Origin of the sequence: Baekduia sp., assembly GCF_035318805.1 — a bacterium.
GTDB lineage: Bacteria > Actinomycetota > Thermoleophilia > Solirubrobacterales > Solirubrobacteraceae > Baekduia.
The window spans coordinates 55,520-110,512 of the sequence record NZ_DATHDY010000046.1 but is presented as its reverse complement, the minus strand read 5'-3'; the positions used below and the strand labels follow the sequence as shown (position 1 = coordinate 110,512).

Annotated in this window: 57 protein-coding genes and 3 pseudogenes (2 of these 60 only partly in view); 36 read left to right on the top strand and 24 right to left on the bottom strand. The window is 74.0% G+C overall.

What is annotated here, in order from left to right; translation table 11 throughout:
* From VK501_RS11175 to VK501_RS11165, 3 genes are all read left to right on the top strand, one after another.
* A protein-coding gene (locus VK501_RS11175; protein WP_324337490.1) for an NAD(P)/FAD-dependent oxidoreductase crosses the window boundary here: on the top strand, positions 1–116 show its 3' end. It extends 1,405 nt beyond the left edge of the window; the window shows 116 of its 1,521 coding nt (coding positions 1,406–1,521); its start codon lies beyond the left edge, outside the window; its stop codon occupies positions 114–116.
* 108 nt (positions 117–224) lie between these two features.
* On the top strand, positions 225–1,109 hold the full coding sequence (locus tag VK501_RS11170) for an MIP/aquaporin family protein (protein ID WP_324337489.1): 885 nt from the start codon (positions 225–227) through the stop codon (positions 1,107–1,109).
* Positions 1,106–1,750: an HD domain-containing protein gene (locus VK501_RS11165; protein ID WP_324337488.1), complete on the top strand. Its 645-nt coding sequence runs from the start codon at positions 1,106–1,108 to the stop codon at positions 1,748–1,750. The genes VK501_RS11170 and VK501_RS11165 overlap by 4 nt, the downstream gene beginning before the upstream one ends.
* Positions 1,751–1,762: 12 nt before the next feature.
* On the opposite strand, the pseudogene VK501_RS11155 reads toward VK501_RS11165, so the two are convergent.
* The 4 genes and pseudogenes from VK501_RS11155 to VK501_RS11140 form a co-directional block, all read right to left on the bottom strand.
* A pseudogene (locus VK501_RS11155) lies at positions 1,763–2,685 on the bottom strand (crotonase/enoyl-CoA hydratase family protein).
* A 35-nt stretch (positions 2,686–2,720) separates the two neighbouring features.
* Positions 2,721–3,452 (bottom strand): VOC family protein, encoded by a 732-nt coding sequence (locus VK501_RS11150; protein WP_324337485.1) that lies wholly within the window; start codon positions 3,450–3,452, stop codon positions 2,721–2,723.
* 56 nt (positions 3,453–3,508) lie between these two features.
* Positions 3,509–4,195 (bottom strand): membrane dipeptidase, encoded by a 687-nt coding sequence (locus VK501_RS11145; protein ID WP_324337484.1) that lies wholly within the window; start codon positions 4,193–4,195, stop codon positions 3,509–3,511.
* Between the two features lie 196 nt (positions 4,196–4,391).
* A complete protein-coding gene (locus tag VK501_RS11140) occupies positions 4,392–4,811 on the bottom strand; it encodes a helix-turn-helix domain-containing protein (protein WP_324337483.1) in 420 nt (139 codons plus the stop codon).
* Between the two features lie 102 nt (positions 4,812–4,913).
* On the opposite strand from VK501_RS11140, the gene VK501_RS11135 reads away from it, so the two are divergent.
* The 5 genes from VK501_RS11135 to VK501_RS11115 all read left to right on the top strand — a co-directional run bounded on the left by VK501_RS11135 (position 4,914) and on the right by VK501_RS11115 (position 9,807).
* Positions 4,914–6,086: a thiolase family protein gene (locus VK501_RS11135; protein ID WP_324337482.1), complete on the top strand. Its 1,173-nt coding sequence runs from the start codon at positions 4,914–4,916 to the stop codon at positions 6,084–6,086.
* Positions 6,087–6,161: 75 nt separating this feature from the next.
* Positions 6,162–6,350, top strand: a complete 189-nt coding sequence (locus VK501_RS11130) for a hypothetical protein (RefSeq protein WP_324337481.1) — start codon at positions 6,162–6,164, stop codon at positions 6,348–6,350.
* 2 nt (positions 6,351–6,352) lie between these two features.
* Entirely contained in the window at positions 6,353–7,408 is a 1,056-nt protein-coding gene (locus VK501_RS11125; RefSeq protein WP_324337480.1) for a glycosyltransferase family 4 protein, read from the top strand.
* On the top strand, positions 7,405–8,043 hold the full coding sequence (locus tag VK501_RS11120; RefSeq protein WP_324337479.1) for a class I SAM-dependent methyltransferase: 639 nt from the start codon (positions 7,405–7,407) through the stop codon (positions 8,041–8,043). The genes VK501_RS11125 and VK501_RS11120 overlap by 4 nt, the downstream gene beginning before the upstream one ends.
* A gap of 60 nt (positions 8,044–8,103) precedes the next feature.
* Positions 8,104–9,807: a diguanylate cyclase gene (locus VK501_RS11115; RefSeq protein ID WP_324337478.1), complete on the top strand. Its 1,704-nt coding sequence runs from the start codon at positions 8,104–8,106 to the stop codon at positions 9,805–9,807.
* 1 nt (position 9,808) lies between these two features.
* Here VK501_RS11115 and VK501_RS11110 read toward each other — a convergent pair whose 3' ends face one another.
* Positions 9,809–10,216: a hypothetical protein gene (locus VK501_RS11110; protein ID WP_324337477.1), complete on the bottom strand. Its 408-nt coding sequence runs from the start codon at positions 10,214–10,216 to the stop codon at positions 9,809–9,811.
* Positions 10,217–10,421: 205 nt separating this feature from the next.
* On the opposite strand from VK501_RS11110, the gene VK501_RS11105 reads away from it, so the two are divergent.
* The 3 genes from VK501_RS11105 to VK501_RS11095 are packed head-to-tail and all read left to right on the top strand — an operon-like array spanning position 10,422 to position 13,676.
* Positions 10,422–11,090, top strand: coding sequence for a response regulator transcription factor (locus VK501_RS11105; RefSeq protein WP_324337476.1), 669 nt, complete (start codon positions 10,422–10,424; stop codon positions 11,088–11,090).
* Positions 11,091–11,113: 23 nt separating this feature from the next.
* The gene (locus VK501_RS11100; protein ID WP_324337475.1) at positions 11,114–12,499 is read left to right on the top strand and encodes a HAMP domain-containing sensor histidine kinase; all 1,386 of its coding nucleotides are present in this window, start codon (positions 11,114–11,116) and stop codon (positions 12,497–12,499) included.
* A gap of 52 nt (positions 12,500–12,551) precedes the next feature.
* Positions 12,552–13,676: a hypothetical protein gene (locus tag VK501_RS11095; protein ID WP_324337474.1), complete on the top strand. Its 1,125-nt coding sequence runs from the start codon at positions 12,552–12,554 to the stop codon at positions 13,674–13,676.
* A gap of 16 nt (positions 13,677–13,692) precedes the next feature.
* On the opposite strand, the gene VK501_RS11090 is transcribed toward VK501_RS11095, so the two are convergent.
* Positions 13,693–14,325: a response regulator transcription factor gene (locus VK501_RS11090; RefSeq protein WP_324337473.1), complete on the bottom strand. Its 633-nt coding sequence runs from the start codon at positions 14,323–14,325 to the stop codon at positions 13,693–13,695.
* Positions 14,326–14,419: 94 nt separating this feature from the next.
* On the opposite strand from VK501_RS11090, the gene VK501_RS11085 reads away from it, so the two are divergent.
* From VK501_RS11085 to VK501_RS11045, 9 genes are read left to right on the top strand one after another with little or no spacing between them, the layout of a single operon-like run.
* Complete coding sequence (locus VK501_RS11085) at positions 14,420–16,078, top strand: ABC transporter substrate-binding protein (RefSeq protein ID WP_324337472.1); 1,659 nt, start codon at positions 14,420–14,422, stop codon at positions 16,076–16,078.
* A complete protein-coding gene (locus VK501_RS11080; protein WP_324337471.1) occupies positions 16,075–17,010 on the top strand; it encodes an ABC transporter permease in 936 nt (311 codons plus the stop codon). Before VK501_RS11085 ends, VK501_RS11080 begins: the two co-directional genes overlap by 4 nt.
* Before the next feature lie 4 nt (positions 17,011–17,014).
* Positions 17,015–17,896, top strand: coding sequence for an ABC transporter permease (locus VK501_RS11075; protein WP_324337470.1), 882 nt, complete (start codon positions 17,015–17,017; stop codon positions 17,894–17,896).
* The gene (locus VK501_RS11070; RefSeq protein ID WP_324337469.1) at positions 17,893–19,533 is read left to right on the top strand and encodes an ABC transporter ATP-binding protein; all 1,641 of its coding nucleotides are present in this window, start codon (positions 17,893–17,895) and stop codon (positions 19,531–19,533) included. Before VK501_RS11075 ends, VK501_RS11070 begins: the two co-directional genes overlap by 4 nt.
* A complete protein-coding gene (locus VK501_RS11065) occupies positions 19,530–20,771 on the top strand; it encodes an acyl-CoA dehydrogenase family protein (protein WP_324337468.1) in 1,242 nt (413 codons plus the stop codon). The genes VK501_RS11070 and VK501_RS11065 overlap by 4 nt, the downstream gene beginning before the upstream one ends.
* Positions 20,768–22,138: an LLM class flavin-dependent oxidoreductase gene (locus VK501_RS11060; protein ID WP_324337467.1), complete on the top strand. Its 1,371-nt coding sequence runs from the start codon at positions 20,768–20,770 to the stop codon at positions 22,136–22,138. Before VK501_RS11065 ends, VK501_RS11060 begins: the two co-directional genes overlap by 4 nt.
* Complete coding sequence (locus tag VK501_RS11055; RefSeq protein ID WP_324337466.1) at positions 22,135–23,094, top strand: flavin reductase; 960 nt, start codon at positions 22,135–22,137, stop codon at positions 23,092–23,094. Before VK501_RS11060 ends, VK501_RS11055 begins: the two co-directional genes overlap by 4 nt.
* A 34-nt stretch (positions 23,095–23,128) precedes the next feature.
* Positions 23,129–24,346: an SfnB family sulfur acquisition oxidoreductase gene (locus tag VK501_RS11050; protein ID WP_349260994.1), complete on the top strand. Its 1,218-nt coding sequence runs from the start codon at positions 23,129–23,131 to the stop codon at positions 24,344–24,346.
* Positions 24,347–24,370: 24 nt separating this feature from the next.
* Positions 24,371–24,751: a VOC family protein gene (locus VK501_RS11045; protein WP_324337464.1), complete on the top strand. Its 381-nt coding sequence runs from the start codon at positions 24,371–24,373 to the stop codon at positions 24,749–24,751.
* 9 nt (positions 24,752–24,760) lie between these two features.
* On the opposite strand, the gene VK501_RS11040 is transcribed toward VK501_RS11045, so the two are convergent.
* A complete protein-coding gene (locus VK501_RS11040) occupies positions 24,761–25,876 on the bottom strand; it encodes an FAD-dependent oxidoreductase (RefSeq protein ID WP_324337463.1) in 1,116 nt (371 codons plus the stop codon).
* Between the two features lie 94 nt (positions 25,877–25,970).
* Here VK501_RS11040 and VK501_RS11035 point away from each other — a divergent pair, with 94 nt between their 5' ends.
* Together VK501_RS11035 and xylA are read left to right on the top strand one after the other, a co-directional pair.
* Complete coding sequence (locus VK501_RS11035) at positions 25,971–26,336, top strand: helix-turn-helix domain-containing protein (RefSeq protein WP_324337462.1); 366 nt, start codon at positions 25,971–25,973, stop codon at positions 26,334–26,336.
* A gap of 44 nt (positions 26,337–26,380) precedes the next feature.
* Complete coding sequence (gene xylA / locus VK501_RS11030; protein ID WP_324337461.1) at positions 26,381–27,529, top strand: xylose isomerase; 1,149 nt, start codon at positions 26,381–26,383, stop codon at positions 27,527–27,529.
* A 595-nt stretch (positions 27,530–28,124) separates the two neighbouring features.
* On the opposite strand, the gene VK501_RS11025 is transcribed toward xylA, so the two are convergent.
* On the bottom strand, positions 28,125–28,661 hold the full coding sequence (locus tag VK501_RS11025; RefSeq protein WP_324337460.1) for a hypothetical protein: 537 nt from the start codon (positions 28,659–28,661) through the stop codon (positions 28,125–28,127).
* A 108-nt stretch (positions 28,662–28,769) separates the two neighbouring features.
* Between VK501_RS11025 and VK501_RS11020 the strand changes: the two genes are divergently transcribed.
* From VK501_RS11020 to VK501_RS11010, 3 genes are all read left to right on the top strand, one after another.
* Positions 28,770–30,155, top strand: coding sequence for a cytochrome ubiquinol oxidase subunit I (locus VK501_RS11020; RefSeq protein WP_324337459.1), 1,386 nt, complete (start codon positions 28,770–28,772; stop codon positions 30,153–30,155).
* 3 nt (positions 30,156–30,158) lie between these two features.
* On the top strand, positions 30,159–31,421 hold the full coding sequence (locus VK501_RS11015; protein ID WP_324337458.1) for a cytochrome d ubiquinol oxidase subunit II: 1,263 nt from the start codon (positions 30,159–30,161) through the stop codon (positions 31,419–31,421).
* A gap of 128 nt (positions 31,422–31,549) precedes the next feature.
* Positions 31,550–32,386 carry an alpha/beta hydrolase gene (locus VK501_RS11010; RefSeq protein WP_324337457.1) on the top strand — a complete coding sequence of 279 codons (837 nt, stop codon included), beginning with the start codon at positions 31,550–31,552 and terminating at the stop codon, positions 32,384–32,386.
* 98 nt (positions 32,387–32,484) lie between these two features.
* Here VK501_RS11010 and VK501_RS11005 read toward each other — a convergent pair whose 3' ends face one another.
* From VK501_RS11005 to crcB (VK501_RS10995), 3 genes are read right to left on the bottom strand one after another with little or no spacing between them, the layout of a single operon-like run.
* Positions 32,485–33,549, bottom strand: coding sequence for a DUF190 domain-containing protein (locus VK501_RS11005; protein ID WP_324337456.1), 1,065 nt, complete (start codon positions 33,547–33,549; stop codon positions 32,485–32,487).
* On the bottom strand, positions 33,546–33,911 hold the full coding sequence (gene crcB, locus VK501_RS11000) for a fluoride efflux transporter CrcB (RefSeq protein WP_324337455.1): 366 nt from the start codon (positions 33,909–33,911) through the stop codon (positions 33,546–33,548). The genes VK501_RS11005 and crcB (VK501_RS11000) overlap by 4 nt, the downstream gene beginning before the upstream one ends.
* Positions 33,908–34,303 carry a fluoride efflux transporter CrcB gene (gene crcB / locus VK501_RS10995; RefSeq protein ID WP_324337556.1) on the bottom strand — a complete coding sequence of 132 codons (396 nt, stop codon included), beginning with the start codon at positions 34,301–34,303 and terminating at the stop codon, positions 33,908–33,910. The genes crcB (VK501_RS11000) and crcB (VK501_RS10995) overlap by 4 nt, the downstream gene beginning before the upstream one ends.
* Positions 34,304–34,627: 324 nt before the next feature.
* Here crcB (VK501_RS10995) and VK501_RS10990 point away from each other — a divergent pair, with 324 nt between their 5' ends.
* Together VK501_RS10990 and VK501_RS10985 are read left to right on the top strand one after the other, a co-directional pair.
* Entirely contained in the window at positions 34,628–34,978 is a 351-nt protein-coding gene (locus tag VK501_RS10990; protein WP_324337454.1) for a hypothetical protein, read from the top strand.
* Between the two features lie 57 nt (positions 34,979–35,035).
* Entirely contained in the window at positions 35,036–36,007 is a 972-nt protein-coding gene (locus tag VK501_RS10985) for a hypothetical protein (RefSeq protein WP_324337453.1), read from the top strand.
* 18 nt (positions 36,008–36,025) lie between these two features.
* Here the strand turns inward: VK501_RS10985 and VK501_RS10980 are convergent, their stop codons facing one another.
* A complete protein-coding gene (locus tag VK501_RS10980; protein WP_324337452.1) occupies positions 36,026–36,388 on the bottom strand; it encodes a hypothetical protein in 363 nt (120 codons plus the stop codon).
* 132 nt (positions 36,389–36,520) lie between these two features.
* Between VK501_RS10980 and VK501_RS10975 the strand changes: the two genes are divergently transcribed.
* Entirely contained in the window at positions 36,521–37,492 is a 972-nt protein-coding gene (locus VK501_RS10975) for a LacI family DNA-binding transcriptional regulator (protein WP_414641169.1), read from the top strand.
* A gap of 21 nt (positions 37,493–37,513) precedes the next feature.
* Positions 37,514–39,063 (top strand): annotated as a pseudogene (locus tag VK501_RS10970) (acyl-CoA synthetase).
* 108 nt (positions 39,064–39,171) lie between these two features.
* Here the strand turns inward: VK501_RS10970 and VK501_RS10965 are convergent.
* Positions 39,172–39,624: a hypothetical protein gene (locus tag VK501_RS10965; protein ID WP_324337450.1), complete on the bottom strand. Its 453-nt coding sequence runs from the start codon at positions 39,622–39,624 to the stop codon at positions 39,172–39,174.
* A 14-nt stretch (positions 39,625–39,638) separates the two neighbouring features.
* Between VK501_RS10965 and VK501_RS28900 the strand changes: the two are divergent.
* The 3 genes and pseudogenes from VK501_RS28900 to VK501_RS10950 all read left to right on the top strand — a co-directional run.
* Positions 39,639–40,016: pseudogene (locus tag VK501_RS28900) on the top strand (transposase); the annotation flags it as partial.
* A gap of 398 nt (positions 40,017–40,414) precedes the next feature.
* Positions 40,415–41,167, top strand: coding sequence for a hypothetical protein (locus tag VK501_RS10955; RefSeq protein WP_324337448.1), 753 nt, complete (start codon positions 40,415–40,417; stop codon positions 41,165–41,167).
* Positions 41,168–41,171: 4 nt separating this feature from the next.
* Positions 41,172–41,507 carry a hypothetical protein gene (locus VK501_RS10950; protein WP_324337447.1) on the top strand — a complete coding sequence of 112 codons (336 nt, stop codon included), beginning with the start codon at positions 41,172–41,174 and terminating at the stop codon, positions 41,505–41,507.
* 177 nt (positions 41,508–41,684) lie between these two features.
* Here VK501_RS10950 and VK501_RS10945 read toward each other — a convergent pair whose 3' ends face one another.
* From VK501_RS10945 to VK501_RS10935, 3 genes are read right to left on the bottom strand one after another with little or no spacing between them, the layout of a single operon-like run.
* Positions 41,685–42,707, bottom strand: a complete 1,023-nt coding sequence (locus VK501_RS10945) for a 1-acyl-sn-glycerol-3-phosphate acyltransferase (RefSeq protein WP_324337446.1) — start codon at positions 42,705–42,707, stop codon at positions 41,685–41,687.
* A gap of 37 nt (positions 42,708–42,744) precedes the next feature.
* On the bottom strand, positions 42,745–42,909 hold the full coding sequence (locus tag VK501_RS10940) for a hypothetical protein (RefSeq protein WP_324337445.1): 165 nt from the start codon (positions 42,907–42,909) through the stop codon (positions 42,745–42,747).
* Between the two features lie 10 nt (positions 42,910–42,919).
* Positions 42,920–44,389: an MFS transporter gene (locus tag VK501_RS10935; protein ID WP_324337444.1), complete on the bottom strand. Its 1,470-nt coding sequence runs from the start codon at positions 44,387–44,389 to the stop codon at positions 42,920–42,922.
* Between the two features lie 120 nt (positions 44,390–44,509).
* Here VK501_RS10935 and VK501_RS10930 point away from each other — a divergent pair, with 120 nt between their 5' ends.
* A complete protein-coding gene (locus VK501_RS10930) occupies positions 44,510–45,190 on the top strand; it encodes a helix-turn-helix domain-containing protein (protein WP_324337443.1) in 681 nt (226 codons plus the stop codon).
* A 41-nt stretch (positions 45,191–45,231) separates the two neighbouring features.
* Complete coding sequence (locus VK501_RS10925) at positions 45,232–46,092, top strand: hypothetical protein (RefSeq protein WP_324337442.1); 861 nt, start codon at positions 45,232–45,234, stop codon at positions 46,090–46,092.
* A gap of 83 nt (positions 46,093–46,175) precedes the next feature.
* On the opposite strand, the gene VK501_RS10920 is transcribed toward VK501_RS10925, so the two are convergent.
* Both VK501_RS10920 and VK501_RS10915 read right to left on the bottom strand, forming a co-directional pair.
* Complete coding sequence (locus VK501_RS10920; protein WP_324337441.1) at positions 46,176–46,757, bottom strand: TetR/AcrR family transcriptional regulator; 582 nt, start codon at positions 46,755–46,757, stop codon at positions 46,176–46,178.
* On the bottom strand, positions 46,754–48,313 hold the full coding sequence (locus tag VK501_RS10915; protein WP_324337440.1) for a glycerol-3-phosphate dehydrogenase/oxidase: 1,560 nt from the start codon (positions 48,311–48,313) through the stop codon (positions 46,754–46,756). The genes VK501_RS10920 and VK501_RS10915 overlap by 4 nt, the downstream gene beginning before the upstream one ends.
* Positions 48,314–48,344: 31 nt before the next feature.
* Here VK501_RS10915 and VK501_RS10910 point away from each other — a divergent pair, with 31 nt between their 5' ends.
* The gene (locus tag VK501_RS10910) at positions 48,345–49,952 is read left to right on the top strand and encodes an FAD-binding oxidoreductase (RefSeq protein WP_324337439.1); all 1,608 of its coding nucleotides are present in this window, start codon (positions 48,345–48,347) and stop codon (positions 49,950–49,952) included.
* A 122-nt stretch (positions 49,953–50,074) separates the two neighbouring features.
* Here VK501_RS10910 and VK501_RS10905 read toward each other — a convergent pair whose 3' ends face one another.
* The 3 genes from VK501_RS10905 to VK501_RS10895 form a co-directional block, all read right to left on the bottom strand.
* On the bottom strand, positions 50,075–50,728 hold the full coding sequence (locus tag VK501_RS10905; RefSeq protein ID WP_324337438.1) for a PadR family transcriptional regulator: 654 nt from the start codon (positions 50,726–50,728) through the stop codon (positions 50,075–50,077).
* Positions 50,729–50,854: 126 nt separating this feature from the next.
* Positions 50,855–52,198 (bottom strand): FkbM family methyltransferase, encoded by a 1,344-nt coding sequence (locus VK501_RS10900; RefSeq protein ID WP_324337437.1) that lies wholly within the window; start codon positions 52,196–52,198, stop codon positions 50,855–50,857.
* A gap of 43 nt (positions 52,199–52,241) precedes the next feature.
* Positions 52,242–52,652: an FHA domain-containing protein gene (locus VK501_RS10895; RefSeq protein ID WP_324337436.1), complete on the bottom strand. Its 411-nt coding sequence runs from the start codon at positions 52,650–52,652 to the stop codon at positions 52,242–52,244.
* Between the two features lie 122 nt (positions 52,653–52,774).
* Here VK501_RS10895 and VK501_RS10890 point away from each other — a divergent pair, with 122 nt between their 5' ends.
* Positions 52,775–53,038 (top strand): hypothetical protein, encoded by a 264-nt coding sequence (locus VK501_RS10890; RefSeq protein WP_324337435.1) that lies wholly within the window; start codon positions 52,775–52,777, stop codon positions 53,036–53,038.
* Between the two features lie 185 nt (positions 53,039–53,223).
* Here the strand turns inward: VK501_RS10890 and VK501_RS10885 are convergent, their stop codons facing one another.
* The 3 genes from VK501_RS10885 to VK501_RS10875 all read right to left on the bottom strand — a co-directional run.
* On the bottom strand, positions 53,224–53,862 hold the full coding sequence (locus tag VK501_RS10885; protein ID WP_324337434.1) for a winged helix-turn-helix domain-containing protein: 639 nt from the start codon (positions 53,860–53,862) through the stop codon (positions 53,224–53,226).
* A gap of 175 nt (positions 53,863–54,037) precedes the next feature.
* Positions 54,038–54,652: an NUDIX hydrolase gene (locus tag VK501_RS10880; RefSeq protein ID WP_324337433.1), complete on the bottom strand. Its 615-nt coding sequence runs from the start codon at positions 54,650–54,652 to the stop codon at positions 54,038–54,040.
* Between the two features lie 13 nt (positions 54,653–54,665).
* Positions 54,666–54,993: the 3' portion of a hypothetical protein gene (locus VK501_RS10875; RefSeq protein ID WP_324337432.1), read on the bottom strand. Its footprint extends 41 nt past the window's final position; only the last 328 of its 369 coding nucleotides appear in the window; its start codon lies off the right edge, out of view — the gene reads right to left on this strand; its stop codon occupies positions 54,666–54,668.

The window sequence follows — 54,993 nt, the reverse complement described above, 5'->3', positions numbered from 1 at the left end:
ACGTCGCCGGTGCGTCGACCCATCCCGGCGGCGCGGTGCACGGGATGAGCGGCCGGGGCGCCGCGCGGGCGCTGCTGCGCGACCGGCGCGTCCGTCCGTGGCGGACGCCGCGCTGAGCGCCCGGCGATCGCGGTTGGGGATCGCCTGAGCGGCCCGGCTTGTCGCCGAGCGCGGGGCCGTCCGTACCGTTTGGCGGTGACGCTGTCACTTCCCAGGAGTCCAATATGTTGAACGCCGTCACCCGCCGCGCACCCGCCGCCGGCGTAGCTCCCCTCGGCCGTCCTGCGGCGTATGCCGCAGAGCTGATCGGCACCTTCGGCCTCGTGCTGTTCATCGTGTTGGTGCTGTCGATCTCGGCACCTCCGCCTATCGGCATCGGCGGCCCGGACTTCGCCGTCGTGGGCCTCGTGCACGCCTTCGCGCTGATGCTCCTCATCGCGGCGCTCGGCGGCGCGTGCGGCGCGCACTTCAACCCGGCGGTCACCTTCGGGATGCTCAGCACGCGCCGCATCGGGCTCGTCGACGCCTGTGCCTACGTCCTCATGCAGCTGGTGGGTGCCGTCCTGGCCGTGTTGCTGGTCAAGGTCATGATGAACAGCACCGGCGCCGCCGCGCACTTCGGCGCGCCCAAGGTGGTGACCGGGAAGTTCCTGGACGGGTCCGCCGTGCGCGGCATGCTCGCCGAGGGCATCGGAACGTTCTTCCTGATGTGGGCGATCATGGGCACCGTGGTCAACCCGCGCGGCGACCGCGCGTGGGGCGCGTTCGTGATCGGTGCGACGCTCGGGCTGGCCGTGATGTGCATCGCGCCGCTGACCGGCGCCGGGCTGAACCCCGCCCGTGCCTTCGGCCCGGCCGTGTTCGGGGGCTTCGGCCCGATCGGCGACTGGCTGCTGGCGTTCGTCGTTGGACCGCTCGCGGGCGCCGTCCTCGCCGCGCGTCTGTACGGCGTCGTCGTCATCGCACCGCAGCCGCGTGAGGCCGCCGCCGAGCCCTGGGGCGTCGAGCAGCCGGGCGCCGCGGCCGCCGCGGCACCGGCCCGGACCGGGCGATTCGGCGTCGCCCGCCCGTCGGGGCAGGACCTCCCGGCCCGGCAGGACAGGTCATGACCACGACCGCGACCATCGCCGGCGTCGCGATCCCTGACAGCGCGCTGGCGCAGGACGCCACCACGTTCGTGCGCGACACCTCGACCCAGCTGCTCTACGACCACTCGCGGCGCGTGTTCCTCTGGGGTGCCCTGGTGGGCGCCGAGCGCGACCTGCCGTTCGATCCCGAGCTGTTCTACGTCGGGGCGATGTTCCACGACATCGGACTCGTCGAGGGCCACCGCAGCGCCGACGAGCGGTTCGAGATCGACGGGGCCAACGCGGCCCGGCGCTTCCTCGAAGGCCATGGCGTCGACGAGGACGCGGTGATGACCGTGTGGGAGGCCATCGCGCTCCACACGACCCCGGGGATCCCGCGCTACAAGCAGCCCGAGGTCGAGCTGGTGACCGCCGGCGTGGAGCTCGACGTGCTCGGCCAGGGCTTCCACGAGGTCCCCGCGGCGCTGCGCGACGAGGTCGTCGCCGCCCACCCGCGCACCGGCTTCAAGAAGGGCATCGTCGAGGCGTTCGCCGCCGGCATGCGCTGCAAGCCCGACACGGCCTTCGGGACGATGAACACCGACATCCTCGAGGCGAAGGTCCCCGGGTATGTGAAGCCGAGCTTCTGCGACTTCATCGCGGGGTCCGGCTTCGGCGAGTGAGGCGGTGCGGGCTCAGCGGGTGACCCCGGACGGTGCGCCGCCGGCGTCGCCGAACGGCTCGTCGCGCTCGCGCACCGCCTGCCGGAAGCCGGCGGCGGCGGCCCGCTGCTGAAACGCGAACCCCTCGGCGGTGTGCCGCGTGATGCCGTCGAAGACGGTGCCGAGCACCTGGGTGGCGTGCAGGCCCTGGCTCATCGTCTGCTGGTTGACCAGGAGCTTCATCATCTGCAGCTGGTTGACCGGCATCTGCGCGATGCGCGCGACCAGCGCGTCGGCGCGGGCGTCGAGCTCGTCGGCGGGTGGCGCCTCGAGGCCAGGCCCCACTCCAGCGCCTCGGCGCCGGACAGGCAGTCGCCGGTGAAGAGCAGGCGCTTGGCGCGCTGCGCGCCGAGCCGGTCGGCCCACAGCGAGGTCGTGGGCGAGCCCCACACGCGCGCCGGCGGGTAGCCGATCTTGGCGTCCTGCGCGATGACCAGCAGGTCCGAGCAGAGGGCGAGGTCGGTGCCGCCGGCGACGCAGAAGCCGTGGACCTTGCAGACGACGGGCTTGCCGCACGAGAAGAGCGACATGAAGGCCTTGACGTTGCGGCTCATCATCGCGTAGTCGACCATCGGGTCCCAGGTCCCGCGCGGATCGTGGTTGCTGGCCTGGACGGCGGCGTCGAGCGGGGATCCGGTCGGCGGCTCCGCACCCTGCGCCGGGCCGGCGGCCAGGGCCTCTGCGGAGTCGACGAGGTCGTACCCGCCACAGAACCCCTTGCCGTTGCCCGCCAGCAGGATCACGTGCACGGCGGGGTCGAGATCGGCGCGCTCGACGCACGTGACGAGCTCGCCGATGAGCTGCGGCGTGAGGCCGTTGCCGCGATCGGGCCGGTTCAGCGTGATCCTCGCGATCCGCTCGTCGACCGCGTACGTGATCGTCGTCAGGGCGTCCATCCGACAGTTCTACGCGTTCGGGCGGCGCGGCGGGGTCAGGACCGGTGGTGGTCGACGACCTCGATGTTGTTGCCGTCGGGGTCGAAGACGTAGGCGGCGTAGTAGCCGGGGTGGTACTGGGGGCGTTCGCCGGGCGGCCCGCCGGCGCGGTGGCCGGCGGCGGTTGCGTCGTGGAAGAAGCGGCGCACGGCGTCGTCGTCGCCGGGGAACGCCATGTGGAGGTGCTCGGTCGGCGGGCCGGGCACCAGCGAGAACGAGCCGCCGGCCGGGCCGCCACCGAACGTCGTGCGCTCGGGGCCGGCGTGGCGCAGGTCCAGTCCCGCCGCCGCGGCGACCGTCCGGTAGAACGCGGTCGCGGCGGCGAGGTCGGCCACGCGGATCCACAGGTGGTCGACGAGGCCGTCGCGGCGCCGCGCGCCGTGGTGGACGGCCTCGACGCTGTTGCCGCTGGGATCGCGCAGGAAGGCGCCGTAGTAGTCGTCGCGGTACTGGGGACGCGGGCCCGGGGGCCCGTCGTCGGGATGTCCCGCGTCGACGCCGGCCTGCCAGAAGGCGTCGACCTGCTCGCGCGAGGGTGCGGAGAACGCGACGTGGAGCCCGCGCGTGACGGGGTGGTCGCCGTCGGTCTCGGTGACCATGAAGTCGTGCCAGGCAGTGAAGGCGTGCGTGGTGTAAGTCGTGTCGATGCCCAGCGGGGTCAGGACCGTCTCGAAGAAGCGCTCGGAGACGGCGCGGTCCGCGACGCGGATGGTGACGTGGTCGAACATGGTGGGTCTCGCCGCGGGTGCCCGAACCGCGTGCCCGGCAACCGTAGCGGCCGCGATCAGGCCGGTGCGCGTCGCTCGGCGAGCTCCCACATCCGCAGGTACGACTCGGCGGACCGGAACAGCAGGGCGGTCGCCTCCTTGCCGTGCGGCCGGCTCGCCATGTCGGCGAGCAGATCGGGAAGCAGGCCGTAGTGGGCGACGCCGTCGGTGTTGAGGTCGAAGGTCCGCTCGCCCGTGCGCTCCCGCGTGAAGGAGACCGCCGACCCGTTGACGTGGAACGGGTAGGCCAGCGGCCTGGCGGCGGCATCGGGGCGCGCCGCCGGCAGCGTGGAGAACCCGCCCGTGTCGGTGCCGAGGCCCACGCCGAAGTAGTGGTCCGGGGACCGGTAGCGCCGCCGCGCGACGATGTTCTGCGCCAGCTCGGCCGGGCCGGCGAGCGTCTGCGACGCGACGCCGCCCAGCGCGGTCAGGCGCCGAAGCTCGCTCGTCGTCCAGGTGCCGCCGGTGTCGCTGTGGCCCGAGACCACCGGATAGCGCTGCTGCTCGGCGAGCTTCAGCACGTCCTCGCGGGCGTTCTCGCTCATGTGGTCCATCTCGACGAGCATGCCCTTCGACATCATCCGGCGCACGAGGTGCCGTCCCAGGTCGGTGAGGCCGCGCACGTTGCAGTGGCGACCCGGCGCGTAGGTCGGCTTGGGCGCGGCCGCAAGCGCCTTGGTGGCCGGGAAGAACTGGCTGAGCACGTCGATCTCCAGCGGGCTGAGCGCCTGCAGCTCCTCGCCCTGGCTGGGGTCCGGGCACGTCCCGACCTGGAAGTAGCGGCCGAGCTCGACGCGCTGCAGGGCGTTGATGAACTTGCCCTTGACGCCACCCTATCGGTTGTCGTCGTGACGCTGCGGGGACGGATCATGAGCGATACGACGCACGTTGAGGCAGCCGTCATGCCTTGGGCAGCGCCTTGCCGCAGGTCCGGCACGCGAAGCTCGACACGGGGTCGATCTCGTGGTCGCCGTGAGCCATCCGCATCACGCCGGCCTCGGGCTGCTCGAGGTGGTGCAGCGCCCACTCCTGGATGCTCATCAACACCGGCGCCAGCGACCGGCCCGCCGGCGTGAGGTGGTACTCGGCGCGCGGAGGATGGTTGCTGTAGGGGCGCTTCTCGAGTACGCCCGCATCGACGAGGCGGCGCAGCCGCGTGCTCAGGATGTCGCGGGGCGCGCCCGTGCGCCGGGCGATCTCCGAGAACCGGTGGTTGCCCCAGAACAGCTCCCGCACGACGAGCAGCGACCACCGCTCGCCGATCAGCTCGAGCGCGTCCGCGATGGCGCAGGGGCGGGGCGTGGCGTCGGCGGCGGGCATCCGCTCGGAGCGTAGCGCCGAGTAGGTTCGAATATCCAACCGAGGTTCGATACGCTGCCTGGCAACGTCAGTTGGATATGCAAGTCATGAGAGGACCATCCCATGCGTGAAGCGGTCATCGTCGACGCGGTTCGCACCCCGGTCGGTCGCGGCAAGGCCGGCAAGGGCGCGCTGAACCCGATCCACCCGGTCGACCTGTTGGCGCACAGCCTGCGCGAGCTCGTGGCGCGCACCGGGATCGATCCGGAGCGCATCGACGACGTCATCGGCGGCTGCGTCGACCAGGTCGGCGAGCAGGCGATGAACACCACGCGCTACGCCGTGCTCGCCGCCGGGCTGCCCGAGTCGGTGCCGGCCACCACCGTGGACCGTCAGTGCGGGAGCTCGCAGCAGGCCGTGCACTTCGCGGCGCAGGGCGTGATGGCCGGTGCCTACGACGTGGTGATCGCGGGCGGCGTGGAGAGCATGAGCCGCGTGCCGATGTGGTCAAACGTCCGTCCCGGAGACGACCCGTTCGGCCCCGGCGTCGCGTCGCGGTACCCCGACGGCCTCGTGCCCCAGGGCATCAGCGCCGAGCTGATCGCCGCCCGGTGGGAGCTGCCGCGCTCGGAGCTCGACCGGTTCGCGCTGGAGAGCCACCGGCGCGCGGCACAGGCCACCGATGAGGGTCGCTTCGCAGAGGAGATCGTGCCGATCGACGGCGTCGCGGTCGACGAGTCGATCCGCCCCGGCACCACGCTGGAGGCGCTGGCCGGGCTGAAGCCGGCGTTCGAGGACCCCGCGATGGCGGAGCGCTTCCCGCAGATCGACTGGCGCGTGACGGCCGGCAACTCGAGCCCGACCAACGACGGCAGCGCCGCCGTGATGATCACGACGCCCGAGGTCGCGCGCGAGCTGAGCCTCGAGCCGCGGGCGCGCCTGCGCAGCTTCGCGGTCGTCGGCGACGACCCGCTGTACATGCTCACCGGCGTGATCCCCGCGACCGCCAAGGTGCTGCGCAAGGCGGGGCTGTCGGTGCACGACATCGACCTGTTCGAGGTCAACGAGGCGTTCTCGTCGGTCGTGCTGGCGTGGCAGCGCGAGACGGGCGCCGACCTCGCCAGGGTCAACGTCAACGGCGGCGCGATCGCCCTCGGCCATCCGCTCGGCGCCAGCGGCGCGCGGATCACCGCGACGCTCGTCAACGCCATGGCGCAGAACGGCGCGCGGTACGGGCTGCAGACGATGTGCGAGGCCGGCGGGCTGGCCAATGCGATGGTCCTCGAGGCGGTGTAGCCGGCCACGAGGGCCCCGCGCACCATCTCGTGAACGGACCGCGAGCGCCGGCGGCGGTGGCCGACGACCTGACCGATGGTGACCGACCCGGCGGGCAAGGTCTCCGACGTCACCGACGCCTCGCTCGCGCGGCTGCTCGGCTGGGACGCGGCCAACGTGCTGGCGCAGGGGTGGCTCTACGGGCGGCCGGAGCCGCTGGCGATCGCAACTTCGACTTCACCGACCGTTCACCACGCTTCAACGTCGAACCTCCTACAGTCGTAGGAGTGCATATCACCAGGGTTCTCGCCAAGCTGGAACCCGGGGGTGCACAGCTGTCGCTGCTGCGCGTCGCTCGGGCACTCGCCGCCCGCGGCCATCCGACGCGGCTGCTGGTCGGGTACGCGACGGAGGCGGGCATCGCCATGGCGCGTGCGCACGGCGTCGAGCCCGAGCTCATGGGCAGCGACGACGACCTTCAATGGCGCTGCGATCCGGCGTTCGTCGACTGGCTGGAGCCGCGCCTGGGCGACGCCGACGTCGTGCACGCGCACATGTTCGGGGCCTGGTCGGCCGCGGCCCAGTCCATGCCCGCCGGCGTGCCGCTGCTGGCCAGCGAGCACAACGACTACGCCTGGCCCGGCGAGCCGCAGCTCGACGCGATGGCCGAGGCGATCGATCGCATCGATCACTTCTACGCCCACAGCCCGGGCGCCCGCGCGGAGATCCTGCGCGCCGGGCTGCCCGCCGGACGCGTGGTCCGCGGGGTGTCGCCCGTCGAGGGCTTCGACGCCGCCGAGCGCGACGGCCTGCCGCGTCCGCGCATCGTCTTCACCGGCCGCCTGACCGCCGACAAGGGGCCGGACGTGCTCGTCGACGCGGTCGCGCTGATGGAGGACCCGCCGCCGGTCTACCTGCTCGGCTCCGGCAAGATGGAGCGCGCGCTGCGCAACAAGATCGCCAAGGCCGGCCTGGAGGACGTCATCCAGCTGTGCGGCTGGGTCGACGACCCGGCGCCGTGGGTCCGTCGCGCCTCCGTTCAGGTCTGCCCGTCGCGCGACGAGGCCTTCTCGCAGTCGGCCGTGCTGGCCATGGGGCTCGGCGTGCCGGTCGTCGGCACGCGCGTGGACGGCTTCCCCGAGACGCTGGCGCTGAACCGCGGGCTGATCGTGGAGCCCGCCGACGCGCCCGCGCTCGCCACCGCCCTGGAGGACCTGCTGACCCGCCGGCGCCGCACCGACGTCGCGGGCGCCCGCGCGTGGGCGCAGCAGTTCCACATCTCGCGGATCGCGTCGCTCTACGAGCGCGACTACGTCGAGCTGTGCGAGCCGGTCCCGGCGTGACGGGCTTCGCCGACGACCCCCACCACGCCGAGGACCTCCACGCCTGGCACGTCCTGCGACCGCTGCTCGACGGCGGCGGCTACCTGCCCTGGAGCACCGGCGCGATGCGTCCCGCCGGCCTGGTCGTGGTCGCCAACGAGGTCGTCCACCGCGGCCGCACGCGCCTGGTCGAGTGCGGGAGCGGCGCGAGCACGGTGGTCCTCGCGCGCCTGCTGCGCCAGCGCGGCGCCGGCTCGCTGGTCGCCGTCGAGCACGACGGCGACTGGGCCGCGCTGGTGACCGACCTGCTGCGGCGCGAGTCGCTCGAGGCGATCGCGCAGGTCGTGCACGCGCCGCTGGAGGGCGATCCGCCGTGGTACGCCCCGGCGCCGCTCGCCGCGCTGCCGGCCGAGATCGACCTGCTCGTGGTCGACGGCCCCCCGGCGTTCCACGCCGGGGAGGAGCACCGGCGCGCGCCGGCGCTGGAGTTCTTCGCGCCGCGCCTCGTGGATGGCGCGACGGTCGTGCTCGACGACCTCGCACGGCCCGGCGAGCGCGAGATCCTCGCGCGCTGGGAGGCCGGGACGGACTGGCGCTTCCGGATCGACGAGGCGGCCGGCGTCGCCGTCGGCGCCCGCGGCGGCCCGACCGGCTGACCCCGCGGGCCGGACGGTCCTCAAGAACCGCGCGCGGCGGCCGAGTGACGGGGAGACGGCATGGCCTCGTCCCGAATCACCACGGCGCCCGGCGCGGACGCCGCCGACCCGCGGCGCGAGATCGCGCGGGCGCTCGACGGTGCCCGGGCCGCCCACCACGAGGCGCCCGGCGCGGCGATGGCCGTCGCGGTTCGCTGCGAGACCCACGCCCGCGCGCTCGGCGACCCTGCGGGCCGGGCCCGCGCCCTCGCCCTGCAGGGCATGATCACGCTCAACCGCGGCGGCATGCACGCGGCCTTCGCCCTCGCCGCCGAGGCCGAGGCCGAGGCCGAGGCCGAGGCGGCCGGCGACTCCGCCGCCACGGTGGAGGTCGCCGCGCTGGAGGCGCAGCTGAGCTTCTTCTCCGGCTCCTACCGCGACGCGCTGCGCCACGCCGAGCGCTGCATCGCGGTCGCCGACGGCGACGGCGACCTGGGGCTGCGCGTCTACGCGCGCCGCAGCGCGTGCATCGTCCTGGGCAACCTCGACGTCCCCGAGTGGCCCGAGCGCCTCGACGAGCTGCTGGTGCTGGCGGTGCAGCACGGAGACCATTGGGAGGAGGCGATCTCGCGCAACGACCTCGCCCACCTGCGCATGGTCGCGGGCGCCCTGCCGGAGGCGATGGAGGAGATCGGGCGAGCCTTCGCGGTCGCGCAGCGGGTGGCGCCGCGCAACCGGTTCGCGCTCGGCGTGCTGTCGTGCACGCGGGCCGCGATCCACCTGGCCGCGGAGCGCGTTCCGGAAGCCCTCGCCGACGCTCGCGCCGCGATGGAGCACCTGAGCACCGGCGGCGATCTGAACCCGTACCTGCTCGGGATGACCGTGTGCGTCGAGGTCCAGGCGCTGCTGGCCGCCGGCCGGGCCGAGGAGGCCTGGGAGCGCGGGCGCGAGGCCGTCGCCCGGCTCGGCCGCGCCGTGCCGCAGGCCCGCAGCATGATCCTGCGCGACGTCGCCACCGCGCTGCACCAGGCGCGGCGCACCGAGGAGGCCTTCCTCGCCCTCGCCGAGAGCGCGGAGCTCGAGCGGCTCGCGTTCCGGGAGCTGACCGAGCTGCAGCGCGAGTTCGAGCGGGCCGTCGTGCAGCACGGGGCGGCCCGCCGCGAGGCGGAGGTGCTGGCCGCCAAGAACGAGGAGCTCGAGACCGCGCTGGGCCAGCTCGCCGCAGCGCACCGCGAGCTGGCCGACCGCGCCGAGCAGCTCGAGGCGCTCCAGGCGCAGCTGCGCGAGCAGGCCGATCGCGACTGGCTCACGGGCCTCTACAACCGCCGGTTCCTCGACGCGACGCTCGAGCGCCTCGGCGCACGGCCCGACGGCGAGCCGCTGAGCCTCGCCGCCGTCGACCTCGACCACTTCAAGGCGGTCAACGACCGCTTCGGCCACCTGGCCGGCGACCGCGTCCTGGCGCGGGCGGCGGAGCTGCTGCGCGAGACCGTGCGCGCAACGGACGTCGTCGCGCGGTCCGGCGGCGAGGAGTTCGTGGTGGTGATGCCGTTCACCGACGCCCTGGCGGCCAACGCCTGCGCCGAGCGCCTGCGTGCCGCCGTGGCCACCGAGCCGTGGGCGGCGATCGCCCCGGGCATGTCGATCACCGCCAGCATCGGCGTGGTCTCGGCGCCGGCCGCCGACGACGTCGACAGCCTCGTCCGCCTCGCCGACCGCCGCCTGTACGCCGCCAAGCGCGCGGGCCGCAACCGCGTCGACGCGCACTCGTTCGCGGCGGCCTGATCTACCCGCCCGCCAGCGACGATCCTGCGAAGAACACGAACCAGACCTCGAACGCGAGCACGCACGCAACGACGCTCGTGATGATCACCCGCTCGGTGGCCGTGATGCCCTGGTGCTCGCGTGCGAGCGCTTTGCTCTCCCCGCGCATGCTGCGCAGCCAGGGCGACGTCCGGCGCGCCGCCGGCGGGCGCCCGACGAGCTCGTCGTAGATGGCGGTCAGCCAGGCCAGCAGGGTGGCCATCGCGATGGTCGACGCGGCGAGCACGACGATGACGACGCCGACGGCGCCCATGCTCAGCCCGCGCTCGCCGGCCGCCTTGGAACCGACCCAGACGGCGAGCAGCGGGCAGCCGGTCCAGATGTTCACGGCGACCACGATCGTCGCGGTCGTGACGGCGACGCGCTTCATGACGGGCGTGTCTACCACAGACAGGACCGTGTGCAGAGGCGGCGCCCCTCACGGTTCTCTCAGGGAGCGCGCCTAGGTTCGCGATCGTGAGCCATGGACCGACACCACGCCTCGACTCGACCGGGCGCGAGCTGGGCGGCCTGCTCGAGCGGCTCGGCGCGTCCGGGCGCGTCCGGGTCGCCGCGTCCTGAACAATGGACGAGGCATGCACGGTCCTTCCGTCCTCCTGGTCGACGACGACGCGTCGATCCGCCGCATGCTCGAGCGGACCCTCGTCGCCGAGGGCTACGCCGTCACCGCGGTGGCCGACGGCGGCGCGGCGCTGGCCGGCGTCGAGCGCTCGCTGCCCGACGTCATCGTCCTCGACGTCGCGATGCCCGGCCTCGACGGCCTGGCCGTCACGCGGCGGCTGCGCGCCAAGGCGCTGGCCGTCCCGATCCTGCTGCTGACGGCGCGCGACGCGCTCGAGGATCGCGTCGCCGGCCTGGACGCGGGCGCCGACGACTACCTCGTCAAGCCCTTCGAGGCCGAGGAGCTCGCGGCCCGGCTGCGCGCCCTGCTGCGCCGCAACCGCCCGCCGAGCGAGGCGCTGGCCTTCGCCGACCTGCGGCTCGATCCCGAGACGGCGATCGCGCACCGCGGCACCACCACCGTCGCCCTCACGCGCCGGGAGGCCGAGCTGCTGGCGCTGCTGCTGCGCAACAGCCGCGCGGTCGTCACGCGCCAGGCCGCGCTCGAGCACGTGTGGGGCGGCGAAGACGAGGCGACCGCCAACGTGGTCGACCGCTACGTGGCCTACCTACGCCGCAAGCTCGGCGACCCGCCGCTGATCCACACCGTGCGCGGCCTCGGCTTCCGGCTCGACCTGCCGTGAGGCCGATCACCCTTCGCGCGCGCATGGCGGCCGCCGCAGCGGCGGCGATCGTGCTGGCGGTGGCGCTGCTGGGCGTGCTGGTCGTCGCGCGGCTGGACCGCCAGCTGGGGCGCACGATGGATCGCGGGCTGCGGGCGCGCGCGGTCGACGTGGCGCGGCTGTCGGCCTCGACGCCGAAGTTGCTGACGACGCCCGGCGCGCTGGAGGGCCGGCTGGCCGGGAGCACGCTGTACGTGCAGGTCCTCGATCGGCACGGGCGCCTCGTCTCGCGCTCGGACGCCCTGGGGTCGCGCGTGCTGCCGCAGTCGCCCACGGTGCGCCGGGCGCTCGTGGGCCGCCAGGCCGCCTACGGCGACGCGGAGCTGGGCACCGATCCGGTCCGGATCTACGCCGCGCCGCTGAGCGCGGTCGGCGGCGGCCCGGCGGCAGGCGGCGCGGTGGTCGTGGCGGGCACGACGACCGAGAACGCCGACACGCTCGGCGCCACGCGCCGGATCGTGGTGATCGGCGGGCTGGCCGCGGCGATCCTCGCCGCCGGTCTGGCGACGCTGCTGGCGGGCCGGGCGCTCGCCCCGCTGCGACGGCTGTCGGCCGGCGCGCGGGACATCGAGCGCACGGGCGACGCCGCACGGCGCCTGACGACCCCCGACGTCGCCGACGAGGTCGGCGACCTGGCCCGCACGCTGAACGCGATGCTCGCGTCGCTCGAGCGGGCGCGGGAGGCCGAGCGGCGCTTCGTCGGCGACGCCTCGCACGAGCTGCGCACGCCGATGACGTCGCTGCGCGGCAACGCCGCATACGTCGCCCGGCACGGCGCCGAGCCGGGCGCGATGGCCGACATCGAGCGCGACGTCGCGCGCCTCAGCGTGCTGCTCGACGACCTGCTGGCGCTCGCGCGCGAGGACGCTGCGGCGCCGGCGGCCGGAGCGCCGGTCGACCTCGTCGCGGTCGCGCGGACCGCCGCGGCCGCCGACGCGGAGGACCGGGCCACGGTGGTGGTCGCCGACGGCGACGGCGACCGGGCGATCCTCGTCGCGGCCGACGCCCAGGCCCTGGAGCGTGCGGCGATCAACCTGGTGCACAACGCTCGCCGGCACGGGCCGCCCGGCGGCGCGATCGCCGTGGAGGTCGGCGCGGCCCGGGGGCGGGTGTGGCTGACCGTGGCCGACGAGGGCTCGGGCCTCGCTCCCGGCGAGGCGGCTCATGCCTTCGACCGCTTCTGGCGCGGGCCAGGCGCCGCCGGCGAGGGATCGGGCCTCGGCCTGGCCATCGTGCGGGCGATCGCCGAGCGTCACGGCGGCCACGTCGCCGTCGACGGCGCCCGCTTCACCATCGACCTGCCGCTGCTCGACGCGCCGCCCCGCCGTGCCGCGCCGGCGTCTCACGGATCCCTCAAGGATCGTCCGTAGAACACCCTTCATGCGACCCCTCTCCTCACTCCCCCGCCGCAGGTTGTACGCCTTGATCGCCGTCGTCGGCGTGCTCGGCCTGACCGGCGGCATCGCCCAGGCCACGCTGCGCGGCGGCGGTCCCAAGCCGCCCGAGCGCCCGCTGGCGCTGGCCGTGATGGACGCGGTCCGCCAGGCCCCGCAGGTCCAGGGCGTCAGCGCCCAGATCCATTTCACCAACCGCCTGCTGCCCGCCGGATCGCTGCCGCCCGGCGCGCGGTCCCCTCTGGCGGCCGGCGCCGACGGCCACCTCTGGCTCAACCGCGACGGCCGCCTGCGGCTGGACCTCACCAGCCAGGACGGCGACGCCGAGATCGTCTCCGACGGCCACCGCGTGACGGTCTACGACGGCACCAGCAAGACGCAGTACCGCTTCACCCTGCCGTCGGGCGCCGCGAACGCGCTGAACGGCGCCGGCCTCGGGGCCGCCTCGCTGATGAAGGTCGTCGGCCCGCTCCTGGACCAGGTCACGATCTCGAAGCCCGAGCCCGGCACGACCGCGGGCCGGCCGAGCTACACCGTCCGCGTCGCGCCGAAGGACGACGGCGGCCTGCTCGCCGCCGGCGAGCTGACCTGGGACGCCGAGAAGGGCGTGCCGCTGCGCGCCGCCGTCTACGCCCAGGACGACGAGCAGCCCGTGCTCGAGCTCGCGGTCACCGAGGTCGCCTACGGCCCGGTGAGCGACGCGCAACTCGCGGCGCGCGCGCACCCCGGCGCCAAGACGGTCGACGTGGAGCCCGGCGGCGGGACCCACGCCGGCGCCGGCCATCCGGCGGGCGCGGCCACCGGCCTCGACGAGGCGCGCAAGGCGCTGAGCTTCCCGCTGTCGGCGCCCGACGAGCTGGCGGGGCTGCCGCGCAACGAGGTGCGCATCGCGGGCGACGGCGCGCAGAAGGGCGCGCTCATCACCTACGGCAAGGGCCTCGGCTCCATCGTCGTCTTCGAGCGCGCGAAGCAGGACCGCCCGGCGCTGGCCGGGCTGCCGCTTCCCGAGGTCAACGTCGACGGCGCCACCGGCCGGGAGCTGGCCACGGCGCTGGGCACCATCGTCAGCTTCGAGCGCGACGGCGTGTCCTACGTCGTGGCCGGGCTCGTGCCGCCGGTGTCGGCCGAGAACGCGGCCCGCGGCCTGCGGTGAACGGGGCGGTGGCCTTCTAGACGAAGCGCGTCAGCGCCCGCTGGACGGCCTCGGTGCGGTTGCGCACGCCGAGCTTGCGAAACAGCGAGGTCGCGTGCTTCTTGATGGTGTCGGGCCCGAGGTGCAGCGCGGCCGCGATCTCGCGGTTGGTCGCGCCCGTGGCCATCAGCTCGAGCACCTGGCGCTCGCGCACCGTCAGCTCGCCGGCCGCGCCGTCCGGCGCGGCCGGCGAGCGGTCCGGCGCAGCCGCGCCGTCGAGCACGGCGGCGCGCACGGCCGACACGGCCTCGGCGGCGGTGGTGTCGGGCGCCAGGAAGCCGGCGGCGCCGGCGTTGGCCGGCACGGTCGCGCGCCCGCCGCAGCGCGAGGTCAGCACGATCTGGATGCCGGGGTGCGCGTCGCGCAGGGCCGAGGTGGCCAGCGCGACGAACGGGCCCATGTTGGAGATGTCGAGGACCGCCACGTCGGGGCGGTGGCGGCGCGCGAGCACGACGGCCTCGCCCTGGTCGGCGGCCAGGTGGCACTGGCTGATCCAGGGCTCGCGCCGCAGCAGGACGGCCAGGCCGATCCGGGTGGTCTCGTGGGCGTCGACGACGAGGGCGCGGACGGCGTGATCGGGGCGGTGGGGGGTCCCCATTCGGGTACTCACGCTCCAAAAGTCTACAAACCCTGTTGGAAATGCATAGTTTGGCCCGGCCGGTGGGCGGCGACGTGCTGCCCACGCCCGTCCAGGAGACCTCACGTTGCGTCGCACGACCCCGATCAGAGCCGCCCTCGTCCTCGCCGCCGGTGCCGTCTCGGTGGCCCTCGCCGCCTGCGGCGGTGGCGCGAGCGGTGGCACCGCCACCGCGAGCACGACCCCCGTCAAGGGCGGCACGGTCGTCTACGGCGCCGATCGCGAGCCGACGTGCCTGGACCCGCACAACAGCGGCGACATGCCGCAGACCTACGTCTCGCGGCAGTACCTCGACTCGCTCGTCTCCGAGCTGCCCGGCGGCAGGATCGTCCCGTGGCTGGCCACGTCGTGGAAGGTCAGCGCCGACGGGCTCACCTACACCTTCACGCTCAAGCAGGGCGTGAAGTTCACCGACGGCGAGCCGTTGACCGCCGCCGCCGTCAAGGCCAACTTCGAGCAGATCCTCGACCCCAAGACGCAGTCGAGCACCGATCTCATCTATCTCAAGCCCTATTACAAGAGCAGCGAGGCGGTCGACGCCCACACGCTCCGGGTCACGCTCAAGAAGCCCTACTCCCCGCTGCTGACGGTGCTCGCACAGGCCTTCCTCGGCATCGAGTCGCCCAAGGCGATGGCGCGCGGGCTGAAGGCCAACTGCGAGTCGCCGGTCGGGACCGGGCCGTTCATCGTCAAGCAGTGGATCCACGGCCAGCGCGTCGAGCTGGTGCGCAACCCCGACTACAACTCGCCGCCCGCCAACGCCAAGCACCAGGGCCCCGCGTACCTCGACGGCATCACCTGGCGGTTCCTGAAGGACAACTCCGTGCGGTTCTCGGCGCTCAAGAGCGGCGAGGCGCACCTGATCTTCAACATCCCGCCCGAGCACCAGCCCGCGGCCGAGGCCGATCCCAGCCTCGAGCTGCAGAGCTTCAACCACTCGGGCAACCCCAACGGGTTCGGGCTGAACGTCGACCGCGCGCCGTTCAACGACCTGAAGGTGCGCCAGGCGCTGCTCTACGCGTCCAACGCCAAGGAGGCCGTCAAGAGCGCCTACCTCGGCGTCTTCCCCTACGCCGGCGCGCCGCTGGGCTCGGGCACGCCGTTCTACGACAAGTCGCTCGAGGACGCCTACCCGCACGACCCGGCCAAGGCCGGCGCCCTGCTCGACGCCGCCGGCTGGACCGGCCGCAACGGGGACGGCTACCGCACCAAGGACGGGCAGGAGCTGGCGGCGCGCTTCGTCTACTCCTCGGATCCCGGCGACACGCCGCCCGCCGACGTGACCCTCTACCAGGACATCCAGGCTGCGGCCAAGGAGGTCGGGTTCCACATCAAGCTGGTTCCGCAGGCGCAGACCACGTTCTTCGCGACGTTCCAGAACCCGAAGGCCTACGAGGCCGTCAACAGCTACTGGAACAGCCCGACGCCGGGCGTGCTCTACATCGTCTTCTCGACCGAGTCCAAGGAGACGGGCGGCTTCAACAACGCGTCGCAGGTGTCCAACCCCGCGCTGGACAAGATCCTGCTCGACGCGGCCGCCAGCAACGACGAGGCGCAGCAGCGCACGCTGTACACGCAGGCGCAGTCGATCATCTCCAAGAACGCCTGGCAGCTCACGCTGTACCCGGTGCAGACGCGGCTGGCGATCAGCAAGAAGCTGAAGGACGTCTGGATCGAGCCCTCCGAGGGCGAGCCCGTGCTCCACGACGCGTACCTGGCGCGGTGAGCGGGCGCGTCGCACGGCGGGTCGTCGCGGCGGTGGGCGTCCTGCTCGCCGCCGCCACGGTCACCTTCCTGCTCGAGCAGCTGATGCCGGGCGATCCCGGCGTGGCCGTCCTCGGCGGCGCGGGCGCGCATCCGACCGATGCGCAGATCGCCGCCATCGACCATCAGTACGGCTTCGACCGCCCGGTGCTCGCGCAGTACCTCACGTTCATGGGGCACCTGCTCCAGGGCGACCTCGGGCAGAGCTACTCGCTCAAGCAGGACGTCACCACGGTGATCTCCCAGCAGGTCGGCCCGACGCTGGCGCTGACGCTGGTCGCCCTCGCGCTGGCCTGGGTCGTCGCGGTCGCCGGGACGCTGCTGACGGCGGGCCGCGGGCGCCTGCGCTCCTCGCTGGGCTCCGGCGCCGAGGCGGTGCTCGCGGGCCTGCCGCAGTACTGGCTGGGCATCGTGCTGCTCGTCGTGTTCTCCTTCAACCTGCACTGGGCGCCGGTCGCGGGCGGGACCTCGCTCGAGGGGCTGGTGCTGCCGGCGCTCACGCTCGCGCTGCCGCTCGCCGGCTTCCTCGGCCAGGTCACGCGCGACGAGTTCTCCGGTGCGCTGGAGCAGCCGTTCGCGGTCTCGGCCCGGGCGCGCGGGATGGGCGAGGGGGCGGTGCGCCGCCGCCACGTCCTGCGCCATGCGGTGCTGCCCGGCATCACGCTGTCGGGCTGGGCGCTCGGGGCGCTGCTGAGCGGCTCGGTGATCGTGGAGGTGGTCTTCGCGCGGCCCGGCCTGGGGCAGCTGCTCGTCAACGCGGTCAACGGACAGGACCTGCCGGTGGTGGTCGGGATCACGTTGCTGGTGGCCTTGGTGTACGTGGTGGCCAACCTGCTCGTCGACCTGCTCTACGCGATCGTCGATCCCCGGCTGCGCACGCCGGCCAGGGGCTAGCGCGATGGCCACCGTCGAGCACGCCCTGACGCGCGACCCGCTCCTCGGCGCCGTCGCCGCGCCCGTCCGCCGCTCCCGCACGTTCCGCCCCGCGGTCGTCGCGTCCAGCCTCTTCTTGGGGTTCATCGCGCTGGCGGTGCTGGCTCCGTCGCTGGTCGCCGGCGAGTCGCCGCTGCAGGTCCACCTCGATCAGAGCTTCCAGGCGCCGTCGCTGCACCACCTCTTCGGCACCGACCAGTCCGGCCGCGACGTCTACGCGCGGGTGATCCACGGCGCGCGGGAGTCCGTGCTGATCGGGCTCGGCGCCACCGCCCTCGGGCTGGCGATCGCGACCGTGCTGGGGCTGGTCTCCGGCCTCGGCGGCCGCATCGCCGACGCGACGGTCACGCGGCTGCTCGAGGTGCTGTTCGCCTTCCCGGGCCTGCTGCTCGCGCTGCTGTTCGTCGCCATCTTCGGCACCGGCTCGGGGACCGAGATCGTCGCCGTCGCGCTGGCCTCGGCGCCGGGCTACGCACGGATGATCCGCGGCCAGGTGCTGGCGGTGAAGGGCTCGCCGTACGTCGAGGCGTCGCTGGCGCTCGGCCATCCGGCGCGTCGCACGATCGCGCGGACGATCCTGCCCAACGCGATGCGCCCGCTGGTCGTGCTCGCCACGCTCGGCGTCGGCCAGTCGATCGTGTGGGCCTCGTCGCTCAGCTTCCTCGGCCTCGGCGTGGCGCCGCCCGACCCCGAATGGGGAGCGATGCTCAACGCGGGACGCGACTACATCCAGCACGCCTGGTGGCTGGACTTCTTCCCCGGCGCGGTGATCGTCGCGTTCACCCTGGCGGCGACCGCGCTGGGCCGATACCTGCAAACGCGCCTCGAAGGGAGGCTGGAACGGTGACCACGCCCACCACGGACGCCGCGCTGCTGCGCGTCGACGACCTCGCGGTCGGCTTCGGCGACACGGACGTCGTGCACGGGATCTCGTTCTCGGTCGCGGCCGGCGAGTGCCTGGCGATCGTCGGCGAGTCGGGCTCGGGCAAGAGCGTGACCGCCCGGACGCTGGTCGGCCTGACGGGCCCGCGCTCGCGCGTGTCGGCGCGCCGGCTCGAGCTGGGCGGCCGGGACCTGCTCGGCCTCGGCGACCGCGGCTGGCGGCGCGTGCGCGGCGAGGCCGTCGGCTTCGTCCTGCAGGACGCGCTCGTGTCGCTCGACCCGCTGCGGCGCGTCGGCAACGAGATCGCCGAGCCGCTGCGGCTGCACGGCTGGGGAGCGGACCGGCCGGCCCGTGCGCGCCGGGCGGCCCGCCGGGAGAAGGTCGTCGACCTGCTGCGCGAGGTCGGCGTCCCCGAGCCCGAGCTGCGCGCCCGCCAGCTTCCGCACGAGCTCTCGGGCGGCCTGCGCCAGCGGGCGCTGATCGCCTCGGCGATCGCGCTGGACCCGCGGCTGCTGATCGCCGACGAGCCGACGACGGCGCTCGACGTCACGGTGCAGGCGCAGATCCTGGCGCTGCTGGAGGCGACCAAGCGCCGCGGCCGCGGCCTGATCGTCATCAGCCACGACCTCGCGGTCGTCGCGACGCTCGCCGACCGCGTGGCGGTGATGCACGCCGGCGTGATCGTCGAGGAGGGGCCGGTGGCCGACGTGCTGCAGCGCCCCGAGCATCCCTACACGCGCGCGCTGCTGGACGCCGTGCCCTCGGGGCGCCGCAAGGGCGCCCGGCCGGCGCCGGGCGGCGAGCCGCTCGTCGTCGCCGACGGCCTGACCAAGCGCTACCGCGGCCCCGACGGCGTGCAGCGCACGGTCGTCGACGACGTGAGCCTCGCCGTGGGGGCGGGCGAGACCGTCGGCGTCGTGGGCGAGTCCGGCTCGGGCAAGACCACCACGGCGCGCATGATCCTCGCGCTGGTCGAGCCCGACGGAGGTGAGGTGCGCCTCCGCGGCGAGGCCTGGAGCGGCGTGCCCGAGAAGGAGCGCCGCCACCGGCGCCGGCGGATCTCGACCGTCTACCAGGACCCGCTGAGCTCGTTCGACCCGCGCTGGGACGTCGCGCGCATCCTCGACGACGCGATCGCGAGCGAGAGCGTCCCGGGCCGCGACGCCCGAGCGGCGCGCGTCGCCGAGCTGCTGGCGCAGGTCGGCCTGGAGGCCGAGCATCTCCGCCGCCGCCCGCTGCAGCTCTCCGGAGGGCAGCGTCAGCGCGTGGCGATCGCCCGGGCGCTGGCCACCGAGCCCGACCTCATCGTCTGCGACGAGCCGGTCTCGGCGCTCGACGTCTCGATCCAGGCGCAGGTGCTCGACCTGCTGACCGACCTGCAGGCGCGGCTCGGGATCGCCTACCTGTTCATCTCGCACGACCTCGGCGTGATCCATCAGATGAGCGACCGGGTGATCGTGATGAAGGACGGGCGCATCGTCGAGGCCGGCACCGCCGACGAGGTCTTCACCCGGCCCCGATCGGACTACACCAAGCAGCTGCTCGCGGCGCTCCCGACGCTGGAGCCCGCGCCCCGGAGCCTTCAGGAGGCCATCGCATGACCATCACCACCCCGGGCCCGGAGCTCGCGCTCCGGCCGATCGCCGGCGGGCCCGGCGCACCCGCCGAGGACGAGTGGATCGCCAACGCCCGCGCGCTGGCCGCCGAGTTCGCCACCGACATCGTCGAGCGCGAGCGCGCCGGCGAGCCGCCGCTGGCCGAGGCGCAGCGCCTGCGCGACTCCGGGCTGCTGGCGCTGCTGGCACCGGCCTCGGTCGGCGGCCACGGCCGGCCGTACCGCACCGCGCTGCAGGTCGTGCGCACGCTCGCGCAGGTCGACTCCGGCGTCGCCCGGCTGCTGGCCTACCACCTGACGTTCCAGGACCGCATGGCCAGCGACCTCGAGGATCCGGCGCGCTACCGCGACCTGCAGCGGCGCAGCGTCGAGCACGACTGGATCATCGGGAGCACGGGCTCGCCGCTGGACACCGAGCTGGTGCTCACGCCCACCCTCGACGGCTTCCGGATCAACGGCACCAAGTCGTTCGCGACCACCGCCCGGGTGGCCGACCGCATCCTCGGCTTCGTCAAGGACCCCGGTAGCGGCCACCGCCTGATCGTCGAGATCGACCCGGCCGACCCCGGGCTCGACCACCTCGAGGACTGGGACATCCTCGGTGAGCGCCTGTCGGCCAGCAACGGCCTGGTCCTCACGGAGGTGGAGATCTCGCGCGACGCCGTGCTGGCCGACACCGGCCCCGACGAGGACGAGAAGCCGCCGCACCGCACGGTCGGGATCCTGTCGTTCCAGCTCGTGTTCATCCACCTGTACCTCGGCATCGCCGAGGGCGCCCTGCTGGCGGCGCGCGAGTACACGCGCACCCGGACCCGGCCGTGGGTCCACGCCTCCGTCGAGGAGGCGACCGAGGACCCGCACATCCTCAACACCTACGGCGAGCTGGTCAGCCGCGTGCAGGCGCTCGGCGCGCTGGCCGAGCGCGCCGAGGCCGCGGTGGCGTGGGCGCTGGAGCGCGGCCCCGACCTCACCGCGCGCGAGCGCGGCGAGGCCGCCACGTTGGGCGCGGCCGCCAAGGTCGTCGCGACCCAGGTCGTCCTCGACACGACGAGCCGCGTCTTCGAGACGACCGGCGCGCGGTCGGCCAAGCTCAGCGTCGGCCTGGACCGCTTCTGGCGCAACGCGCGTACCGAGACCCTCCACTCACCCGTCGCCTACAAGATCGAAGAGGTCGGCCGGTCCTTCCTCAACGACACCATCGCCAAGCCCTCGGAGTACCGATGAGCCCCCGCCGCATCCTGGTCAACGCCTTCGACATGAACACCCCGACGCACCTCGTTTCGGGCACCTGGCGCCATCCCGACAGCCAGGGCTGGCGGTACAAGGACCTGCGCTACTGGACCGACCTCGCGCAGCTCCTGGAGCGCGGGCTGTTCGACGGCATCTTCATCGCCGACGTGATCGGCGTCTACGACGTCTACGCCGGCAGCCCCGACGCCGCGCTGCGGGCCGGCGCGCAGGTGCCGGTCAACGACCCCATGTTGGTCGTCTCGGCGATGGCGCACGTCACCGAGCACCTCGGGTTCGGCATCACCGCCTCGACCTCCTACGAGCACCCCTTCACGTTCGCGCGGCGGATGTCGACGCTCGACCACCTGACCGACGGGCGCGTCGGCTGGAACATCGTCACGTCCTACCTCAACAGCGGCGCGCTGAACATCGGGCTCAAGGCGCAGGTGCGCCATGACAACCGCTATGACATCGCCGACGAGTACCTCGAGGTGGTGTACAAGCTCTGGGAGGGCTCGTGGGAGGACGACGCGGTCGTGCGCGACCGCGAGCGCGGGATCTTCACCGACCCGGCCAAGGTCCATCCGATCGAGCACGACGGGACGTACTTCACGGTCCCGGGCATCCACGTCAGCGAGCCGTCGCCCCAGCGCACGCCGCTGCTCTACCAGGCGGGCGCTTCGGCGCGGGGGCGGCAGTTCGCCAGCGAGAACGCCGAGGCGATCTTCGTCAGCGCGCCGAAGGCCGAGATCCTGGCGCGGACGATCGCCGACGTCCGCGCCCGCGCGGTGCAGGCGGGACGCGACGCCTACGACGTCAAGGTGTTCAGCGGGTACTCGGTGATCACCGGCGCCACGGCCGCCGAGGCCCGCCGCAAGCACGACCTGTACCGGTCGCTCGTCGAGCCCGAGGGCGCGCTCGCGCTCTGGTCGGGGTGGCTGGGCTTCGACCTCTCGCCCTACTCGCTGGACGACCCGCTCGAGTTCGTGCCCAACGAGGCCGTGCAGTCGATGGCCGAGACCTTCGGCGAGGGCGACTGGACGGTGCGCGACCTCGTCGAGCACCTGTCGCTGGCACCCGAGGGACCGGTCGCGGTCGGCACGGGCGCCGAGGTGGCCGATCAGATCCAGGAGTGGATGGAGGCCACCGACGCCGACGGGCTGAACCTGGCGCACGTGATCACGCCGGGCTCCTATGCCGACTTCGCCGAGCACGTGGTGCCCGAGCTGCAGCGGCGCGGCGTGTACCGCACGTCCTACGACGAGGGAACGCTGCGCGAGAAGCTCTTCGGGCGCGGCCCGCGCCTGCCGGAGACCCACCGCGGCGCCGGGTACCGGCGCGCGCCGGCGGTGGCCGGATGAGCGCGGGCGCCGCGGTCGGCGGCGAGGCGCTGCGCCGCGCGATGGGGCACTTCGCCACGGGCGTGGGCATCGTGACGGCCGCCGACGGCGCGGGGCGTCCGTTCGGGACGACGGCCAACGCCATCACCTCGGTCTCGCTCGATCCGCCGCTGGTGCTCGCGTGCCTGCGGCGGGAGTCGGCGACGCTGGCGGCGATCCGCGCGTCCGGGCGCTTCGCCGTCAACGTGCTCGGCGCCGATCAGCGCGAGCTGTCGGCACGCTTCGCACGGCGCGCGACGCCGCAGACGTGGGACGGCGTAGGGCACCGGCTGCCCGACGGCGTGCCGGTCCTCGACGGCGCGCTGGCCACGGTGGAGTGCCGCACGCACGAGCTGGCCGACGGCGGCGACCACGTCATCGCCATCGGGCGCGTCGTGGCGCTCGCCCATCCCGACGGCCACGCCGACCCGCTGCTGTTCTACCGCGGCGGCTACGCGGACCTCGTCCCGCGCGCGGCCGAATCCGAGCGCGCGCCGGCGCCGGCTCCCGAGACGGCGCACCCGGAGATCGCGCTGCCGTCGGCGCTCGGCACCCTGCGGATGCTCCCGCTGGCCGGGCAGGGCGACGTCGGGGCCAGCGTGGCGGTGCTCGTCGGCGAGCCGCGCGGGACCGCCGGCGCGCTGCTGTACGTCCATCGCGGGTGCCTGCTCGGCGACGCGCTGGGCAGCACGGTGTGCCGCGGCCGCGAGCGGCTGCACGCGGTGCTGCGCCGCATGGAGGCGGGCGACCGGCCCGGGGTCATCGTCTACCACCGCGACGGCGCGCTGGGCTTCGGCGCCTGCTGCCTCAGCGGCGGCGACGCGGCCGAGGCGCCGCTCACCGCGAGCGAGCGGGCGGCGCTGGACGACGCGGTCGGCCGGCTCGCGCTGCGCGACCCGGTGCTGCTCGGCGAGCGGACGCTGGAGCTGGTCGCGTGACGCCGGCGCCGCGCCGGTACGCGGTGGCATCCTGATGGGCGTGTCCCACGCATCAGCCGTGCCCCTCCTGCGGTCCGCCGACGAGGCCGTCGCGGTCGCCCACCAGGTCGCAGAGACGCTGGCCGAAGGCGCCGCGGAGCGCGATCGCGCCGGCGCCGCATGCGTCCCGCGCGACGCCCTGGCGGTCCTGGACGGCAGCGGGCTGCTGGCGATCACCGTGCCGGAGGCCTTCGGCGGCGCCGACCTCGGCCCCGAGGCGCTGGCCGAGGTGATCCGCGTCGTCGCGGCGGTCGATCCGGCGATCGCGCAGGTGCCCCAGGTCCACTACCTGTTCGTCGACGTGCTCCGCGTCTGGGGCGACGAGGCGCTGCAGGCGCGGCTCTTCGCCGACGTGCTCGGCGGTGGCCGCATCGGCAACGCGCTCGCCGAGCGGGGCGGCAAGCACGCGCAGGACCTCAAGACGCGCGTGGTCGACCAGGACGGCGGCGCGATCCTGCGCGGACGCAAGTACTACTGCACCGGCGCGCTGACCGCTCAGTGGATCGGCGTGAGCGCGCTGGACGCCGGCGACCGGCTCGTCGTCGCGTTCGTGGAGCGCGACGCGCCCGGCGTCGAGGTCGGCGACGACTGGGACGTCATGGGTCAGCGCGCGACGATCAGCGGCACGACGACCTTCGACGACGTGGCGGTCGACCCGGCGCTGCGCCTCGACTACGCCCGCGCGTTCGAGGTGCCCCAGCAGCTGGGCGCCCGCGCGCAGCTGGTGCACGCGGCCATCGAGGTCGGCATCGCCGGCGGCGCGCTGCGCGACGCCCGCGCGTTCCTGCGCGAGCGCGCGCGCCCGTCCAGCGAGGCGGTCCGCTACGGCGCCGGCGCGCCGGCCGGCGATCCCCACGTGCTGCACCGCTACGGGCGGATCGCGGCCCGCGTCGGCGCCGCCGAGGCGCTGCTGCGCGACGCCGCGCGGACGCTCGACGCGATCGGCCTGGTGCCGGCCGACGACGAGGCGGCCGCCCGCGGCTCGCTGGCGGTGGCCGCGGCCAAGGCCTTCGGGTCGGAGGTCGCCGTCGATGCCGGCTCCGAGCTCTTCGCGCTCTGCGGCACGAGCGCCGCCGACGCCCGGCACGACCTCGACCGCCACTGGCGAAACGCCCGCACCCACAGCGTCCACGACCCGGTCGACTGGAAGTACCACCACATCGGCGCCTTCGCGCTCGCCGACGTGCTGCCACCCAACCACGGGCAGCTCTGAGCGAGGCCTCGTAGGGTCCGCACCATGGACATCCGGCGCGCGATCCCCGTCCTGGTCACCGACGAGCCGGAGGCGACGCGACGCTTCTACGAGGACTTCCTCGGGTTCCGCGTCGCGATGGAGGAGGACGGGCTGCTGATGCTCGCCTCGCGCAGCGTGCCGACGACGCAGGTCATCGTCGCCTGGGCGAGCCCGACGGCGATGGACGCGGCGGTGTGCCAGCTCGACGCGTCGATCGAGGTCGAGGACGTCGACGCGGCCTACGCCGACGCCCAGGCGCGCGGGCTGGACATCGTCCGGCCGATCGGCGACGAGCCCTGGGGCATCCGCCGCTTCTTCGTGCGGGACCCCGGCGGCGCGACGATCAACGTGGCCAGCCATGCGCCATCCTCGTCGCGCCGCTGAGGCGCCGGGTCAGCGCGTCGTGGCGGGCTCCGCGTCGAAGAGCCCGGCGAAGTTGTCTACCATCATGTCCCGGCCCTTGACCTCGGCGATGACCGCGGCGCCGGCGACGCCGTCGTGGCCGGGCAGCAGGCCGGCGCCGCCCTCGGGGCCGAGGGGGACCGCGATGAACGGCGGGAACGCCGCCCACGCGACGGGCTCGCCCTCACCGGTGATGAGGTTCCGGATCGTGCCCGTCACGGCCTTCGCCTGCATGCCGGCGATGCCGGCCATGTCGCGGTCGGCGTCGGCGATGTCGCCCACGGCGAAGACGCCGTCCTGGCCGATCACGCGGAGGTGCTCGTCGACGCGCACGTAGCCGCGGTCGTCGCGCGCGTCCGACAGCGCGCCCCGCAGGTACTCGGTGTGCGGGGTCACGCCGAAGGCGCGGTACCAGACGTCGGCCGTGAGCTCGTCGCCGGCCTCGGTGGTGATCGCCACGGGCGCCAGCGTCGCGGGCGCGGCCGCGGGCAGCGCGGTCAGCGGGCTGCCGAGCTGCAGCTCGACGCCGAGCTCGTCGAGCTGGCGGCGCAGCTCGTCGCGCAGCGTCTGGTCGTAGGGGCCGGCCAGGATGTCGGGCGACACGTCGGCGACCGTCACGTGCTTGTCGGGGAAGAACGCCTTGATCTCGCCGGCGAGCTCGAGGCCGGACGGGCCGGCGCCGATCAGCAGGACGCGCCCGGCCGCCAGCAGCGCCTCGTGCGCGTCGCGGTACCTGGCGCGGGCCGTCTCGGTGTCGGGCTCGTCGGACTTGGCGGGGAACGGGTAGGACGAGCCACTGGCCAGGACCACGTAGTCGGCGGCGAGCTCGCGGCCCGACGCCAGGGTCACGTGGCGACCGTCGACCGCGACGGCGCGGTCGCGCAGGAACGTCCCGTGGGCGAGCAGGCGGTCGTAGGGGAAGAAGATCCGGTCCAGCCACTCGGGCTCGACGAGCGCGCGCCAGGCCGCGACGTTGTGGACGAACGCGTTCTTGGGGTCGACGAGCGTCACGTCGGCGACGTCGTCGAGGGCCTTGGCGACGTTGACGCCGGCGTAGCCGCCGCCCACGACGACGACGGACGGGCGTTGGGAGTTCTCGGTGGTCATGGTTCCTCGTGTGCTCGGAAGGGGCAATCGACGAGGAAGAAGCTAGCAGCTTCGAAATCACTAGTGACGACGGCGCCGCTAGCATTTACCCGGCATGGCCACCAAGCCCACCGCGCCCACCGACCACACCGACGCCGGAGCGTGCGCCCGCGGCGACGCCGCGCTGGCCCGCGCGTTCGGGTTCCTCGGCAAGCGCTGGAACGGCGTCGTGCTCGGCAACCTGCGCACGGGTCCCGCCGGCTTCCGCGAGCTCTCACGCGCCATCGGCGGGATCAGCGACTCGGTGCTGTCGGACCGCCTGGCCGACCTCACCGAGGCGGGCGTCATCAGCCGCACGGTCGACGACGGGCCCCCGTTGTCGGTCGCCTACGCGCTGACCGCGCGCGGCGAGGCGCTCATGCCGGCGCTCGAGCAGATCTCGCTCTGGGCCGCCGAGCACCTGCCCGCCGACCCGGACTGAGCCGGGTCACCGGGCGGCTCGCCGTGACGACCGAACCTGACCCGATGACGCCGCGCCCAGAGCATCGCTTCACGTTCGGGCTCTGGACCGTGGGCAACCCCGGTCGCGACCCGTTCGGCGAGCCGACGCGCGCGCCCGTCGATCCGGTCGACACCGTGCACCGGCTGGCCGACATGGGCGCCTGGGGCGTGAGCCTGCACGACGACGACCTCATCCCGTGGGGCACCTCGCCCGCCGAGCGCGACCGGATCGTGCAGCGCTTCGACACGGCGCTGAAGGAGCGCGGGATGGGCATCGGGATGGCCACCACCAACCTGTTCACCCATCCGGCCTTCAAGGACGGCGCGTTCACCTCCAACGACCGCGGCGTGCGGCGCGCGGCGATCGGCAAGGCCATGCGGTCGATCGACCTCGCGGCGCAGCTGCGTGCCGAGAACTACATCTTCTGGGGTGGCCGCGAGGGCACCGAGGTCGGCGCCGCCAAGGATCCTCGCGACGCGCTGGAGCGCTACCGCGAGGCCATCGACGTGCTCGGCGACTACGTGGTGCAGCAGGGCTACGACCTGCGCTTCGCGATCGAGCCCAAGCCCAACGAGCCGCGCGGCGACCTGTGGCTGCCGACCGTCGGCCACGCGCTGCATTTCATCACCACCCTGGCGCGGCCCGACATGGTGGGCGTCAACCCCGAGGTGGCGCACGAGACGATGGCCGGGCTCTCCTTCCACCACGGCGTGGGCCAGGCGCTGTGGGCGGGCAAGCTGTTCCACATCGACCTCAACGCGCAGCGGATCGGCCGCTACGACCAGGACTTCCGCTTCGGTGCCGAGGACCTCAAGGAGGCCTTCCTCCTCGTCCGCCTGCTGGAGCGCGCCGGCTACGACGGGCCGCGTCACTTCGACGCGCACGCCTACCGCACCGAGGACGCCGAGGGCGTATGGGACTTCGCGGCCGGCTGCATGCGGACCTACCTGGCGCTCGCCGAGCGGGCCCGTCACTTCGACGCGCTGCCCGAGGTCCAGGAGGCGCTGGCCGCCGCGTCGGCGCCCGAGCTGGCGCAGCGCTCGACCGACGGCGCCGGCGAGGCCGACGCGCTCAAGGCGGAGTCCGACGGCCTCGACGCGCTCGCGCGACGGGGCTACGCCAACGAGCGCCTCGACCAGCTCGTGGTGGAGGTCCTGATGGGCCTGCGGTAGGCGCCGGCCGGGCCGGTCAGCGGCGGCAGCGAACCCGTGGAACAACTCATCTCTAGGGCCGGTCGCCGATCTGCTCGGCGTAGCCCGTGTCGAGCATGGTCTCGGTGCGCGCCGGGGCGGAGCGCTGCTCGCCCGGAGCCGGCGCGAGCGACCACTCCAGGATCTCGGAGGTCCCGGGATCGAAGACGATGCGGAAGTCCTGGCTCCGACCCGCTCGACAAGCCGCGCGACGGGGCCTACGCCTACGGCGACGGGCCGCTGGCCGAGCTCGACCCCGCCGACCTGCCGTCCGACCGGTAGACGACGACGTCGTCGTTGTGAGATCCGCTGGTGCGATAAGCAGCGCCTGTTGGAAGCGGGACCTTACGCCCCGATGCTGAAGCGGCGATGCAGCGTTCAGAGCCGAGACCTGCCGATGCGGTCGCCCGCACACCACGGGCGCTCGGCGCAGGTCCGCCGGCTGCTCTGACCCGACCGCCGGCGCGTCATCGCCGGGGTCCGTCGCCCAGACGCCGTTGACCGTCGCGGGGCCCTCCTCCTCCCGGGCCTCGCGGCGGGGGCGTCTGGACCAGCCGTCCCGTCGGTGGCGGACGGCTCAGCGGTCGTCGGGCAGGCGCCACCCCTCCGGGCCCGCGAGCGCAGCGGCCGCCGCGGGCCCCCAGCTGCCCTGCGCGTAGGGCACCGGCGCGGGCGGATGCTCCAGGATCGGCGCCGCGCACGCCCACAGGCGGTCGACCTCGTCGGCGCGCGTGAAGAGCAGGTGGTCGCCGAGCATCACGTCGTGCAGCAGCCGCTCGTAGGCCTCCAGGCCCTGCTCGCCCTTCAGCGCCCGCTCGACGTCGAGCGTCAGCGGGGCGCGGGTGATCTCCGACGTCGGGCCGGGGACCTTGACCCGGAGGTCGACGGCGATCTGCGGGTCGTCGGTCAGCTCGAAGACGACCTCGTTGGGGCGGCGCGCGGCATCGCCGTCGCCGGCGAAGATCGGGCGCTCGGGCTCGCGCAGCGCGATCGTCACCGTGCGCCGGCCCGCGGCCATCGCGAGGCCGGGCAGCAGCTTGCGGCGGGCGAGGTCGCCGCGCGCGCCGAACAGCACGAGGACGTGTGGGTCGGGGGACGAGGGTGCGGGAGGCATCACGTACCCGGGTACCCGCGCGGCGCGCTCGTCGCCCGCGTCCGGCGGTGACCGATCGCACACGCCGCTGCGCGATTGCGCACCGTCGCGGCCGGGCATCTGGTCAGGGTGACGCTGCTCGCCCTGCTGTCGGCCGTGCCAGTGGCGCAGGCGCTCGGGCCGGTCGAGCAGCAGCATCTGCTCGAGGCCCGGCAGATGCAGGCGCTGTCGTTCGCGGCGCACATCCCGCTGGTGTGCTTCGGGATCGCGTTCCCCGCGATGGTGCTCGTGATGGAGTGGCTCGGACAGCGCACGGGCGACCCGATCTACCGGACGATCGCCCGCCGCTGGAGCCGCGTGATGGTCGCGCTGTTCGCGGTCGGGGTCATCACCGGCACGGTGCTGAGCTTCGAGATGGGCGTGCTGTGGCCGAACTTCACCGCGACGTTCGGCGGCGTGTTCGGGATGGGCTTCGCCATCGAGGGCTTCTCGTTCTTCATGGAGGCCATCTTCATCGGGATCTACGTCTACGGCTGGGACCGGCTCTCGCCGCGGGCGCACCTGCTGAGCGGCATCCCGATCGTCGTCACCGGCTTCACCGGGTCGTGGATGGTCATCGCGGTCAACGCCTGGATGAACCACCCGGGCGGCTTCCGCCTGGTGGACGGCAGGGCCGTCGACATCCATCCGTGGTCGGCGCTGTTTGCCAACGACTACCTCTGGCACGAGCTGATCCACATGTACATCGCCGGCTACATCGTCACGGGGTTCGCCGTGGCCGCCGCGTACGCGGTGGCCCGCCTGCGCGGGCGCTGGACGCGGTACGAGAAGACCGCGATGGCGGTCCCGCTGACCATCGCCGCGCTCGCCGCGCCTGTGCAGCTGCTGGTCGGCGACTGGGCCGCCCGCGAGGTCGCCGACAAGCAGCCGGTCAAGCTCGCCGCCATCGAGGGACTGCCGAGGACCGAGAAGGGCGCGCCGCTGCACGTGCTCGGCTGGTACCACGACGGCGAGGTCAAGTTCGGCATCCGCTTCCCCAAGATGCTGTCCGTCCTGGCCCACCACGACCCCAACGCCGAGGTGGTGGGGTTGGACGCGGCGCCGCCGTCGCAGCGGCCGCCGATCAACGTCGTGCGCGTGGCGTTCCAGACGATGGTGGGGATCGGCACGCTGCTTGCGGCGCTCGGCGTGCTGGTGCTCTTCGTGCGCGTGCGCAAGCGGAGGCTGCCCGACTCGCCGTGGTTCTTCCGCGCGCTGGCCGTGGCCGGGCCGCTCTCCTACGTCGCCCTGGTCTGCGGCTGGGTGACGACCGAGGTCGGCCGCCAACCCTGGGTCGTGTACAAGATCATGCCCACCAACCAGGCGGTCACCGGCGCGGGCGGGATCCCGGTCGGCTACGCCGGGCTGTGGATCGTCTACCTCGGCGTCGCCGCCGGCGTGGTGTGGATCCTGCGACGCCTGGCGCGCGCGCCGCTCGACGTGCCGGTGGCGACGCCGGTGCACAAGGAGGCGTGATCCGTGGCGCTGGCCGACGTCCCGATGGTGTTCATCCTGGTCGGCCTGGTGTTCTACATCGTGTTGGCCGGCGCGGACTTCGGCGCCGCGCTGTGGCAGGTCACCGCGCCGCGGACGCCCGCGGGCCAGCGGCTGCGCGACCTCGCCCACGACGCGATGGCGCCCGTGTGGGAGGCCAACCACGTGTGGTTGATCTTCGTGCTGACCGTGACCTGGACGGCGTACCCGGCGGCGTTCGGCTCGATCGCCTCGACGCTGGCCGTCGCCCTGTCGGTCGCCGCCTTCGGGATCATCGTGCGCGGGGCGGCGTATGCGCTGTCGTCGGGCACCGCGGACCCGCGCGAGATCCGCCGCATCGACCAGGCGTCGGCGATCTCGTCGTTCCTGACGCCGTTCGCGCTCGGCGCGTGCATCGGCGCGCTGGCCACCGGCCGGGTGCCGTACGGCAACGCCAAGGGCGACCTCTTCTCCAGCTGGCTGAACCCGACGTCGATCTTCATCGGCGTGCTGGCCGTCGTGTTCTCCGCCTACCTCGCGGCGGTGTACCTGTCGGCCGACGCCGTGCGCCACGGGCAGCACGACCTCGTCGAGCCGTTCCGCCGCCGCGCGCTCGGCGCGGGGACGCTGGCCGGCGCGCTGTCGGTCGCCGGGCTCGTGGTCCTGCACGACGACGCGCACGGGCTGTACCGCGACCTCGTCGCCGGCGCCGGCCTGCCGGCCGTGATCGTCTCCGTGCTGGCCGGCGCCGCGACGCTCGGCCTCGTCGCGCGGCGGCGCTTCGAGCCCGCGCGCTACGGCGCCGCGCTGGCGGTGACCGCGATCGTCGCCGGCTGGGCGCTCGCCCAGCAGCCGCGGTTCCTGCCGGGCCTGACGATCGAGCAGGCGGCCGCGCCGCACGACGCGCTGGTGGCCATCATCGTCGCGGTGGTCGGCGGGGCGATCATCCTGTTCCCGTCGCTGACGCTGCTGCTGCGCCTGACGCTCGGCGGCCACCTGCTCCACGCGGGCGTGGAGCCCGAAGGCGGGGAGCGCCGAGCCGTCGCGGAGCCTGCGCGCGCGACCGCCGGCCAGCCGCTGCTGGGCATCGACACGGGGCTCGCGGGGCGGATCGCGGCCGCCTGCCTGGTCGGCGGCGTAGGGTTCCTGACCGTGGCGGAGACCGGCTGGGCGCACGCGATCGGCGTCGTGCTGCTGCTCGGCTTCGTGGTGGTCGGCTTCCTGGGCGCCGTGCCCGCGCTGCTGGCCGGCGAGCCGCCGGCGAACTAGTAGGTCGGGTGGGCGCGCGGAAGCGCGGACAGGGGTCCGGTGCGCGGCCGGGCGCCCGCGCTAGCGTGGCCGCAGTGCCGCACCGGGCGGGTCCCCCGGCCCGTCCTCCACCGGATCAGGAGGTCGCCATGCTCGTCCCGCCCAAGGCCCGCCGCCGCACCCTGCGGTCGTGGCTGCCGCTCGCGCTCGTCACCGCCCTGCTGGGCGTGGCGCTGCTCGCCTCGCCGGCCTCGGCCGCGACGAAGACGAGCAAGCCCACGGTCGTGCTCGTCCACGGCGCCTTCGCCGACGCCTCCGGCTGGGCGGGCGTGATCGACCGCCTGCAGGACGCGGGCTATCCCGTCGTCGCGCCGGCCAACCCGCTGCGCGGGGTCGCCGCCGACGCGGCCTACGTGAAGAGCTTCCTGGCCACCGTCGACGGGCCGATCATCCTCGTCGGCCACTCCTACGGCGGCATGGTCATCACCAACGCGGCAACCGGGAACCCCAACGTGAAGGCCTTGGTCTACGTCGCGGCCTACGCCCCCGACGAGGGCGACACCGCGGCCGGGCTCAGCGCGCTGGCCGAGGGCGGCATGATTGGCCCCGCGACGCTGACGATCCGCACGTTCCCCGGCGCCGACGGCACCCCGACGCCCGAGGGCTACATCAAGCTGGACGTCTTCCACAAGATCTTCTGCGCCGACCTGCCGGCCCGCAAGGCCGCGGAGATGGCGGTCTCGCAGCGTCCCGCCGCCGTGTCCGCCCTGGGCGAGCCGTCCGGCGCGCCGGCCTGGAAGACGATCCCGTCCTGGTACATGGTGGCCGGGAAGGATCTCGCGATCGGCACGGCCGCCGAGCGGATCATGGCCAGGCGGATCAAGGCGACGACCGTGGAGGTCAAGGGCGCATCGCACGTCGTGTTCATCTCGCACCCCGGCGCGACCGCGAAGCTCATCGAGCGCGCGGCCGGTGCCAAGAAGTAGCGCTAGGAGACGGTGCCGCTGTCGCGACTGGGGACCCACCTCCGGCGGCGACGGCTGGCCGTCGCGGGCCTCGGCCTCGCTGGCCGCCTACGGCACCCCTAGGTCGGGCGCGCGGCCAGCCGCACACCGCCGGGCGCTTCGCCGGCCAGGTGCACCGCGGGGACCATCTCGCTGGTGACCAGGCCGGTCGCGGCGGTGAGGCGGTCGACGGTCGGATACCAGCGCTGGATCTGCTGCGGCGTGTCGATGATCGAGACCACGACGGGTACGCGCCGCCGCAGCTGCCACAGCGTGTCGCCGTGGGGCGAGTGGCCGGCGTGGTAGCCCCAGATCCCGCGCAGGCTCGTGGCTCCGGCGGCGCCCTCGGCGCGCAGCGCGCGGATCAGCGCGCGGTGCAGCGGCCGCCCGTCGTGCCGGGACTGCTCCGAGGCGAAGACGGTGAGCTTCTGGTGGACCGGCAGGCCGGAGGGATCGCGGTCGGCCAGCGGGCGCGGCGCGGCGACCGTCTGCCCGTCGCGCTTGCAGATCTGGACGGACTCGAGCGTGACGAGCGCGCGGTCGTGCGCGGCGTGCACCGCGGGGAGCGCGGCCGCGATGCGGTCGCGGTCGCCGACCGCGAGGACCATGACCGGGACGTCGGCGTTGCGGGCGAAGAAGCGCGCGCGCCTGCGGACACCGTGGGCGGTTCCGTCGACGCCGAGCAGCACCGTGGCGCCGGCGACGCCGTGGCGGTGCAGGAGGTCGACGACCGCCGCGGCGGCGGGGCGGCCCGCGAGCCGCTCGTGGCGGCCGAGGTAGACGGTGAGCTTGGTGTCGCCGGCGGCCGCCGGAGCGACGTCGACGCCATCGGTCAGCATCCGTGCGCGCTCCAGCGTGATGAGGCCCGTGAAGCGCGGCAGCGCGCGGACGTCGGCCAGGGCGGCGTCGATGCGGTCTGGACGGTCGACGGCGACCGAGACCATCGGCAGGTCCTCCGACAGGCTCAGCAGGCGGTCGGTGCGCAGCCGGTGGTGGGCGCCGAAGCCCTCGACGCCGCGCAGCACCAGGCTGGTGCGCAGCGCGTGGCGCGCGTAGACGTCGACGAGCGCGTCGGCGAGGAACGCGCCGCCGGCCCGGGCGCGCTCGCCGAAGTAGGTGGTGAGCTTGACGCAGTCGTCGCTCATGCCAGACCGCCCAGGGAGCGTCCGGCGAGCGCGGCGAGCACGCCGAGCACCAGGCTGACCGCGAGGTTCAGCGCCCCGAGCCGCGCCTGGCCCTCCTCGGCGAGGCGGTGGCTCTCGAACATCCAGGTGCTGAACGTGGTGAACCCGCCGATCAGGCCGACGCCCCACAGCCGGTACGCGTCGCCGCCGAGGCCGGCGCCCGTCAGGACGCCGAGCGCGAACGAGCCGGTGACGTTGACCGCGAGCGTCCCGTAGGGAAACGCGCTCGGGACCCGGCGGCTGACCGCGCCGTCGAGCAGGAAGCGGCCGACGGCGCCGCACCCGCCGAGCAGCCCGACGCCGAGGACGACGAGCGCGCTCATCGAGTCCAGCTCGCTCGCCGGACCAGGTTGGTGGCCAACGCGACGGCGGCGAAGCCGAGGCCGACGCTGGCGGCGGCGTAGGCCAGCGCGAGCCCGATCCGGTGGGCGTCGAGCATCTGCAGCAGCTCGAGCTGCATCGTCGAGAAGGTCGTCAGCCCTCCGCAGATCCCGGTGCCCAGGAACGGGCGGCGGTACGCCGAGAGCGGCAGGCGCTCCTGCAGGCGTGTCGCGAAGTACCCCAGCAGGAACGCGCCGGCGATGTTCACCAGGAACGTGGCCCACGGCCAGCGGCCGGGGTCCGCCGGCAGGGCCTCGCTCAGCTCGGCGCGGGCCACCGCGCCGAGGAAGCCGCCCGCGAAGATGGCCGCGACCTCGCGGCGGTCCAGCTGCATGGTCACGCGCGCTCGGCCGGGGTGGTCGGCCGGCGCCAGAACGGCGGGGTCGCGTCCGGGCCGCTCATGACCGCATTCTGTCGCGTGCGGGGGACGGCGGCCTGCGAGCCGCAGCCTCGGTCGTCCTGCCCCAAAGGGCTGAGGATGGGAAGGACGACCGAGCGCAGCGGTGGTCCGAGGACCGTTCCGCGCTACGACACGCCGACATCTCGAAGATCACAACTCCGGGTTTCCGGGGTGACCCATGCGGGCTATGCGCCCGTCGGATCGTCGGGCCCGGGCGATCCAGGGGGCGGGTTCCCGGTCGTCGCGCCCTTGTAGGGCATGACCCAGGATCCTGACTCCACCCCCGCCGAGGCGATCGGCGAGCTGGTCGACGAGCTCGTGCGCGCCGGCGCGAGCCTCTCGCAGATCGTCGCCCACATGAGCCGCTGCGCCGCCGCCGCCCCATCCGGCGCCGAGCCGGCGGCCGACGTGCTCCGGCGCCTGCTCTGCGGGGTCCTCGAGGAGGCCCTCGCCGGCCACTCCGTGACCGAGCTCCTCGACGCGGCCGGCGTCGTCGGCTGCGCGACCGACGCGATCGACCGCAACGTGGTCCTCGTGGACGCCGGCCCACCGCCACCCACGCAGCGGCGCCGGTCGCGCGGGAGGGGCGCCGGGCGACGGCCGCGGTGATCTCCGGACCGCGCGGGGGCGAGGGACCCGTGCGGCGCGTCCCGACGTATGGAGGACATGCTCGATCGCCGGGAGCTCCTGGAGCGGGCCGTGCTCGCCGCCGCGCCGGCCGTGCTCGGCGCGCGGCTGGCGCTGCCCGCGCGCGCCGGCGCCGTCGCCACCACGGCGCTCGTCACCGCCGACACCGAGGCGCACCTGGCGGTCGTGTCGCTCGCACGGCGACGCGTGACGCGGCGGATCGCGACGGTCGAGGATCCGCGGAGCATCCAGAGCGGGCCGGCCGGCAGAGCCGTCGTCGGGCACGCGGCGACGGGTGCCGTCTCGCTGCTGGAGGGGCGGCCGCTGCGGGTGCGCCGCGTGCTGCGAGGCTTCGGCACGCCGCGGTACACGGCCTTCGCGCCCGGGCGGCCGCTCGCCTACGTCAGCGACTCGGCCCACGGTGAGCTCGCCGTCGTCGACGTCCGGGCCGGGCGCGTGGTGCGGCGCGTCGCGGTGGGTGACGGCGCGCGCCATCTCGCGCTGTCGCCCGACGGCCGGTGGCTGTGGGTCGCGCTCGGCTCGAGCGCCGCGGAGATCGCGGTGGTCGACGTGCGCGACCCCGAACGCCCGCGCCCGGCGGCCCGTCTCCGCGTGCCGTTCCTCGTCCACGACGTCGGCTTCTCCCCGAGCGGGCGGCGCGTCTGGGTCACAGCGGGGCGCGTGCCGCGCATCGCGGTCTACGCCGCGACCACCCGCCGCCACCTGCGCACGCTGAGCGCCGACGCCGCGCCGCAGCACGTGAGCTTCGGGCCCGACGTCGCCTACGTCGCCAGCGGAGAGGCCGGCACGGTGGTCGTCCACGCGCTGAGCGACGGCCACGTGCGCCGCCGCACCCGCGTCCCGCGCGGCTCCTACAACGTGCAGCGCACGGCGGCCCGGGTGGTCACGCCGTCGCTCGGCACCGGCGCGCTCACGATCCTGGACGCGCGCGGCGCCGTGACGGCCTCGATCCACGTCGCCGCCGCCGCGCACGACGCGTGCCTGGTGTGACTAGGAGACTGTGTCGCTCTAGCGCGTCGACTCCCAGCGCGTGCCGTCGCCGACTTCGCCGGCGGCCGCCTGCGCCACGGCGGCGCGGGCCTGGGCGCCGACGCCGATGACGGTCGTGTAGCCCTCGCCGGCGAGGGCGGTGGCCACGGCCTGGGCCTCGAGCGATCCGCCGACGGTGCGGACGTCGGCGGCGCCGTCGGTCGCGCCGGCGAGCTCCGCCGCGCGAGCGTCGGGGCCGGCGAGGATGGCGACGCGGGATGCCGGGACGGCGGCGACGCGATCCTGCGATGCCGCGGTGCCGGCGCAGCCCGCCAGCACCACGGCCAAGAGCGCACTGCGCGCCAGAAGGGTGGGTGAACGAAGGGGGAGGGGATGGGTCATACGTACAACGGTACTACGTATGACGGCGCAGGTCGAGCGCCGGCGTGATGAAGTCCCGGCATCGCCTCGAACTCCCGCAGCCCCCGGCCGGTCACCGGCGCCGCCTCACGCAGCCCGCGCAAGGTCACGAGCATCGACGTCGCCCGGCACGCCGGGGTCTCGCAGACCACGGTGTCGCTCGTCTTCTCCGGCAAGGCCGTCGGCCGCGTGTCCGAGACCACCGCGGAGGCCGTCCGCCGCGCCGCGCGCGACCTCGGCTACCGGCCCAACGCCGCCGCCCGCGCGCTGCGCTCCGGCACGGCGGCCGCCGTCGGCCTCGTGGTCCGCGACGTGACGCACCCGTTCTTCGGCCGCACGCTGCGCGGCGCCCACCGCGCCGCCTGGGAGGTCGGCCACGTCGTCGTGCTCATCGACGACAACTACGGCAACGCGTGGGGCGACGGCTCCGTCGAGGCGCTGCGCGACGGCACCATCGACGGCTTCCTCTACTTCGCCGCCGACCCGCCGCCGTCGCTGCGCGCGCCGGGTGCGCCGCCCGTCGTGCTCGTCGAGAGCGAGCAGCGCCGGCTGCCGTCCGTGCGCCTCGACGTCGAGAGCGGGACCGACGCAGCGCTCGCCCACCTGCGCGAGCTCGGCCACGAGCGCATCGGCTACGTGCGCTCGGCGGTCGGCGGCCAGACGTTCGAGCGCCGCCACGCCCGGTGGGTCGCCCACCTGCGCGCGCACGGCCAGGACCCGGCGCGGCAGGTGGTCGTCGAGAGTCGCTTCGACGCTGAGAGCACCATCGCCGCCGGTCACGCGCTGCTGACCCACCCCGAGCGCCCCACCGCCGTCCTGTGCGACGACGACGTCCTGGCCAGCGGCCTGATCGCCGCCGCCAACCAGCTGGGCGTCGACGTCCCCGGCGAGGTGGCCGTGGTCGGCTTCGACGACCTCGACATCGCGCGGCTGACCAGCCCGCCGCTGACGACCGTGCACTTCGACCCCGAGGCCCTCGGCGCCGCGGCCTTCGAGCTCCTGTACGCGCGCCTGCAGGGCAAGCGCCCGCGCAACCGGGTGCTGCCGTCCGAGCTGATCGTCCGCGGCTCCACAGCCCGACGCTGAGAGCGCGGGTAGGTTGGGCGCATGGAGATGACCAGCACCGTCGATGCCGTGGTCGCTCGCAGCGCGCGGCGCTTCCCCGAGCGCACGGCGCTGCACTTCGGCGAGCGCCGCTGGACCTACCAGGAGCTCGACGACGCGATCAGCCGCGTCGCCGCGCGCCTCCTCGAGCTCGGCCTGGCCAGGGGCGAGCGCGTCGCCGCGTGGGCACGAACTCCGACGCCTACCTGCTGCTCTACCTCGGCTGCGCCCGCGCCGGGCTGGTCCACGTGCCCGTCAACTACAACCTGGTCGGCGGCGAGCTGTCCTACATCGTCGGCCAGTCGGGCAGCGCTGCGCTGTTCGCGGATCCGGGCCTGCAGCACGCGGTGGACGCCATCGCCGGCGACCTCCCGGACGTCGTGCACCGCGGCACGCTGCGCGACGGCGCCGACCCGCTCGCCGACGTCCTGGCCTGGGCGCTGACCGGCGAGGTGCCCGACCTCAGCCACGTCAGCGTCGCCGACGACGACCTCGTCCAGTTGCTGTACACCTCGGGAACGACCGCGGCGCCGAAGGGCGCGATGATGACCCACCGCGCCTTCGTCTGCGAGTACGTCTCGTGCGTCGTGGCGCTCGACCTCGACGCCTCCGACGTGCCGCTGCACCCGCTGCCGCTCTACCACTCGGCGCAGATGCACGCGTTCCTGATGCCCTACCTGATGCTCGGTGCGACCAACCACGTCGTCGAGCAGCCCGACCCCACCGACATGCTCGCGCGCATCGAGCGGGACTCCATCACCGCGCTCTTCGCTCCGCCCACCGTGTGGATCGCCCTCTCCGAGCACCCCGACTTCGCGACGCGCGACCTCACGGCGCTGCGCAAGGCCTACTACGGCGCGTCGATCATGCCCGTGCCGGTGCTGCAGCGCCTGCGCGACGCGCTGCGCGGCGTCGGCTTCTACAACGCCTTCGGCCAGTCCGAGATCGCGCCGCTGGCCACCGTGCTGCGCCCCGAGGAGCACGACGCGCGGCCCGACTCCGCCGGCCGCCCCGTCCTGTTCGTCGAGATCCGGGTCGTCGGCGACGACGGCGACGACGTCCCGCCCTCCGGCGGCCAGGGCGAGGTGCTCTACCGCTCGCCGCAGCTGTGCACCGGCTACTGGGACAAGCCCGAGGAGACCGAGGAGGCGTTCGCCGGCGGCTGGTTTCACTCCGGCGACCTCGTGCGGATCGACGACGAGGGCTTCATCTTCGTCGTCGATCGCGTCAAGGACGTCATCAACACCGGCGGCGTGCTCGTCGCTAGCCGCGAGGTCGAGGAAGTGCTCTACCTGCATCCCGCCGTGGCGGAGGTCGCGGTGATCGGCACGCCGCATGAGCGCTGGATCGAGGCGATCACCGCGGTCGTCGTCACCCGGGAGCCGGCCACCGAGGAGGACCTGCTCGCCCACGCGCGCGAGCACCTCGCAGCCTTCAAGCTCCCCAAGGCGGTGCACTTCGTCGACGAGCTGCCCAAGAACCCGTCGGGCAAGCTCCTCAAGCGCGAGCTGCGCGAGCGCTTCGGCGGCGACGCCTCGGCCGTCGGGCGCTAGGGGAACACTGGCCCAGAGGGCCAGGTTCCCTTGCGGGGGTTCGCCCAGGGGGCGAAACCCGCGGCGGATGAGGGACCCACGCTCCTAGCGGCGCGGCGGCCGCGCGTCTCAGTCCTCGAACCGCTCATCCTGGGCGGCGACCTTCGCGGTCAGCTTCTCGACCAGCGCGCCGCTGGCGCGCGTCGCGATAAGACCGGGCTGACCAAGGCGCTGTCGCTGCGCCTCGGCGATCTCAAGCAGCGACGGTCGGGGCATGACCTCGGGCATGTCGTTCGCGATCTGGCGGTGATGCTGGCCGACGGCGGCGACTGCCTGGCCGACCTCGGCGCGCTGGGCGATCAGCAGGCTGTTCGGGGAAGTGGCGTCGACCTCGACGGCGTTTCGCGTCATCGACCGGATCGCCTCGGATCGCGACGGGCTGGATCGGTTGCACGCCGCGCGCGCCGGCGCGCGGGCGCGCGCGTGGCAGCTGATCGGCGCGCCCGCCGAGTCGGACATCGACTTGGACGCCACGCTGATTGCCGGCCACGCCGACAAGGAGGGCGCGGCCGGCACCTTCAAGGGCGGCTTTGGGCATGTTGGCCTATGGCGATCAGACCGGCGAGGCGCTGGCCGGCGAGCTGCGACCGGGCAACGCCGGCGCGAACACCGCCGCCGACCAGATCGCGGTCGCCGAGCAGGCGCTGGCGCAGATCCCCACCGAGCACATCGAGGACATCGACCTCCTGCTGCGCGTCGACGGCGCCGGCGCCACCCATGAGCTGCTGGGCTGGTGCCGGGAGGGCCGGATCCGCTACTCGGTCGGCTACGACCCCACCGACGCCGTCCGCGAAGCGATCCTCAAGATCCCCGATCAGGACTGGGTGTGCGCGCTGGACCAGGACGGCGGCCCACGGCCCAACGGGCAGGTCTGCGAGATCACCGATCTGCTGGAGCTGGACGGCTGGCCGGCCGGGTCGCGCGTGATCGTCCGCCGCGAGCGCGCCCACCCCGGCGCGCAGCTGAGTTTCACCGACCATGACGGCCACCGCTTCCAGGCGATCCTCACTGACCACGGCATCGGCCTCGCGGTTGGGACGTTTGAGTTGGGGTGGAAGATCGGAACCGGTTTCAATGCCAAGTTCCTGACAATCGGCCTTCCTGACCCTCCGCAACCGAAGGCATCACCGGCTCAGGGGACACTGTCGTTCCGGAGCGCTGGGAGCGCGAGCGCGTTCAACAACACTCCTCTCCCGGCCGACGGCTGGCTTCTTGAATGGTCGTACTCGTCACAGACCTGGACCTCGGTCAACCTCTCGCAGGGTGGGCCAGTCCATGCGCATATCTCACTGGACCGCCCGAGGGGTTCCGCGTGCTCTCCGGATTCGCCACGGTGGGCTGGTGTGTTGCGCCGCCGGTTCCGGTCGAGAGCTACTGGCTCAAGGAGGATGAGCTTCCGGCGAGCACGCCGGTGGAGGACTACAACGGTCAGCCGTACAACAAGACCTACGCTGCACCCCCCGACCCGGGAACAACCGTGGTCGCAACCCGGACTCGGAATGGCCTTGAGTCAGGGGCATACCCGACATTGGAGCGGCAACTGGAGTTCGAACTTGGCGAACCCAATGTCTGTGATCCGGTCGACCGCAACGTCTGCAATCCGCCCACGACCGACGAAGACGGTCAGCGACGCTGCGAGCTCTCCACCCCGGATGACACTGACCCTGATCAGACGGTCAGCACCGCGTTCAACCATCCGGCGCAATACCGAGTGGTCACGCCGTTCACCCGCACGACCGAGGACGGCGGTCAGACCGACACGGCGCTGAAAGTCGGCTGGACTGCACCCAGCGCCAAGAAGGGCTGGAAAGGCTGGGGCTGGCGACACGTCGCAGCGAAGCACGGATGGGGACCGGACGACATCGTGGCGACCCAGATCGCGCTCCAGTCCGTCCCCACGCGCCAGAGCAATGGCACACTCGAGTATCTAGGCATCGAGTACGAGAAGAACGGCGCGATCTGCACGCGGGTCGTTATCGTTGCTGACGAGACGCTCGCTGACTTGGGCGAACCGGAGGCCAAGGCCATCATCACCTCATATGGTCGGTTCATTCGATGGAATTGAGGTCATGAACCAGCGCGATCCGCACTGGCCGTCACGTTTCGGCACGCTTTACGGCAACCCCGACGACTACGAAGCCGCCTGCCTTGATGCGGCCAGAAAGATGCTGCTCGATCGTCCCAAGCACGGACCGGACGTCGTCGTGCAGGACGTCGAGCTCGCCGGTCAATATCCCAGCGCGCAAATCGTTGTGCGCCTGCTTCGCCGAGGGCGTCCGGAGGTCATGACGTGGGAGGTCTACGAAGACCTCTTCAGCGGCACGCGTCCGCCGGAAGATCCCTTCGAACCACCGCCCGGCGTTGCACAGGGCCTGCTCGTTGACGTGCTCGAGGGGTACACATAGACTGCAACTCAGCGGGTGGCCCGGTCGGCCGCTTCGCGGCGGCCGGGCTGGCCAGGCCGGCGTGAGTTTGTGCTCCCGCGCCCTGCTCTTTCCCTTACCGACTCCTGCACGTCGCCGGCCGCCTGGCTTCCACGCCCGCTAGCGACACAGTCTCCTAGCGGCGGGCGGCCCCGCGCCTCAGTCCTTGTGCGCGCCGACCCAGTCGTCGACCTGCTGCCAGCGGTCGTACAGCCACGCCACCAGCGCCTCGCGCTCGGCCGGCACCTCTGCCGCGTCGAAGCGCCAGAACTGCGCGCAGACGGTGCCGCCCACGAGCCCGCCCCGCCAGATGTCGGAGATGCGCTCGAAGCCGTCGAGGCCGACGTGCGCGCAGAACACCACGTCGGTCCCGCGGCCCGCCTCCAGCAGCGCCAGCGGCCCACCGAGGCGCGGTGGCAGCACATGGCGCAGCCCGCGCGCCCGCTGCGCCAGCGCGGGCTGCCGCTCGGCGATCGCCTCGATCGCCTGGGCCAGCTTGGCGGGCGTGAAGCGCGTGCCCTCCGGATAGATCAGCACGCCCTCGTGCGGATCGAGGTCGATCGCCAGCTTGCGCAGGTCCTCGAGCTCGCCCACGGTGTCGCCCGAGCCGCGGCGCACGAAGTGCGTCGGCACCCAGCGCCCGCCGATGTCGATCGTCGGCAGCATCTGCAGCTCGCGCTTGATGACGAACCGCAGGCCCATGTCATGGGCCTTGCCGATCAGCGCGTCGGGCAGCGTGTTGTCGATGATGCTCGCGTGGCGCATGAGGATGAGCACGGGTCCCGGCGCGACGTCGTCCAGCCCGCGCACGTCGAACGTCAACCCGAAGAGGCGCCGCACGCCGCTCAGGTGGCCGGCGGCCCAGAGCTGGCGCAGGCGGTAGACGCGGAAGCGCCGCGTGCGCGTGTCGCGCCCGAGCGAGGCGAGCCCGATGAGGCCGAGGCCGGCGACGCCGCGCAGCTCACCGAAGAGAAACCACCACAACATCGCCACCAGGCGAACGCCGACCCACGGCTTGCGCCGCAGCACCCAGAGGACGAGGTCGACGGTGGCCGCCGCGGCCAGCAGGAGCGGCAGCGTCAGCGTGACGACGGCGAACGCCCCGGCCTCGACGGCGATGCCCTTCGCGCGGCGCGCGATGCGGGGACCACGAGGTCCGGAGTCCGGCAGGAGCGGTCCCACTCCGGCGCACCGTACCGGCCGGCGCCCCGGGGCGGGCTCAGCCCACCTGCTCCAGCCCCCAGGCGACGCTGGCGACCGCGACGGCGACCGCGTACGCCGCGCTGTGGGCCCGGAGGTGGCCTGCGACCCGCGCGCCGAGGCCGGCCGCGTACGCGCGGCCGGCCTCGTGAGTGTCCTTCGGAAGCTGGCGCGGACCGATCACGGCCATCCGATCAGTGCGCCATCGCCGGGGCGCCGGCGCCCACCCGCTCGGCCGCCGGGACGCCCGGCCGCAGCAGCGCGGTGCAGACGACCGCCGCGACCGCGAAGATCGCGGCTGACCAGTAGAACGCCGTCGTGTAGCCGTGGACCGCGGCCGTCGCGACGAGGTCCGGCGTCGGCCGGCCCTTGCCCTGCAGGTACGAGGTCGTGGCGCTGGCCGCCAGCGTGCTGAGCAGCGCGGTGCCGATCGAGCCGCCGATCTGCTGCATGGTGTTGACCATCGCCGAGGCGACGCCCGCGTCGTGCGGATCGACGCCGAGCGTCGCGCTGCTGATCGCCGGGGCGAAGATCAGGCCGAAGCCCAACCCCATGACGATGAGCGCGGGCAGGACGTGGGTGGCGTAGCTGGAGTCCGGGCTGATGCCGGTCAGGTAGAGCATCCCGATCGCGCCGAGCACGAGGCCCGAGCCGACCAGCGGCCGCGGCCCGACCTTGGGCAGCAGCTTGGTCTGCGAGGTCGTGGCCGAGAACATGATGGCGAACGTCATCGGCAGGAACGCGAGGCCGGTCTTGATCGGCGAGAAGCCCAGGTTCTGCTGCAGGTAGTAGGTCAGGAACAGGAACACGCCGAAGATGGCGATGCCCGACAGCCCGATCGCGAGGTACGAGCCGCCGCGGTCGCGGTCGAGCACGATCCGCAGCGGGAGCAGCGGGTGCGCGACGCGCTGCTGGAGCACGACGAAGGCCGCGAGCAGGACGACGCCGGCGACGAGGGAGGCGATCGTGGTGCCGTTGGCCCAGCTCGTCTCGGCGGCGTGCGAGAAGCCGTAGACGAGGCCGAAGAGGCCGACCGAGCCGGTGATGGTGCCGGGGATGTCGAGCTTCGGCTTCTCGGCCGGGCGCGAGTTGGTCAGCAGGATCAGCGCGCCGACGACGGCGACGCCCGCGAACGCGAGGTTCACATAGAGGCACCAGCGCCAGGAGAGGTACTCGGTCAGCACGCCGCCGAGCAGCAGGCCGACGGCCGCGCCGCTGCCCGCGATCGCGCCGAAGATGCCGAACGCCTTGTTGCGCTCGGCCGGCTCGGTGAACGTGGTGGTCAGCAGCGACAGCGCGGCGGGCGCGAGCATCGCGCCGAACACGCCCTGCAGCGCGCGCGCCGCGACGAGCATGCCGAAGCTCTGGGCGACGCCGCCGAGGGCGGAGGCGACGGCGAAGCCCGCCAGGCCCGCGACGAACACCCACTTGCGGCCGAAGAGGTCGCCGATGCGGCCGCCGAGCAGCAGCAGGGAGCCGAAGGCCAGCGCGTAGGCGGTGATGATCCACTGGCGGCTCGCGTCGGAGAAGCCGAGGTCCTTCTGGGCGGAGGGGAGAGCGATGTTCACGATCGTCGCGTCGAGGACGACCATGAGCTGAGCGAGGCCGAGGATGGCGAGGACCAGCCAGCGGCGCGAATGGGCGGTGTCTGAGGAAGAGGTCACGGGGGGAGGGGGAGGGGGAGAGGGTCGAGCGCAAGTGGACGAATGCCGTACCACTTGTCCGCGTAAGAGTATCACGAAAATGGAGGGATCTCCTCCGTTTCTTGCTACCTTGGGGTGACCGTGACCTCCGTGACCTCGATCACTCCCGAGGACCGCCCGCTGCGCAGGGACGCTGAGCGCAACCGGCAGCGGATCCTCGACGCGGCGCGGGAGCTCTTCGCCGAGGAGGGCCTGCGCGTGACGCTCGACGCGGTCGCCGCCCGGGCCGGCGTCGGCGTCGGCACCGTCTACCGGCGGTTCGCCGACAAGGAGGCGCTGATCGACGCCCTCTTCGAGGCCCGCATGGACGAGGTCGTCGAGATCGCCCAGCGCGCCCTGGCCTGCGACGACCCGTGGGCCGGCGTCGTCCTGTTCTTCGACGAGGCCATGGAGCTGCACGTCGCCGACCGCGGCCTCAAGGAGCTCATCTTCAGCACGGCCCACGGCCGCGAGCGCGTCGCGGGCGCACGCGAGCGCATCAAGCCGGTCGTGACGCAGGTCGTCGAGCGCGCCAAGGCGTCGGGCCAGCTGCGCGCGGACTTCCAGACGACGGACGTCCCGATCCTGCAGCTCATGCTCACCGCCGTCATGGAGTACACGGGCGACACCGACCCGCGGGTGTGGCGCCGGTGCCTCGTGCTCATGCTCGACGGCATGCGGGCCGAGCCGGGCGCCCGGACGCCGCTGCCGTGCACCGCGCTGAGCGACGGGCAGCTGGACGCCGCGATGGCGCGCGGGCTGTCCAGCGCGCCGCGGCGATGAGTCGAGCGTCTGGGCACCGTGTTCTGGGCACACCTCGGCCCATGGACGGCGGCCCCGTCGATTTCGCGCTGACCCGCTTCGAGGCGACCGCCGGTCTCCTGGAGGTCGAGGGGACGTGGTCGGGCGTCCGCGGCATGCGCTTCGTGCGTCCGGCCCTGGTGGTCCAGACCCCAAGCGGCGAGCGCACGCTGCTCGCGGTCCTCGAGCACAAGCCGTGGCCCGCAGAAGACGGCCGGCCGTGGCGCGCCGCATTCCCGTGGACCGGCGGCGCCCTCGATCCGGCCGACGCCGAGCTGGCCGTCGCGCCGTCGATCGTCGTGCCGCTGGGCGAGCCCGACCCCGACGCCGTGGTCGACCCGCAGGTCGCCCTTCGCCGCCGGCTCGCCGAGGCGGAGGAGCGCGCGCGGCGGGTGGAGGCCGAGGTCGGGTTCCTGCGGCGCGAACGCGAGGAGATGGTCGCGCCCGACGTCGTGCAGCGCCGGCAGGCCGCCGCCGACACCGAGCACGCCGCGGCGCAGGCCTCGGTGGCGCAGCAGCGTGACGCCGCGGTGGCGGCGCGGCAGGCGGCGATCGACGAGCGCGACCAGGCGCGGGCCGAGCGGGACGCGGCGCGCGCCGAGCGCGACGCCGCGACGGCCGAGCGCGATGCGGCGCGCGCCGAGCTGGGCGAGCGCGAGCGGGTGGCGGCCGAGCTCGAGTCGGCGCGCGACGCGCTGCGCACGACCGAGGCCGAGCGCGACGACGCGCTGGCCCGGCCGGCGGGAATGGTGCGCAAGGGCGCGCGGCCCGAGCGCGAGCACGCCGCCGTCGCGACCCGTGCCGACTGGGCCGCGCGAACCGCGGCGATCGTCGCCGTGCTGGTCCTGCTCGTGCTGGCGATCAGCCTGCTGAAGGCGTTCTAGGGGAACACTGGCCCAGAGGGCCAGGTTCCCTTGCGGGTGTTCGCCCAGGGGGCGAAACCCGCGCGGGTTAGGGACCCGCACGCCTAGGCGCCGCGGCGCTCCGGCGCCAGCATCGCGTCGACCGCGTGCTCGAGCTCGCGCCGCAGCGCCACCTCGGGGACGTCGTCGGCGATCCCGCCCGAGAGCACGAAGGACTGCGTGACGAGCAGGAGCGCCTGGGCCATCACGCGCGGGTCGCCCGCGCGGATCGAGCCGTCGACCTGGCCGTCGGCGACGTCGCCGACGACGAGCGCCACGGCGGCCCGCTGCGTCTCGCCCATCCGGTCGAGCACGTAGGGCAGCAGCAGCTCGGGCTCGGCCTCGAGGATCTTGGACATCAACGCGCTGGCGCGCATCGCCTCCACCGAAGCGAGGATGCGATGCACGACGCGGGCGCGGGCGTCGGCGCCGCCGACGCGCTGCGCGATCTCGGCCATCGCGGCGCCGAACTCGCGCGTCATGAGCTCGCGCAGCACGGCGTCGACGTCGGGGTAGCGCCGATAGACGGTCATCCGGCTCACGCCTGCGCGGCGCGCCACATCGGTGAGCGTCGTCCTGCGAATGCCGAAGTCGAGGACGGAGGCGCGGGTGGCGTCGAGGATGGCCTCGGTCGTGGCGTCGGTCACACCGCGAGAGCTTGACGGTCCGCGGCGATCAACGCCGTGACCGCCGGGCGCGCCCGCTCGCGGTCGGCCGCCACGAGCCCGATCCGGGTGCGACGGTCGAGCACGTCGTCGGCGTCCAGGGCTCCCTCGCAGCGCACGGCGTGCAGTACCTCGACGCCGAGGACGTCCAGGCCGGGGGCGACGGGCGCGAGCAGCTCGGGATCCCCGGCGGCGAGCGCGACGACCGCGGGCGCCTCGGTCCCGTGGCGCTCGACCAGGCGGCGCGGGGCCGGCACCGCCGCCAGCGCCTGGCGCGACGCAGCGCCGACCAGCGGCAGGTCGCGCGTGCGGCACGGCCGGGCGCGCCCGGTCAGCCCGCCGGCGTCGACCGCGGCGTCCACCGCGTCCTGCGCCATGCGACGGTACGTCGTCAGCTTGCCGCCGACCACGCTGACCAGGCCGCCTCCGCCGCGGATCACGGCATGGCGGCGGGAGAGGTCGCTGGTCCTGCCGGACGCGGCGTCGCCATCGTCCACCAGCGGGCGCAGCCCGGCGTAGGTGCCCAGCACGTCGGCGCGGGTGAGCGGGACCTCGAGGTTCGCAGCCAGCGTGTCCAGCAGGAAGTCGATGTCCTTCTCGGGCGCGGTCGGGACGTCGGGGATCGCTCCGGGTGCGGGCTCGTCGGTGATCCCGACGTAGGCGACGCCGCTGCGCTGGGCGATCGCGAAGACCCAGCGGTGGCGCTCGCCCGGGACCGGGATGTTGAGCGAGCCGGCGAGCCCGCCGAGGACGTCGAGGCCGACGACGAGGTGCGCGCCGAGGCTCGGGCGCAGGCGCAGGCCGTCGACCAGCTCGCCGGCCCACACGCCGGTGGCGTTGACCACGGCGCGGGCCCGCACGTCGAACGTCGCACCGGTCAGCTCGTCGCGCAGCCGCGCGCCGTCGCCGTGCAGCTCGGCCGCGCCGCAGCGCGTGACGATCAGCGCGCCGTGCGCGGCGGCGGTGCGGGCGAGGCCGACGACCAGGCGCGCGTCGTCCTCGAGCTGTGCGTCGGAGGCGATCAGCCCGCCGCGCAGGCCGGCGCGGCGCACGCCGGGCGCCAGCCGCAGGACCTCGTCGGCGCCGGCGCGGCGCGACCGCGGCAGCTCGCGGGCCGAGGTGCCGGCGGCGCGGCGCAGCCCGTCGCCCAGCGCGAAGCCGATGCGCGTCTCGCGCTCGGCGCGCGCGTCGACCTGCGGCGTCAGCGGCACCACCTGCGTGATCGGCCGCACGAGGTGCGGCGCGGTGCGCGCCAGCAGGACGGCGCGCTCGCGGGCGCTCTCCATCGCGATGCCCACCGCGCCCTGGGCGAGGTAGCGCAGGCCGCCGTGGACGAGCTTGCTGCTCCAACGACTCGTGCCCCAGGCGAGGTCGCGGCGCTCGACGAGCGCGACGCGCAGGCCGCGAGACGCCGCGTCCAGCGCGGCGCCGGCGCCCGTGACCCCGCCGCCGACCACCAGGAGGTCGAGCGGCGGGCCGTCGCGCAGCGCGGCCAGGTCGGCCGTCCGGCGCGTCGCGTTGAGGGCGTCGTGTGACATCTAGGCAGAGAATGTAACATCGTCACGCACGATGAGCCAGACGACCGACGCCTTCGATCCCGCAGCGCGCTGGGCCGCCCCCGACGGCGAGGCGCTGGTCGACGACGCGCTGCGCACGCTGCTGCGCCAGGCGTTCGCGATCGAGGAGGGCGACGGCGGATCGCCCGCGGCCGTCGCGCTGCCCGTGGGCCCGTCGGCGCTGGCCGGGGACGCCCTGGCGGCGCTGGAAGCCGCGGTCGGCGCCGAGCACGTCGTCCGCGACGACGGCGCGCGCGCCGCCCACGCCAACGGCATGTCCTACCTCGACCTCGTCCGCCGCAGCGCCGACCCGCCGGCCGCGCCCGACGCGATCGTCGAGCCGGCCGGCCACGCCGAGGTCGGCGCGGTGCTGCGCGCGTGCAGCGAGCACGGCGTCGCCGTCGTGCCGTTCGGCGGCGGCACGAGCGTCGTCGGCGGGGTCGCCCCCGGCCGCGGCGCGTTCTCCGCGGTGATCGCGCTCGACCTCCGGCGCCTTGACGCGCTCGTCGCGGTCGACGACGTGTCGCAGACCGCGACGCTGCAGGCCGGCGTGACGGGACCGCGCGCCGAGGAGCTCCTCGCGGCCCACGGCTTCACGCTGGGTCACCTGCCGCAGAGCTTCGAGCGGGCGACCATCGGGGGCTACGCCGCGACGCGCTCCGCCGGCCAGCTCTCGACGGGCTGGGGCCGCTTCGACGCGCTGGTGCAGCGGCTGCGCGCCGCCACGCCGGCCGGCGATCTCGACCTCGGTCGCGCTCCCGGCACCGCCGCCGGCCCCGACCTGCGGCAGCTGCTCCTCGGGTCCGAGGGCGCGTTCGGCGTGATCACCGAGGTGACCGTGCGCGTGCGCCCGATCCCCGAGACCGTGCGGCACGAGGGCTGGCGCGTGGCGGATCTCGCGACCGGCGTCGGGATCCTGCGCTCGCTGGCCCAGCACGGCTCCAAGCCCGACCTGGCGCGCCTGTCGGACGAGACCGAGACCGCGCTCGGCGTCGCGACCGGCGGCGCCGCTGCCGAGGACGGTGCGGGCGGCTGCACGCTGCTGATCGGCTGGGAGGGCGACGCGGTCGACGTCGCCTACCGGGCGGCCGGCGCGCGCGGGCGGCTGGAGGGCGCGGGCGCCGTCGCCCTGGGCGAGGAGGCTGCCGCGGCCTGGCGCCACGGGCGCTTCCGCGCGCCGCGCCTCCGCGACGAGCTGCTCGGCACGGGCCTGCTGGTCGAGACGCTGGAGACCGCCACGACCTGGCGCGACCTCATCGCGCTGCACGACGCGGTCGGCGAGACGTTGCGGGGCGCGCTGGACGGCGCGAGCCCGGTCGTCTCGTGCCATGTCTCGCATCTCTACGCGACGGGCGCGTCGCTGTACTTCACCGTCCTGGCGCGGCGCGACGCCGACGATCCCGTCGGCCAGTGGCTGCGCGCGAAGGCCGCCGTGATGGAGACGCTGACCGGCCGCGGCGCGACGCTGACCCACCACCACGCCGTCGGCGCCGACCACGCGCCGTGGCTGGCCGCCGAGCTCGGGGAGCTGGGCGTCGACGTGCTGCGCGCCGTCAAGGCGCGGCTGGATCCGGCCGGCGTGATGAACCCGGGGAAGCTGCTGCCGCCGGCGCCGGCGTAGCGCGGCGGGGACGAACGCGGCGGGGACAGTCCCCTCCCCAATTGGGGAGGGGACTGTCCCCTTCGACCGTGGGTGCGCGCCGCGTCGGGTGCTGCGAAGCAGCCCTCCCTCCCTCGGGAGGGTTACTGCTGGTCCTCGCCGGTCGGCTGGTCGCCCTCGGGCGCGTCGCCGGCCAGGAGGCGATAGAGGCCGCGACGGGCGTCCTCGAGGATCCGCTTGGCCTCGGCCAGTTGGGCCTTGGAGCCCATCTGGGCGACCTGCATCGAGGCGACCGCCAGGGCCTGCCCGGCGTGGCGCAGGTCGTGCAGCTCGCTCGGGACGCCCTCGGCGACGGTCTCCCACGGCGTGCCGTAGCGCTCGCGGTGCTCCTCGACGTGGGCGCGGCCCTCGTCGGTGAGCTCGAACGTCTTGCGGCCGTCGTGCTCGACGCTGCGGATCAGGCCCTCGTCCTCCAGCTGGGCGAGCGCCGGGTAGACCGAGCCGGGGCTCGGCCGCCAGACGCCGCCGCTGCGCTCCTCGAGGACCTGCATCAGGCCGTAGCCGTTGCGGGGCTCCTCGGCGAGCAGGAGGAGGGAGGCCGCGCGGATGTCACCGCGGCGGGCGCGCCGCCCACGGCCTCCACGGCCGTGCGGACCCGGCCCGAAGCCGAAGCCCGGACCGCCGGGGCCCCGGCCGCCGCCCATCATCGCGAGCAGCTCGGGGAAGAAGGCGCGGCCGCGCGGGTCGCGCCGATGATGGCAGTGCCCGGATGGCGCTGCGTGTGTGGCACCGGTCATGTGGTGCTCCTTTCGTCTTTGACTATCGACGGAGCATCACGATATATCGGAAGTGTTCGGATGTCAAGAGAGCGGCGCGGGTCCGGCTCCCGCGTCGCCGGAGGTTCGTGTCGAGCCGGCGCCCCCTCAGCCCACCGGCACGCCGAACAGGATCGAGTCGATGTCGGTCATCGTCGAGCACTGCAGGTACCACCGGTAGTCGAGGCCCAGGGACGCCACGAACGCCGGCAGCACGGCCAGGTCGTCGGGCCGGTGGTAGGCGGCGAGGGCCAGGCGGGGGCGCTGGGTGCGGAGCGTGTGGGCGGCGCCGCGAAGGACCTCGGGTTCGGCGCCCTCGACGTCCATCTTGATGAAGTCGACCCGGTCGAGCTCGCCGCGGGCGACCAGCGCGTCGACGGAGTCCGTGATGGCCGGGACGGTTGTGCGGCCCTCGGGCGCGCCGCCCTCGTGCGTCGTGGCGCCGGCAGCGGTGATGTCGTCCATCCACACGTGGCGGCCGGGCTCGGCGGCCAGCGGCGCGGCGTGCACGCTGATCCGCGGCGCGAGCGCCGGGTTGCGGTCGAGGTTGGCGGTCAGCAGCTGCAGGTTCCGCGGCGACGGCTCGAAGCAGTGGACGTGGCCGGAGGCGCCGACGTGATGGGCCATCCACACCGCCGTCTCGCCCCAGCAGCCGCCGACGTCCAGCGCGACGTCGCCCGGCCGCGGCCGCGCGGCCGGCACGTTGACCGCGTCGCGATAGGCGTATTGGGAGAACACGATCGTCGAGGCCAGCGGCAGGGGCGGCCCCGCAAGGCACACCGGCACGCCGACCGGCGTGAAGTCGAAGACGTGGTGGGCCCACTCGTACGGCATCCCGGGCATCCCGGCGACGCCCGCCGAGCGGATGAGCTCGGCGGTCATCCCGATCACCGAGCGCCGGTACTCGCCGGGGTCGAGCTGCAGGCGCACGTGGGCCGGTCCGAGCGCGCGGTAGGCCAGCAGCCGCAGGAGGAGGTCGCGGCTCTCCTCGTCACCGAGGCCGGCCCAGAGGACGTCGCAGCGGTCGAGGACGGCGATCTGCGCGGCGAGCCGCTCGCCCTCGCCGGCCCGATCGGGGAGCGTGCGCCCCCACGGCTCGAACAGGAAGTCGACGTTGTCGGCCAGGTGCGTGCGCTGCGCGTCGGCGACGGTCTGCAGGAAGCGGCTGCGGCGCTCGCCGTCGGGCGGCGCGGCGTCCGCGCGCTCGGCGCCACCCAGCGCCGCCAGGTTCTCGGCCGCGTCGGGGAACTGCGGCGCCAGCGTCACGAGCGCCTCCAGGAGCGCGCGGGCGTCGGCGCGGCGGCCGCTGCCGTCCAGCATCACGGCGAGGTCGTTGATCAGCTCGGGATCCAGGCGGTCGGCGATCGCCGCGCGGAGCAGGTCGACGGCCTCGGGGACCGCGCCGGCCTCGAAGGACGCGACCGCGCGCGCATGCAGGTCGGTGGCGCTCATACGACATTCGTCGGCCTCCACCTCGCCGACCTGTAGCGCGCGCTCAGATGATGTCGCGGTACGTCAGCACCACGCGCCCGAGCACGACGACGTCGCCGTCGCGCAGGTCCGCCGCCGTGGTCCGCCGGCCGTTGACGAACGTGCCGTTGGCGCTGCGGTCGTCGAGGATGCGCGTCCCGCTGGAGCGCTGGTGGACGATCGCGTGACGGCGCGACACGCTCTGGTCGTCGAGCACGACGTCGGCGGCGAAGCTCCGGCCGACGTGCGTCGTGCCGGGTCGCAGGGGGAGCAGGACGCGCTCGTCGCCGTCGTCGAGCTCGAGGTAGCGGCCCGCCGGGGGACGCTCGGGGGACACCGCGTGGCGGCGGTCGCGGAAGCTGACGCGGGGGAGCGCGTCCAGGACGCTGGTCAGCCGGTCTTCGCGGGTGCTGGCGATGGAGGAGGCCGGTGACATGTCCTGCAGTTCACCGCCCGAACCTGAGGCGTACCTCAAGGCGGTATGAGAACTGGCTCAGAGGCGTGCCGGGTGCTTTGAACCGCGATAGGGCGGGAAGGCCGGTACCCTTGCGCTCCTGGATGTCAGCCACCGGTCGCCCACTCACCACCGTCGACGGCCGGTTGGCCCTGCAGCTCCTCGAGGAGGCAGGGGACAACGGCCTCACCGTCGCCGAGATGCGCAGCGAGGGCCTGCAGATGCCCGCGCAGGCGCTCTACGAGGTCGAGCTCGCCGGCTGGTCGCTGGAGCGCAAGTCCGGGCGCACGCGCCTGCGCCCGCACGACGCGCCGCCGCCCAAGCCCTTCGAGATGCCCCCGAAGGTGCGTCTCGTGCCGCGCGGCTAACTCGCCGCGCGCAGCGCGGGCGAGCCCGAAGGCCTCGTCGGCCGGCGCACGCTCGCGTGAGCGGCGGCACTACATGCTCAGCGACTTCCATCGGTATCACGACGCCCCCGGAGGCGCTGGCCGAGAGGCCGGGCGCGCCGCCGGGGGCGAGATGAAGAACTGCGTAATGGTGGCGCGTTGCCGCTCTAGGCGGAGGCGCGCCGCGTCCGCTTCATCGGCGTGCGCTTCTTCTTCGACTCAGGGATCTGCGTGCTCAGCGGCACCGACTCGAAGCCCAGGAGGACGACGCCGGCGTCGATGGCGCCCTCGTCCCCGGCCTTGGTCAGGCGCTTCGCGGCGTCGGCCTGGATGCGATCGACGCGCTCCAGGAACTTCGCGGCCTCGGCGGTGAGGGCCTTCCAGCCACGGTCGTCCAGACGCGCGGTCTTGCGCTCCAGCACCGCGTCTGCACGGTCGAACCCACCGGCCGCGGCCGACGCGTTCGTGTAATCCTCGAGCATCTTCAACTGCGAGCCGACCGCGGCCTGCTTGGCCACGGGCGACGCCTTGGACCAGTTCTCCTCCGTGACCTTCGGGCGAGCCTTGGCCTTGTAGTGGTGCTCGACGGCCCCGCGGACGCGGGTCTCGTCGACGAGCTCGATCAGGCCGAGCTTGTGGAGGGTGCGCACGTGGTACGCGGTGGCCCCGAGCGTGGTTCCCAACCACTGGGAGAGCTCGTTCGGGCTGGCCTTCCGCTCCTGCAGCATGGCCATGATCCGTACACGTACGGGATGGCTCATGGCCTTCACGTAGCGGGGGTCATCGATGGCGGTGATGGGCTTCACGGTCCGTCCAGGGTTCGTTCAGGTAAAGGCTGTTGCCGCGAACCTTAGCTTGCCGCGCGGCCGGCAAGAGCAAATCTTGTTCAGGTTCCCACGCAGGAACTGTGCAAAGGCACTCATCCGTGGTCAATCCTTCCACGAAATGGGGCGACTGGTGTACCCGAGCGATAGTGGAGCCTCACTGCTGAGGCGGCTGGCCGGCCACGCGGGCGAGGTCCGTCGCGAGGGCGCCGAGGTACGGCGTGGGCACCAGCTCGTCGCCGGTGACCTCGATCGCCGCGACGCGTTCGCCGTCCCAGGCGCTGGCCGGGATGGGTCCCGGCGCGCCGCCGGCCAGCGCGGCGAAGTCGGCGTGAGCGATCAGCACGAGCCCGTCGACCTCCACGCGGTCGAACGCCGTCCACGTCTCGAGCGCGCGCTCGTCGCGGACCGCGAAGACGTGCTGCAGCTCGCGATTGGCGCGGCCCTCCTGGTCGGCCTCGTCGGCGACGCGGTGGACGCCCAGCGGCTCGAGGTCGCCGAACGCGTAGGCGACGCCCAGCTCCTCCTCGGCCTCGCGCAGCCCGTCGCGGACGGCCTCGCCGGCCAGCAGATGGCCGGCCGCCGACGCGTCGAGGCGGCCGGGCCACGAGGCCTTCGTCGCCGCGCGGCGCTGCAGCAGCACGCCGTCGGCGCGCACGACCCACAGGTGGAAGGCCAGGTGCCAGTCGCCGTCGCGGTGCACGTCGGCGCGGCGCTTGATCCCGATATGGCAGCCGCGCTCGTCGAAGGCGTCGAGGAGCTCGTCGTCCATTGCGCCGCCGATCCTAATCACCCTCGCCGGTCCAGACCCGCCGCCGCACGCGCTCGGAGCTCCAGCGCAGCGGGCGGTCGCCGACGTCGGCGGACCGCCAGGTGGCGCAGTGGGCGTTGAGGAGCCGCAGGACGACGTCGGCCGGCGCGTGCTCGCCGTCTCGGTCGGGGTCGGCGCCGTAGAGCTCCTCGACCGGCTCCAGCAGGCGGGCGGAGACGAGCAGGTCCGCGCCGTCGGCCTGCGCGCCGAGGTAGCGGAACGCCCAGAGGCCCGGGATCCGGCCCAGCGCGGCGAACTCCTCGGTGAGGCGTCGCGCGGTCTCGGCGGCGCGCGGCGCGGCC

Excerpts from the sequence above, each read along its gene's own strand:
- VK501_RS11150 (WP_324337485.1), bottom strand. The coding sequence starts at position 3,452 with ATGTTCGACCACGTCACCATCCGCGTCGCGGACCGCGCCGTCTCCGAG.
- VK501_RS11010 (WP_324337457.1), top strand. The coding sequence starts at position 31,550 with ATGCTCGTCCCGCCCAAGGCCCGCCGCCGCACCCTGCGGTCGTGGCTG.
- VK501_RS11170 (WP_324337489.1), top strand. The coding sequence starts at position 225 with ATGTTGAACGCCGTCACCCGCCGCGCACCCGCCGCCGGCGTAGCTCCC.
- VK501_RS11115 (WP_324337478.1), top strand. The coding sequence starts at position 8,104 with ATGGCCTCGTCCCGAATCACCACGGCGCCCGGCGCGGACGCCGCCGAC.
- VK501_RS11005 (WP_324337456.1), bottom strand. The coding sequence starts at position 33,549 with ATGAGCGACGACTGCGTCAAGCTCACCACCTACTTCGGCGAGCGCGCC.
- VK501_RS10910 (WP_324337439.1), top strand. The coding sequence starts at position 48,345 with ATGAGCCAGACGACCGACGCCTTCGATCCCGCAGCGCGCTGGGCCGCC.
- VK501_RS11105 (WP_324337476.1), top strand. The coding sequence starts at position 10,422 with ATGCACGGTCCTTCCGTCCTCCTGGTCGACGACGACGCGTCGATCCGC.
- VK501_RS10900 (WP_324337437.1), bottom strand. The coding sequence starts at position 52,198 with ATGAGCGCCACCGACCTGCATGCGCGCGCGGTCGCGTCCTTCGAGGCC.
- VK501_RS11165 (WP_324337488.1), top strand. The coding sequence starts at position 1,106 with ATGACCACGACCGCGACCATCGCCGGCGTCGCGATCCCTGACAGCGCG.
- VK501_RS11075 (WP_324337470.1), top strand. The coding sequence starts at position 17,015 with ATGGCCACCGTCGAGCACGCCCTGACGCGCGACCCGCTCCTCGGCGCC.
- VK501_RS11050 (WP_349260994.1), top strand. The coding sequence starts at position 23,129 with ATGGGCGTGTCCCACGCATCAGCCGTGCCCCTCCTGCGGTCCGCCGAC.
- VK501_RS11140 (WP_324337483.1), bottom strand. The coding sequence starts at position 4,811 with ATGCCCGCCGCCGACGCCACGCCCCGCCCCTGCGCCATCGCGGACGCG.
- crcB (WP_324337556.1), bottom strand. The coding sequence starts at position 34,303 with ATGCAGCTGGACCGCCGCGAGGTCGCGGCCATCTTCGCGGGCGGCTTC.
- VK501_RS10880 (WP_324337433.1), bottom strand. The coding sequence starts at position 54,652 with ATGGACGACGAGCTCCTCGACGCCTTCGACGAGCGCGGCTGCCATATC.
- crcB (WP_324337455.1), bottom strand. The coding sequence starts at position 33,911 with ATGAGCGCGCTCGTCGTCCTCGGCGTCGGGCTGCTCGGCGGGTGCGGC.
- VK501_RS10980 (WP_324337452.1), bottom strand. The coding sequence starts at position 36,388 with ATGACCCATCCCCTCCCCCTTCGTTCACCCACCCTTCTGGCGCGCAGT.
- VK501_RS10915 (WP_324337440.1), bottom strand. The coding sequence starts at position 48,313 with ATGTCACACGACGCCCTCAACGCGACGCGCCGGACGGCCGACCTGGCC.
- VK501_RS10990 (WP_324337454.1), top strand. The coding sequence starts at position 34,628 with ATGACCCAGGATCCTGACTCCACCCCCGCCGAGGCGATCGGCGAGCTG.
- VK501_RS10895 (WP_324337436.1), bottom strand. The coding sequence starts at position 52,652 with ATGTCACCGGCCTCCTCCATCGCCAGCACCCGCGAAGACCGGCTGACC.
- VK501_RS11055 (WP_324337466.1), top strand. The coding sequence starts at position 22,135 with ATGAGCGCGGGCGCCGCGGTCGGCGGCGAGGCGCTGCGCCGCGCGATG.
- VK501_RS11065 (WP_324337468.1), top strand. The coding sequence starts at position 19,530 with ATGACCATCACCACCCCGGGCCCGGAGCTCGCGCTCCGGCCGATCGCC.
- VK501_RS10905 (WP_324337438.1), bottom strand. The coding sequence starts at position 50,728 with ATGACCGGTGCCACACACGCAGCGCCATCCGGGCACTGCCATCATCGG.
- VK501_RS11045 (WP_324337464.1), top strand. The coding sequence starts at position 24,371 with ATGGACATCCGGCGCGCGATCCCCGTCCTGGTCACCGACGAGCCGGAG.
- VK501_RS11040 (WP_324337463.1), bottom strand. The coding sequence starts at position 25,876 with ATGACCACCGAGAACTCCCAACGCCCGTCCGTCGTCGTCGTGGGCGGC.
- VK501_RS11060 (WP_324337467.1), top strand. The coding sequence starts at position 20,768 with ATGAGCCCCCGCCGCATCCTGGTCAACGCCTTCGACATGAACACCCCG.
- VK501_RS10950 (WP_324337447.1), top strand. The coding sequence starts at position 41,172 with ATGAACCAGCGCGATCCGCACTGGCCGTCACGTTTCGGCACGCTTTAC.
- VK501_RS11110 (WP_324337477.1), bottom strand. The coding sequence starts at position 10,216 with ATGAAGCGCGTCGCCGTCACGACCGCGACGATCGTGGTCGCCGTGAAC.
- xylA (WP_324337461.1), top strand. The coding sequence starts at position 26,381 with ATGACGCCGCGCCCAGAGCATCGCTTCACGTTCGGGCTCTGGACCGTG.
- VK501_RS11135 (WP_324337482.1), top strand. The coding sequence starts at position 4,914 with ATGCGTGAAGCGGTCATCGTCGACGCGGTTCGCACCCCGGTCGGTCGC.
- VK501_RS10890 (WP_324337435.1), top strand. The coding sequence starts at position 52,775 with ATGTCAGCCACCGGTCGCCCACTCACCACCGTCGACGGCCGGTTGGCC.
- VK501_RS10925 (WP_324337442.1), top strand. The coding sequence starts at position 45,232 with ATGGACGGCGGCCCCGTCGATTTCGCGCTGACCCGCTTCGAGGCGACC.
- VK501_RS11035 (WP_324337462.1), top strand. The coding sequence starts at position 25,971 with ATGGCCACCAAGCCCACCGCGCCCACCGACCACACCGACGCCGGAGCG.
- VK501_RS11130 (WP_324337481.1), top strand. The coding sequence starts at position 6,162 with ATGGTGACCGACCCGGCGGGCAAGGTCTCCGACGTCACCGACGCCTCG.
- VK501_RS11025 (WP_324337460.1), bottom strand. The coding sequence starts at position 28,661 with ATGCCTCCCGCACCCTCGTCCCCCGACCCACACGTCCTCGTGCTGTTC.
- VK501_RS10985 (WP_324337453.1), top strand. The coding sequence starts at position 35,036 with ATGCTCGATCGCCGGGAGCTCCTGGAGCGGGCCGTGCTCGCCGCCGCG.
- VK501_RS11100 (WP_324337475.1), top strand. The coding sequence starts at position 11,114 with ATGGCGGCCGCCGCAGCGGCGGCGATCGTGCTGGCGGTGGCGCTGCTG.